50 protein-coding genes (1 of these 50 running past the window's edge) are annotated in these 57,671 nt (G+C 58.3%); 19 read left to right on the top strand and 31 right to left on the bottom strand.

The genetic code is table 11. The annotated features are described in order from the left end of the window. The 3 genes in view from KO536_RS04925 to KO536_RS04915 are tightly spaced (each overlapping or abutting the next) and all read left to right on the top strand, a layout consistent with a single transcriptional unit that may run on beyond the window. Positions 1–1,330, top strand: partial view of an efflux RND transporter permease subunit gene (locus KO536_RS04925; RefSeq protein WP_219261297.1) — the 3' portion only. 1,892 nt of this gene lie to the left of the window's left edge; only the last 1,330 of its 3,222 coding nucleotides appear in the window; its start codon lies beyond the left edge, outside the window; its stop codon occupies positions 1,328–1,330. After that, positions 1,320–2,486 (top strand): efflux RND transporter periplasmic adaptor subunit, encoded by a 1,167-nt coding sequence (locus KO536_RS04920; protein WP_219261296.1) that lies wholly within the window; start codon positions 1,320–1,322, stop codon positions 2,484–2,486. Before KO536_RS04925 ends, KO536_RS04920 begins: the two co-directional genes overlap by 11 nt. Next, positions 2,470–3,885, top strand: coding sequence for an efflux transporter outer membrane subunit (locus KO536_RS04915; protein ID WP_219261295.1), 1,416 nt, complete (start codon positions 2,470–2,472; stop codon positions 3,883–3,885). Before KO536_RS04920 ends, KO536_RS04915 begins: the two co-directional genes overlap by 17 nt. Before the next feature lie 4 nt (positions 3,886–3,889). On the opposite strand, the gene KO536_RS04910 is transcribed toward KO536_RS04915, so the two are convergent. The 4 genes from KO536_RS04910 to KO536_RS04895 form a co-directional block, all read right to left on the bottom strand. Beyond that, on the bottom strand, positions 3,890–5,140 hold the full coding sequence (locus KO536_RS04910) for an ATP-grasp domain-containing protein (RefSeq protein WP_219261294.1): 1,251 nt from the start codon (positions 5,138–5,140) through the stop codon (positions 3,890–3,892). Next, positions 5,137–6,063, bottom strand: a complete 927-nt coding sequence (locus KO536_RS04905; protein ID WP_133078224.1) for a DMT family transporter — start codon at positions 6,061–6,063, stop codon at positions 5,137–5,139. Before KO536_RS04905 ends, KO536_RS04910 begins: the two co-directional genes overlap by 4 nt. A 1,749-nt stretch (positions 6,064–7,812) precedes the next feature. Continuing rightward, positions 7,813–9,072, bottom strand: coding sequence for a Zn-dependent hydrolase (locus tag KO536_RS04900; RefSeq protein WP_133078221.1), 1,260 nt, complete (start codon positions 9,070–9,072; stop codon positions 7,813–7,815). Positions 9,073–9,107: 35 nt separating this feature from the next. After that, the gene (locus KO536_RS04895; protein WP_133078220.1) at positions 9,108–10,595 is read right to left on the bottom strand and encodes an NCS1 family nucleobase:cation symporter-1; all 1,488 of its coding nucleotides are present in this window, start codon (positions 10,593–10,595) and stop codon (positions 9,108–9,110) included. Between the two features lie 619 nt (positions 10,596–11,214). Between KO536_RS04895 and hydA the strand changes: the two genes are divergently transcribed. The 3 genes from hydA to preA are packed head-to-tail and all read left to right on the top strand — an operon-like array spanning position 11,215 to position 15,355. Continuing rightward, on the top strand, positions 11,215–12,654 hold the full coding sequence (hydA, locus tag KO536_RS04890) for a dihydropyrimidinase (protein WP_219261293.1): 1,440 nt from the start codon (positions 11,215–11,217) through the stop codon (positions 12,652–12,654). A 58-nt stretch (positions 12,655–12,712) separates the two neighbouring features. Beyond that, the gene (locus KO536_RS04885) at positions 12,713–14,080 is read left to right on the top strand and encodes an NAD(P)-dependent oxidoreductase (protein WP_219261292.1); all 1,368 of its coding nucleotides are present in this window, start codon (positions 12,713–12,715) and stop codon (positions 14,078–14,080) included. Continuing rightward, positions 14,081–15,355 carry an NAD-dependent dihydropyrimidine dehydrogenase subunit PreA gene (preA, locus tag KO536_RS04880; RefSeq protein WP_219261291.1) on the top strand — a complete coding sequence of 425 codons (1,275 nt, stop codon included), beginning with the start codon at positions 14,081–14,083 and terminating at the stop codon, positions 15,353–15,355. Positions 15,356–15,454: 99 nt separating this feature from the next. On the opposite strand, the gene KO536_RS04875 is transcribed toward preA, so the two are convergent. Continuing rightward, on the bottom strand, positions 15,455–16,075 hold the full coding sequence (locus tag KO536_RS04875; protein WP_133078216.1) for a TetR/AcrR family transcriptional regulator: 621 nt from the start codon (positions 16,073–16,075) through the stop codon (positions 15,455–15,457). Positions 16,076–16,197: 122 nt separating this feature from the next. Further along, a complete protein-coding gene (locus KO536_RS04870; RefSeq protein WP_133078215.1) occupies positions 16,198–16,554 on the bottom strand; it encodes a hypothetical protein in 357 nt (118 codons plus the stop codon). Between the two features lie 252 nt (positions 16,555–16,806). Here KO536_RS04870 and csrA point away from each other — a divergent pair, with 252 nt between their 5' ends. Both csrA and KO536_RS04860 read left to right on the top strand, forming a co-directional pair. Further along, on the top strand, positions 16,807–17,001 hold the full coding sequence (gene csrA / locus KO536_RS04865) for a carbon storage regulator CsrA (RefSeq protein ID WP_019828915.1): 195 nt from the start codon (positions 16,807–16,809) through the stop codon (positions 16,999–17,001). A 299-nt stretch (positions 17,002–17,300) separates the two neighbouring features. After that, complete coding sequence (locus tag KO536_RS04860; RefSeq protein WP_133078214.1) at positions 17,301–17,846, top strand: DUF1269 domain-containing protein; 546 nt, start codon at positions 17,301–17,303, stop codon at positions 17,844–17,846. A gap of 48 nt (positions 17,847–17,894) precedes the next feature. On the opposite strand, the gene KO536_RS04855 is transcribed toward KO536_RS04860, so the two are convergent. Then, complete coding sequence (locus tag KO536_RS04855) at positions 17,895–18,215, bottom strand: YbjQ family protein (protein WP_133078213.1); 321 nt, start codon at positions 18,213–18,215, stop codon at positions 17,895–17,897. A 250-nt stretch (positions 18,216–18,465) separates the two neighbouring features. Here KO536_RS04855 and ppnN point away from each other — a divergent pair, with 250 nt between their 5' ends. Continuing rightward, entirely contained in the window at positions 18,466–19,839 is a 1,374-nt protein-coding gene (gene ppnN / locus KO536_RS04850; protein WP_133078212.1) for a nucleotide 5'-monophosphate nucleosidase PpnN, read from the top strand. 74 nt (positions 19,840–19,913) lie between these two features. Here the strand turns inward: ppnN and KO536_RS04845 are convergent, their stop codons facing one another. The 3 genes from KO536_RS04845 to KO536_RS04835 form a co-directional block, all read right to left on the bottom strand. After that, positions 19,914–20,447: a DUF3087 family protein gene (locus KO536_RS04845; protein ID WP_219261290.1), complete on the bottom strand. Its 534-nt coding sequence runs from the start codon at positions 20,445–20,447 to the stop codon at positions 19,914–19,916. Between the two features lie 89 nt (positions 20,448–20,536). Continuing rightward, positions 20,537–21,220, bottom strand: a complete 684-nt coding sequence (locus KO536_RS04840) for a glycoside hydrolase family 19 protein (RefSeq protein ID WP_133078210.1) — start codon at positions 21,218–21,220, stop codon at positions 20,537–20,539. 173 nt (positions 21,221–21,393) lie between these two features. Further along, complete coding sequence (locus tag KO536_RS04835) at positions 21,394–21,864, bottom strand: Lrp/AsnC family transcriptional regulator (protein WP_219261289.1); 471 nt, start codon at positions 21,862–21,864, stop codon at positions 21,394–21,396. A gap of 124 nt (positions 21,865–21,988) precedes the next feature. On the opposite strand from KO536_RS04835, the gene KO536_RS04830 reads away from it, so the two are divergent. Beyond that, entirely contained in the window at positions 21,989–23,188 is a 1,200-nt protein-coding gene (locus tag KO536_RS04830; RefSeq protein ID WP_219261288.1) for a methionine gamma-lyase, read from the top strand. Between the two features lie 53 nt (positions 23,189–23,241). Here KO536_RS04830 and KO536_RS04825 read toward each other — a convergent pair whose 3' ends face one another. Together KO536_RS04825 and KO536_RS04820 are read right to left on the bottom strand one after the other, a co-directional pair. Further along, the gene (locus tag KO536_RS04825) at positions 23,242–23,382 is read right to left on the bottom strand and encodes a hypothetical protein (protein WP_019828905.1); all 141 of its coding nucleotides are present in this window, start codon (positions 23,380–23,382) and stop codon (positions 23,242–23,244) included. 108 nt (positions 23,383–23,490) lie between these two features. After that, a complete protein-coding gene (locus KO536_RS04820) occupies positions 23,491–24,411 on the bottom strand; it encodes a LysR family transcriptional regulator (RefSeq protein WP_219261287.1) in 921 nt (306 codons plus the stop codon). Between the two features lie 306 nt (positions 24,412–24,717). On the opposite strand from KO536_RS04820, the gene KO536_RS04815 reads away from it, so the two are divergent. From KO536_RS04815 to pcp, 3 genes are read left to right on the top strand one after another with little or no spacing between them, the layout of a single operon-like run. Beyond that, positions 24,718–25,449, top strand: a complete 732-nt coding sequence (locus tag KO536_RS04815; RefSeq protein ID WP_219261286.1) for a DUF969 domain-containing protein — start codon at positions 24,718–24,720, stop codon at positions 25,447–25,449. After that, positions 25,446–26,396: a DUF979 domain-containing protein gene (locus KO536_RS04810; protein ID WP_219261285.1), complete on the top strand. Its 951-nt coding sequence runs from the start codon at positions 25,446–25,448 to the stop codon at positions 26,394–26,396. Before KO536_RS04815 ends, KO536_RS04810 begins: the two co-directional genes overlap by 4 nt. Positions 26,397–26,403: 7 nt before the next feature. Further along, the gene (pcp, locus tag KO536_RS04805; protein ID WP_133078204.1) at positions 26,404–27,042 is read left to right on the top strand and encodes a pyroglutamyl-peptidase I; all 639 of its coding nucleotides are present in this window, start codon (positions 26,404–26,406) and stop codon (positions 27,040–27,042) included. Between the two features lie 6 nt (positions 27,043–27,048). Here pcp and KO536_RS04800 read toward each other — a convergent pair whose 3' ends face one another. Genes KO536_RS04800 through KO536_RS04790 form a run of 3 tightly spaced genes read right to left on the bottom strand, consistent with a single transcriptional unit; the run spans position 27,049 to position 29,743 of the window. Further along, the gene (locus tag KO536_RS04800; RefSeq protein ID WP_219261284.1) at positions 27,049–27,819 is read right to left on the bottom strand and encodes a MetQ/NlpA family ABC transporter substrate-binding protein; all 771 of its coding nucleotides are present in this window, start codon (positions 27,817–27,819) and stop codon (positions 27,049–27,051) included. A gap of 32 nt (positions 27,820–27,851) precedes the next feature. Next, positions 27,852–28,517 (bottom strand): methionine ABC transporter permease, encoded by a 666-nt coding sequence (locus KO536_RS04795; RefSeq protein WP_219261463.1) that lies wholly within the window; start codon positions 28,515–28,517, stop codon positions 27,852–27,854. 2 nt (positions 28,518–28,519) lie between these two features. Beyond that, on the bottom strand, positions 28,520–29,743 hold the full coding sequence (locus KO536_RS04790) for an SfnB family sulfur acquisition oxidoreductase (RefSeq protein WP_133078202.1): 1,224 nt from the start codon (positions 29,741–29,743) through the stop codon (positions 28,520–28,522). Positions 29,744–30,109: 366 nt separating this feature from the next. On the opposite strand from KO536_RS04790, the gene KO536_RS04785 reads away from it, so the two are divergent. Next, entirely contained in the window at positions 30,110–31,696 is a 1,587-nt protein-coding gene (locus tag KO536_RS04785; RefSeq protein WP_219261283.1) for an aldehyde dehydrogenase (NADP(+)), read from the top strand. Positions 31,697–31,924: 228 nt separating this feature from the next. Here the strand turns inward: KO536_RS04785 and KO536_RS04780 are convergent, their stop codons facing one another. The 4 genes from KO536_RS04780 to KO536_RS04765 form a co-directional block, all read right to left on the bottom strand. Next, positions 31,925–32,983, bottom strand: a complete 1,059-nt coding sequence (locus tag KO536_RS04780; RefSeq protein ID WP_133078200.1) for a linear amide C-N hydrolase — start codon at positions 32,981–32,983, stop codon at positions 31,925–31,927. Between the two features lie 23 nt (positions 32,984–33,006). After that, positions 33,007–33,822: a hypothetical protein gene (locus tag KO536_RS04775; protein ID WP_374105691.1), complete on the bottom strand. Its 816-nt coding sequence runs from the start codon at positions 33,820–33,822 to the stop codon at positions 33,007–33,009. A gap of 114 nt (positions 33,823–33,936) precedes the next feature. Further along, entirely contained in the window at positions 33,937–35,283 is a 1,347-nt protein-coding gene (locus KO536_RS04770) for a glutamine synthetase family protein (RefSeq protein WP_133078266.1), read from the bottom strand. A 22-nt stretch (positions 35,284–35,305) separates the two neighbouring features. After that, positions 35,306–35,863 (bottom strand): helix-turn-helix domain-containing protein, encoded by a 558-nt coding sequence (locus tag KO536_RS04765; RefSeq protein WP_133078199.1) that lies wholly within the window; start codon positions 35,861–35,863, stop codon positions 35,306–35,308. A gap of 181 nt (positions 35,864–36,044) precedes the next feature. Between KO536_RS04765 and KO536_RS04760 the strand changes: the two genes are divergently transcribed. After that, positions 36,045–36,632, top strand: coding sequence for a LysE family translocator (locus KO536_RS04760; protein ID WP_133078198.1), 588 nt, complete (start codon positions 36,045–36,047; stop codon positions 36,630–36,632). Here the strand turns inward: KO536_RS04760 and KO536_RS04755 are convergent. The 3 genes from KO536_RS04755 to KO536_RS04745 all read right to left on the bottom strand — a co-directional run bounded on the left by KO536_RS04755 (position 36,629) and on the right by KO536_RS04745 (position 39,402). Continuing rightward, on the bottom strand, positions 36,629–37,480 hold the full coding sequence (locus KO536_RS04755) for an AraC family transcriptional regulator (protein ID WP_219261282.1): 852 nt from the start codon (positions 37,478–37,480) through the stop codon (positions 36,629–36,631). The genes KO536_RS04760 and KO536_RS04755 overlap by 4 nt on opposite strands. Positions 37,481–37,556: 76 nt before the next feature. Then, positions 37,557–38,555: an NADP-dependent oxidoreductase gene (locus KO536_RS04750; protein ID WP_219261281.1), complete on the bottom strand. Its 999-nt coding sequence runs from the start codon at positions 38,553–38,555 to the stop codon at positions 37,557–37,559. A 64-nt stretch (positions 38,556–38,619) separates the two neighbouring features. After that, positions 38,620–39,402, bottom strand: a complete 783-nt coding sequence (locus KO536_RS04745) for an SDR family oxidoreductase (protein ID WP_219261280.1) — start codon at positions 39,400–39,402, stop codon at positions 38,620–38,622. 164 nt (positions 39,403–39,566) lie between these two features. Here KO536_RS04745 and KO536_RS04740 point away from each other — a divergent pair, with 164 nt between their 5' ends. Continuing rightward, complete coding sequence (locus tag KO536_RS04740; protein WP_133078194.1) at positions 39,567–40,145, top strand: TetR/AcrR family transcriptional regulator; 579 nt, start codon at positions 39,567–39,569, stop codon at positions 40,143–40,145. A gap of 537 nt (positions 40,146–40,682) precedes the next feature. Here the strand turns inward: KO536_RS04740 and KO536_RS04735 are convergent. From KO536_RS04735 to bcsQ, 9 genes are read right to left on the bottom strand one after another with little or no spacing between them, the layout of a single operon-like run. After that, entirely contained in the window at positions 40,683–41,822 is a 1,140-nt protein-coding gene (locus KO536_RS04735) for a cell division protein FtsQ (RefSeq protein ID WP_133078193.1), read from the bottom strand. An 11-nt stretch (positions 41,823–41,833) separates the two neighbouring features. Beyond that, complete coding sequence (locus KO536_RS04730; RefSeq protein WP_219261278.1) at positions 41,834–43,249, bottom strand: MBOAT family protein; 1,416 nt, start codon at positions 43,247–43,249, stop codon at positions 41,834–41,836. 18 nt (positions 43,250–43,267) lie between these two features. Beyond that, a complete protein-coding gene (locus tag KO536_RS04725; RefSeq protein ID WP_219261461.1) occupies positions 43,268–43,906 on the bottom strand; it encodes an alginate O-acetyltransferase AlgF in 639 nt (212 codons plus the stop codon). Positions 43,907–43,926: 20 nt separating this feature from the next. After that, positions 43,927–44,595, bottom strand: a complete 669-nt coding sequence (locus KO536_RS04720) for an SGNH/GDSL hydrolase family protein (RefSeq protein ID WP_219261277.1) — start codon at positions 44,593–44,595, stop codon at positions 43,927–43,929. A 17-nt stretch (positions 44,596–44,612) separates the two neighbouring features. After that, entirely contained in the window at positions 44,613–48,545 is a 3,933-nt protein-coding gene (locus KO536_RS04715) for a cellulose biosynthesis protein BcsC (RefSeq protein ID WP_219261276.1), read from the bottom strand. Then, positions 48,521–49,759, bottom strand: coding sequence for a cellulose synthase complex periplasmic endoglucanase BcsZ (bcsZ, locus tag KO536_RS04710; protein WP_133078188.1), 1,239 nt, complete (start codon positions 49,757–49,759; stop codon positions 48,521–48,523). Before bcsZ ends, KO536_RS04715 begins: the two co-directional genes overlap by 25 nt. A gap of 6 nt (positions 49,760–49,765) precedes the next feature. Continuing rightward, positions 49,766–52,033, bottom strand: a complete 2,268-nt coding sequence (gene bcsB / locus KO536_RS04705; RefSeq protein ID WP_133078187.1) for a cellulose biosynthesis cyclic di-GMP-binding regulatory protein BcsB — start codon at positions 52,031–52,033, stop codon at positions 49,766–49,768. After that, a complete protein-coding gene (gene bcsA / locus KO536_RS04700) occupies positions 52,033–54,255 on the bottom strand; it encodes a UDP-forming cellulose synthase catalytic subunit (protein ID WP_374105690.1) in 2,223 nt (740 codons plus the stop codon). Before bcsA ends, bcsB begins: the two co-directional genes overlap by 1 nt. After that, on the bottom strand, positions 54,252–55,457 hold the full coding sequence (bcsQ, locus tag KO536_RS04695) for a cellulose biosynthesis protein BcsQ (protein WP_219261275.1): 1,206 nt from the start codon (positions 55,455–55,457) through the stop codon (positions 54,252–54,254). The genes bcsA and bcsQ overlap by 4 nt, the downstream gene beginning before the upstream one ends. A 351-nt stretch (positions 55,458–55,808) precedes the next feature. Here bcsQ and KO536_RS04690 point away from each other — a divergent pair, with 351 nt between their 5' ends. From KO536_RS04690 to KO536_RS04680, 3 genes are all read left to right on the top strand, one after another. After that, positions 55,809–56,015 carry a hypothetical protein gene (locus KO536_RS04690; protein ID WP_219261274.1) on the top strand — a complete coding sequence of 69 codons (207 nt, stop codon included), beginning with the start codon at positions 55,809–55,811 and terminating at the stop codon, positions 56,013–56,015. 227 nt (positions 56,016–56,242) lie between these two features. After that, entirely contained in the window at positions 56,243–56,671 is a 429-nt protein-coding gene (locus KO536_RS04685; protein ID WP_133078184.1) for a glycine zipper domain-containing protein, read from the top strand. A 607-nt stretch (positions 56,672–57,278) separates the two neighbouring features. Further along, the coding region (locus KO536_RS04680) for a cation:dicarboxylate symporter family transporter (RefSeq protein WP_219261273.1) at positions 57,279–57,671 on the top strand (393 nt) is incomplete at its 3' end.

Below are 57,671 nucleotides of genomic sequence, written 5' to 3'. Positions count from 1 at the left end.
CAATATCGGGATTCCGTTGAGTGGCATCGATATGGCCTACAGCAGCAGCGGCACTATCGGCCCACAGGACGGCGATATTCAAGTCGCCCTGAAGGCAGATCACAGCCCCACCGCCGAGTACGTGAAACGCTTGCGTGAAGCCCTGCCCGAGCGCTTCCCCGGCAGCCAGTTTGCGTTTATGCCTGCCGACATCAGCACCCAGATTCTCAACTTCGGTGCCCCTGCTCCTCTGGACGTGAAAATTTCCGGGCGTGATGACGCGGCCAACCGCGCCTATGCACTGGAACTGCAACGGCGCTTGCAGCATGTGCCGGGGATTGCGGACCTGCGGATTCAGCAATCGGTGGGCTACCCGTCGCTGCAAGTCAATGTGGATCGCCAGAGGGCCAATGGCCTGGGGATTACCGAACGTGATGTGACCAACAGTATGGTGGCCTCCCTGGCGGGCAGCTCTCAGGTAGCTCCGACCTTCTGGCTCAACCCGCAGAACGGCGTGTCTTACGGCGTGGTTGCCGCCACGCCGCAATATCGCCTGGACAGCCTGCCCGCCCTTGAAGCCTTGCCGGTAACGGGCAGCAACGGCCAGTCTCAAATCCTCGGCGGGTTGGCGACCATCAGCCGGGTCGAGAGCCCGGCCGTGGTCACCCACTACAACATCCAGCCGACGCTGGACCTGTACGCCAACATTCAGGGCCGCGATCTGGGCGCGGTGGCAGCCGATGTGCAAAAGGTGATCGATGGCTCGTCCGACCTGCGGCCCAAAGGCGCAATTGTCAGCCTGCACGGGCAGATCGACGCCCTGCATGAAGCCTTCAGTGGCCTGAGCCTGGGCTTGCTGGGTGCGGTGGTACTGATCTACCTGCTGATCGTGGTCAACTTCCAGTCGTGGGTCGATCCGTTCGTGATCATCACCGCCCTGCCCGCCGCCCTGGCCGGGATTGTGTGGATGCTCTTTCTCAGTGGCACCTCGTTATCGGTGCCCGCCTTGACCGGGGCCATCTTGTGCATGGGTGTGGCCACGGCCAACTCGATTCTGGTGGTGAGCTTTTGCCGTGAACGCCTGGCCGAACATGGCGACGCCCTCAAGGCGGCACTCGAAGCGGGCTACACGCGCTTCAGACCGGTGTGCATGACCGCACTGGCGATGATGATCGGCATGCTCCCGCTGGCCTTGTCAGAAGAACAGAACGCCCCCCTTGGACGCGCCGTTATTGGCGGTCTGGTGCTGGCCACCGTTGCCACCCTGCTGTTCGTGCCCGTGGTGTTCAGCCTGGTGCATGGCCGTGAAAAAAATAGCCCTGCTGCTGGAGAAACGCCCCATGTCGTCTGATCAAAAACCCTCGCGCAAGCGCTTGATGTACCTGGGCATCGGTGGCCTGACGCTGGCTGCCCTGCTGGTCGCCAATGGCCTGGCAGCACGTAGCCGCCATGAACACGCGGTGAGCCAATGGACCGAAGCGGCGGCCCTGCCGATTGTCAGCGTGTTTCAGCCCATGCATAACGCCCACGGCGATACCCTGCGCCTGCCCGCGCACCTGGAAGCCTGGAGCAAGGCGCCCATTCATGCGCGGGTCAACGGCTACCTGAAAAGCTGGCAAACCGATATCGGCAGCAAGGTCAAAGAGGGTCAGATACTGGCCGTTATCGACAGCCCCGATCTTGATCAGCAACTGGCGCAAACCCGCGCTCACATGGTGCAGGAGCAAGCCAATGCCAGGCTCGCGGCCACCACTGATACACGCTGGCAAAACCTGCTGGCCAGTCATTCGGTGTCGCGCCAGGAGGCCGACGAAAAACACTCCAACGCCGCCGCGGCCCACGCCAATGCCCAAGCCGCAGAAGCCGACTACGCACGCCTTTCAACGCTGGAAGCCTACAAGACCATACGCGCGCCCTTCGCCGGAACCATCACCGCGCGTCACACCGACATTGGCCAGTTGATCAAGGCCGATACCGACAGCGACACCGAGCTGTTTGACATAGCCGACACCCACCAACTGCGCCTCTATGTGCCGGTGCCACAGAACTACGCCAGCGTGATCCGCCCCGGCATGCAGGTGCAGCTCAGCGTGCCGGAGCATCCGGGGCACATGTTCAGCGCCCGCCTGATCGGCAACTCGACCTCGGTTGACCCGCGCTCGGGCACCCTCATGGCGCAGTTTGTGGCGCAAAACCCCGGCGACGCCCTGATGCCCGGGGACTACGCCGAAGCCACCCTGGCCATCCCGCCGGACACTCACGGCGTCAGCATTCCGGCCAGTGCGCTGATCTTTCGCGCCCAGGGCACCCAGGTCGCCGTGCTCGACAGCGCGCAGTATGTGCATTTGCAGAGCATCCATATCGGCCTCGACCTTGGGGAGCGGCTGGTGATCGATCAGGGCCTTGAAGCAGGCGATACCGTCATAGACAACCCGCCCGATGCTTTGCGCGAAGGCGACAGGGTCAAACTGGCCGAAACAGGAGCCGACCATGCAACCAAGGCTTAAGCGCGCGGCCCTGCTGCTGGCCCTGGCGTTGCAGGGCTGCTCCCTGGCGCCCACCTACAACACCCCGACGCTGGACGTGCCCGCGCACTACCGCGAGCAAAGCAGTGACGGCCCGTGGCACAGCGCCCAACCTGCCGACCAGCTGTCACCGCAGTGGTGGCGGGTGTATCAGGATGAGCACCTGAACAGCCTGCAACAGCAGTTGCTCAAGGCCAACCCTGACCTGGCAGCGGCGCTGGCCCACTTCGATGCAGCGCAGGCTTATGCCAGCCAGTTACACGCCGGACTCTTCCCGCAAATAACAGCCAGCGGGCAACCGCTGCGCCAACGTCAATCGGACAACCGCCCCTTGCGCGGCACGACTCAACCGTCGGTCTATAACAGCAACACTGCAGGATTCGCGTTGAATTTCGACCTCGACCTGTGGGGGAAAATCCGCAATCAGGTGGTTGCTGGCGATGCCCAGGCACAAGCCTCGGCGGATGATCTGGCTGTCGCCCGTTTAAGCCTGCAGCGTCAGCTGACCAGCCTGTATGTTCAACTTGACGGACTGGACGCCCAGCGACGCATCCTGTCCAGCTCACTGGATGATTACAGCCAGGCCCTGCAACTGACCCGTACCCGATATCAGGGGCAAATAGCCTCCGAGCTGGACCTTACCCGCGCCCAGAGCCAGCTGGCCGAAGCCGAGGCCCAACTGGACGACATCCGTGCCCAGCGCAACCTGACCGAACACGCTATTGGTGAACTGATGGGCGAACCCGCCAGCAACTTCCAGCTGGCGGCCAGAGAGCAGATGCTGAACCTGCCTGATCAGCCGCGAACCCTGCCAAGTGCCCTGCTGCAACGCCGCCCTGATATTGCCGCGGCGGAGCGCCGGGTGTTTGCCGCCAATGCGGCGATCGGCGTGGCAAAAGCGGCCTGGTATCCGGACTTCAGTTTGACCGGCCTGCTGGGCGGGCAAACCCAGGGCAGCGGCAATTTGCTGGCTGCCAGTAACCGTTTCTGGGCCTTGGGGCCGCTGATCAGCCTGCCTGTTTTTGACGGTGGCAGGCTCGAGGGCCAGGAGCGCCAGGCCAGGGCCGAATTTGAAGAAGCATCGGCCCACTACCGGGGGCAAGTGCTGCACGCGGTACGCGAAGTCGAAGACAACCTTGCCCAACTGCGCGACTTGCAACAGGAAAGCCTCGACGAGCAAGCCGCAGCAAATGCCGCCGAACACACCCAGGTGATTGCCACCAACAGCTATGAGGCCGGGGCGGTGAGTTATCTGGATGTGGTGACGGCACAAACGGCAGCGCTACAAGCCCAGCGCCAGGTGCAGTCGCTTCGCACCCGGCAGTTGCAGGCCAGCGTGGGATTGTTGACAGCGTTGGGGGGTGGTTGGAACGATCATTAACCCGTTATGAGCTCTGCAAATAAATCCCGGCCTGCTCCATTTCGCGAATACGGGCGTAATCCACCTCGATCTGGTTGAGGTCGGGATGAACCAGATACACAGTACCCGGCTGGCTGAACACATCCTTTGTACTCGCAATGTGCTGTCCATTAACGACGTAGAAAACCACCTCGTAAAACGACGCCAGTCCGGACAACTTTTCCATAAATGCTTCGTTGGTAAACAGGCCTTCTGAACGATTGATCAGGCTGACATTGTAGGTGTGCTTGAACCGTACATAGTCAGTGCCACACATCAGCAGCCGTTCAAATTCAAGGGGACGGGTGATCGACAGCGCGAACGCATTGATCTGCCCCATGCGGGTGGTTTGTGCACTGACTCCAGTTCTGAGGATCCCGTCTGTACGGGCGGCAATTTCAACCAGTTTCGGTCCTTCTGAGGTGTACATGACTTCAGCATGACTGGGCCCATTGAGGATACCGAGGCTCGTCACTACCTTGCGGGTGTAGGCCACAAGCTCTGCATAGGGCGCTACCGTGGCGTCGAGCAGTTGGTCGATGTCATACACAATGCTGCCGGTTTCCAGCACCCGTTTGGTGTACCTCACCACCTCAGTGATTAACTGACGCCCGCCTTGGGACACCATATTGATCACATACTCGGTGCCCGCCAGGTACTCCTGAAACAATACTTGGCTGTTCTCGATATTGAGCTTGTTGCGCGTGCCCAGCAGTTGGGTGAATGCACGTTCGCAAGCGGCGAGGTCATGGCAAATAAAAACCCCGTCCGCCCCTGCGCTCTCAAGGGGCTTGATCACGACCGGGAACGTGCCCCGAGCCTGAACCCAGTCTCTTCCCGCATTCCATGTATCAACCGCACACTGGGCTGGAGCGGGCAAACCAGCATCGGTAATGCACTGGATCATCTGAAACTTGTTTCTGCGCGCCAGGCTCCTGGAAAAGTCATTGGTGTATTCAAGCCCCAACTGCTCATTCAACTGGTCGGCCAGCAGCACCCCGCTTTCAGCCCCCGCGACAATGTAATCGGGGGCAAAATCCTTTATCGCCAACAGTGTGGAGCCATTGTCCGCGTGAGTCATGAACGCGTGGTAAATACCAAACTCAAAACCTGCATAGTAATAATCATCAATGGTAGAGCTGGACGCCATATGGAATAAAAGACAACCCTGCGCATGGAGTTCTCTGGCCAGCAATTTACCCGAAGAAAAACCGTCAACCACAACGACCCTGATCATTTCAGACCTCGATTGTTTGCCTGTCGATTGAACAGCGTCAGCGAAGCCAAGAGCGTCACGATAATCCCAACCGCTGCAATGCTAGGCATCGAAAATGAAACGCGCGCATCCATAAATTGAAGCAGCAGGGTAAAAACCGGTAACGTCAGCAACACAAACGCCACATTGATTGCGCTGAGATGAAAGATGGTTTTTTGAATCAGATAGATGGGCAAAAGGTGACCGACAACGACCAGCACCAACATAGGCAGCACCCACTCTACGGTGAGGCTGTACGACACATCACTTAACGTAACAAATAGACTGCAGACCACAACTATCAACACGTTCCTGACCGCCAGGATTTCGTAAACCTGCCAATGGTGCTTAAATAATTTTTTGGACACAATCGTATAAAGCACCGTGCCCAATGCACACAATACGACACTGATAATACCGATAACTCTTTGCTCGACTGACATGGATGAAATACCACTTTCCCCGAGAAATGAGTTGAAAAGCATGATAGCGACCGACAACAATACAAGGATGGCGATAATTATTTCTACACTACGAGCCCTGCCCATGCCTTTTATAAATGAAGAAACAATCAAGGTTAATGCCGGCCCACACGCCACTGATGCAACCCCAACGACTGCCGGCTCCAGAAAGCGTAATGCATAAAACAGGCCTCCCCAATTCAACAGCACCGAGATGTTTGCCACTACGATTAATGGCCAATGCTGTTGACACTTGATTAATAACGAGTGCCTGCCCCGCCACAGGCTACACCCAAGAAACACCAGCATGGATGAGACAAAGCAATATAAAATCACCACCAGAGTATCGAGAGTTTGCGTCACAAAGGCGACGTACACATCAAACGCAGCACTGATAAAACAGAATAACAACCCGAGCAGCACACCTGTTTTTATTGGATGCATAACCACTACCACCACACCAGCACCAACTCACACCACTTAATATATACCCAAACAACAACCAACATAAAAACAATTAATCAACACCACACGCACACAACAATCAATAACATAAAGAAACCCCCTACAAAGAATTACTCCACTCGTTTAAAGACGCACTTAAGCCACCACCCACAAATAGAATTTCATCAAGAGCATTTCGTTTAAATTTAAACACAAGAAACAAACCGTAAAACTTATTCATCAGCAATCAAAGTATCAATAGAGTGCTGGGCATAAATCGCCTCCAATCACTGAGTCGTCTCTAACAGAAACTGCCCATCACACCCAAACAGTTGCCCTCAACCGGGTGGTTGGGATCAGTCAGCACCAAACCTGTAATCGCTACTGCAGGGCCTTCGCTTTTAGTCAAGGAGAAGGGTTGCTGCGCAACCCGTCGCAGCCTCGCTACGCTCCTCAGCGACTACATAAGATTGCGCAGTAGATGCGCACCAAACAGGTCGGCCGGTCGGCCGCCTCGGCGGGATTTTGATCTACCCGCCCCTCGGGAGACCGAGAGGAGGTGCTGCGTAGTGGGTCGACCGGCATGGATGCCGGGAGAGCCGTGTTGGGCCATGGATGGCCCGTCACGGCGGGCCCACGGAGCGGGACCGGAACGAGGGAACCTGAGCGCAGCGAGGGCCGTACGCCAGGGCAAGGCCTTTTTGGTTCCTTTTGTGGCTGTTTGACAAAAGGGACTCGCCGTAAGGGCGAAACCATCATTTCAGTTAACCGCGAATGCCGGATATGTACCCCGTGTGCCAGTTGTTTTGCGATGCCCCACACCTATGCCGAGTACATATCCATTCGATGTGTCACGACTTTCTCCGGGTTTCGCCCTTGCGGCGAAGCACTTGTTCCAGACGCGAAAATGAATCCAAAAAGGCTTTCCCCTCGAAGATTGCGCACCGAGGCGGCCGACCGGCCTGGTGGGTGCTACTCGCGATCCGTAGCAGCTGACGACGAAACCAAGCCGCTGCGACAAGGGCCGAAGGGCCTTCTCTTTTGGACAAGACGAAGGGGCGCTGCGCACCCGTCGCAGCCTCGCTACGCTCCTCAGCGACTACACAAGATTGCGCAGTAGATGCGCACCAAACAGGTCGGCCGGTCGGCCGCCTCGGCGGGATTTTGATCTACCCGCCCCTCGGGAGGCCGAGAGGAGGTGCTGCGTAGTGGGTCGACCGGCATGGATGCCGGGAGAGCCGTGTTGGGCCATGGATGGCCCGTCACGGCGGGCCCACGGAGCGGGACCGGAACGAGGGAACCTGAGCGCAGCGAGGGCCGTACGCCAGGGCAAGGCCTTTTTGGTTCCTTTTGTGGCTGTTTGACAAAAGGGACTCGCCGTAAGGGCGAAACCATCATTTCAGTTAACCGCGAATGCCGGATATGTACCCCGTATGCCAGTTGTTTTGCGATGCCCCACACCTATGCCGAGTACATATCCATTCGATGTGTCACGACTTTCTACGGGGTTCGCCCTTACGGCGAAGCACTTGTTCCAGACGCGAAAATGCACCCAAAAAGGCTTGCCCCTCGAAGATTGCGCACCGAGGCGGCCGACCGGCCTGGTGGGTGCTACTCGCGATCCGTAGCAGCTGACGACGAAACCAAGCCGCTGCGACAAGGGCCGCAGGGCCTTCTCTTTTGGTCAAGGAAAAGGGTTGCTGCGCAACCCGTCGCAGCCTCGCTACGCTCCTCAGCGACTACAAAAAACTATTTGTTCGAAGCCGCCAACATGGCTTTAAGCAGGACCGCGCACCCCGCTGCCAGATCCCCGGGGTCGGCGTTTTCGATTTCGTTGTGGCTGATGCCACCTTCGCATGGCACAAAAATCATGCCCGCTGGCCCAAGTTCGGCAAGGAATATGGCGTCATGCCCTGCCCCACTGACAATATCCATGTTGGACAAGCCCAGTTCGTTGGCCGCCTCACGCACGGCGTTGACGCAATCAGGGTTGAAGTACAGCGGCGGGAAATCCGCCGTAGGGGTGAGCTCGAAGCTCAGGCCATGTTGCTGGCACGTGGCTTCAATCACCCCGCGAACCTGCTCAATCATCGAGTCCAGTCGCTCAGGCAGCAGATGCCTGAAGTCCAGGGTCATGCGCACTTCTCCGGGGATCACGTTTCGCGATCCCGGGTATGCCTGCAGGCAGCCTACCGTGCCGCAGGCGTGGGGTTGATGGCCAAGAGCGGCGTGATTGACCGCTGCAACCACGGCAGCCGCACCGACCAGTGCGTCTTTACGCAAGTGCATGGGGGTCGGCCCGGCGTGGGCCTCGACGCCGCGCAGGTTGAGGTCGAACCATTTCTGCCCCAGGGCGCCCAGCACTACACCAATGGTTTTGCGCTCGTCCTCAAGAATCGGACCCTGCTCGATATGGGCTTCGAAGTAAGCCCCCACCGGATGACCGCTGACTTTGCGGCTGCCCGCATAACCAATGGCAGTCAAGGCTTCGCCGACGGTCACTCCCTGGGCATCGGTTTTGGCCAGGGTTTCTTCAAGGGTGAATTTCTCTGCAAAGACCCCCGAACCCATCATGCACGGCGCAAAACGCGAGCCTTCTTCGTTGGTCCAGACCACGACCTCCAAGGGGGCCTGGGTCTGGATATTGAGGTCGTTGAGCGTTCGCATCACTTCTACCCCGGCAAGTACGCCGAAGCAGCCGTCGAACTTGCCACCCGTGGGTTGGGTGTCGATATGGCTGCCGGTCATCACGGGCGGCAAGTCGGGATTGAGGCCGGGGCGGCGGGCAAAAATATTGCCCACCCCATCCACGCTGACGGTGCAGCCCGCGTCTTCGCACCAGCGAACGAACAGGTCACGTGCCTGACGGTCCAGGTCAGTAAGGGCCAGGCGACACACGCCGCCTTTTACCGTAGCGCCAAGCTGTGCCATTTCCATCAGCGAAGCCCACAGGCGGTCGCCGTTGATCGATTGCAAGGGTTGCTGCTGAAGGTCGTGCGATGCGTTCATGGTGTTTTCCCCAGGCAGTTTTATAAGAGTCGTTTTTAAACCGTGCCTTTGACGGTCTCTGTTTGCTGGCTGCCCAAGCGATGCAGCCCGTAATAAATGCCGGCGCCGAGCAATGACCCGGTGAACCAGCCAAAGTCGTAGAACCAGCTGAAGGCGCTGCTACCCAACGACAGCAAGGTCAGCACCACCGGCACGCCAAACGCGATAAAGCCGTTCCAGTGCCACGCCGGGTACACCCCGTCCTGGTAAAGCCCTGCAAGATCGAGTTTTTGCCGACGGATAATGAAATAGTCGACCACCATGATCCCGGCAATCGGCCCCAGCAGGCTGGAGTAGCCCAGCAGCCAGTTGGAGTACACGGTTTCCAGGCTCACATCCGACACCAGCAAACCCAGTTTTTTGAGCAGTTCGTGGGCCATCAGCGCAAGCCCCACGAGGCCGGTCAGCATCACCGCCTTGGTGCGGTTGATCAGCTTGGGCGCTATGTTCTGGAAGTCATTGGTAGGCGACACGATGTTGGCGGCGGTATTGGTCGACAGGGTTGCGATGATGATCAGCGCCATCGCCAGCGCCACCCAGCCCGGGCTTTGAATATGACCGATCAGGCTGACCGGATCGGACACCGTGACACCCACCAGTTTTTCCGACGCGGCGGTCATCACCACACCCAGGGCCGCAAACAGGAACATGGTCAGCGGCAGGCCAAAAATCTGCCCCTGTATCTGGTCCTTCTGGCTTTTTGCGTAGCGGCTGAAGTCAGGAATGTTCAGGGACAAGGTGGCCCAGAATCCGACCATCGCGGTCAAACCGGCAAAGAAGTAGCCATACACGCTGGCGCCTTCGGGACGCTTGGGTGGCTGGGCCAGCAGTTCGGTCATCGACACATTGGGCAATGCCCACACCAACAGGCCCAGGCCGACCAGTACCAGCAAGGGAGCAGACAGGGTTTCAAGCCATTTGATCGACTCGGCACCGCGCAATACCACCCACAGGTTCAGTGCCCAGAACACCATAAAGCCGATGACTTCTCCGGTGCCGCCCAGGCTTTTCCAGCCCTCGAACACAGAGCCCAGAAACAGGTGAATCGCCAGACCGCCAAACAGCGTCTGGATACCGAACCAGCCGCAGGCCACCAGGGCACGGATCAGGCAGGGGACGTTTGAGCCGATGATGCCGAAGGAAGACCGCAGTAAAACAGGAAAGGGAATGCCGTACTTGGTGCCCGCAAACGCGTTGAGGGTCAGCGGGATCAGCACCACGATATTGGCCAGCAAAATCGCCAGCAGCGCCTCGCCGACCGAAAGTCCGAAGTAGGCGGTCAGTACCCCGCCCAAGGTGTAAGTGGGTACACAAATGGACATACCGACCCACAAGGCCGTGATATGCCATTTGTTCCAGGTGCGTTCGTGAACTTTGGTGGGGGCAATATCGTGGTTGTACCGGGGGCTATCGAGGACCTCAGGACCAGCGTCCAATTCGTACAAACCGTTACGTTCGGTGACTCGGGATCTGCTCGGTTGCATATTCGATCACTCTCTTGTTGTGGTGCTCTTGGTTGCGCTTTGAGGCCCTGCGTTTAGACGCAGAGCGGCTCCCTTGCCTGGACACTGCTGTATGGATCGGCCCGTCCGGTTGTGGCAGCGACAATCAAGAACTGTGCCGTGTTACTTGCCTCGCCCCCGCACACTGGCTGTTACTACTTGCAACGCCCTGGTTTAAAGCTGTTTTAAATAACGAACAGAATGACTCTCATTCCTATTGGTAGCGTTCACCGCTCACTTACTGTTTTTTGATATAGCAAAACGAAACAACACGGTGCACGCTTATTTATTTTTATTGCGTTACCTCCTCTGCCCTACAGGCTCAAGCGCCTGATTTAGCATAAGAAACTTCGCCTATATTTGAATCCTGTCAAGTGCGTCAAAATGGTGAGGCCGTGCCACATTTTGGTGATATTTAAATAATTTATATATAAATCAATTACTTATACTAATAACAACTTAACAAAAATAAAGTTTGATCATTTTTCAACAACCCTCTAGATTTCATTCCTGACACCAGTGACAGGAACCAACCTGTGCGCTAACTTTAATAACAACATTTAGAACCGGTTATAGCCGGTCAGCCTGCGAGGAACTCGGTATGTCACTGTTAATCCGTGGCGCTACGCTTGTGACCCATGATGAAAGTTATTGTGCTGATGTTTATTGTGCGGACGGTCTGGTCCGAGCGATTGGTACTGATCTTGATGTTCCGCCCGGCTGCGAAGTTCTCGATGGCAGCAGTCAATATTTAATACCCGGCGGAATTGATCCGCACACTCATATGCAACTCCCCTTTATGGGCACCGTGGCCAGCGAAGACTTTTTCAGTGGTACGGCCGCCGGTTTGGCGGGTGGCACAACTTCCATTATCGATTTCGTCATTCCCAATCCTCAGCAGTCCTTGCTGGAGGCTTTTCATCAATGGCGCGGCTGGGCCGAGAAGTCGGCGTCGGACTATGGTTTTCATGTCGCCATCACCTGGTGGAGCGAACAGGTCCGCGAGGAAATGGCCGAGTTGGTCAGCCAGCATGGCATCAACAGCTTCAAACACTTCATGGCTTACAAAAACGCGATCATGGCCGCTGATGACACCCTGGTGGCGAGTTTCGAGCGCTGCCTGGAACTGGGCGCTGTACCCACAGTGCATGCCGAAAACGGCGAACTGGTGTACCACCTGCAACGCAAGCTCATGGCCCAGGGCATGACGGGGCCGGAAGCTCATCCGCTTTCACGCCCTTCCCAGGTTGAGGGCGAGGCTGCAAGCCGGGCAATCCGCATCGCCCAGACCATTGGCACACCGTTGTATCTGGTGCATGTGTCGACCCGTGAAGCACTGGATGAAATCACCTACGCCCGCAGTCAGGGGCAGCCGGTGTATGGCGAAGTGCTGGCCGGTCACCTGCTGCTCGATGACAGCGTGTATCAACATCCGGACTGGCAAACAGCCGCCGGTTACGTGATGAGCCCGCCCTTCCGTCCGCGCGGGCATCAGGAGGCGCTCTGGCATGGTCTGCAGTCGGGCAATCTGCACACCACAGCCACTGACCATTGCTGCTTCTGTGCCGAGCAAAAAGCCGCCGGGCGCGACGATTTCAGCAAGATCCCCAACGGAACCGCAGGCATCGAAGACCGCATGGCAGTGCTCTGGGATGAGGGCGTGAATACGGGACGCCTGTCGATGCAGGAGTTCGTCGCACTGACCTCTACCAACACTGCCAAAATATTCAATCTGTACCCGCGCAAAGGCACGATCCGGGTCGGCGCCGATGCCGATCTGGTGCTATGGGACCCGACAGGGACACGCACCATCAGCGCCAAGACCCACCATCAAAAAGTCGATTTCAATATTTTTGAAGGCAAGACCGTGCGTGGTGTCCCCAGCCACACCATCAGCCAGGGCCGTGTGGTGTGGGCCGATGGCGATCTGCGGGCAGAACGCGGTGCAGGCCGTTATATCGAACGCCCGGCCTATCCAGCCGTGTTCGATTTGCTGAAAAAGCGCGCTGAGCATCAACAGCCCGTGGCCGTTAAACGCTGAGTTGCAAACCACTGCCCGACAGAGGCAGGACGCCCCCCACAACCGTGAGGCAATCACCGTGATCAAGTCCCTGAATCATTTACCGCACCCCCATGAAAATGCGCAGGTGCTGGCGAGTCACTTTACCGATCTGGCGCCCCCCCTGAGTGCCCGCCAAGCCATACTGGAGAGCTCGCGCTGCCTGTATTGCTACGACGCACCCTGTGTCAATGCGTGCCCCAGCGACATCGATATCCCGTCGTTTATTCGCAACATCCAGCAGGAAAACGTCCAGGGTGCTGCGCAGAAGATTCTCTCGGCCAACATCCTCGGCGGCAGTTGTGCCCGGGTTTGCCCTACCGAGGTGCTGTGCCAGCAAGCCTGCGTGCGCAATAACAGCCAGGAATGCGCCCCGGTGCTGATCGGTTTGTTACAGCGTTATGCGGTCGACAACGGGCAGTTCAGCGAGCACCCCTTCACGCGGGCTGCACCCACGGGCAAGCGCATCGCCGTGGTCGGTGCAGGCCCAGCCGGTCTGGCCTGCGCCCATCGCCTGGCGCTGCACGGCCATGAGGTGGTGATTTTCGAAGCTCGGGAAAAATCCGGCGGGCTCAATGAGTACGGGATTGCCAAGTACAAACTGGTGGATGACTTCGCCCAGCGCGAAGTGGAATTCGTCTTGCAGATCGGCGGCATCGAGGTGTGCCACGGTCAGCGCCTGGGCGACAACCTGACCTTGAGCGAACTGCATCAGCAATTTGATTCGGTGTTTCTGGGGTTGGGCCTGGCCGCCAGCCGGTTGCTCGGCCTGCCCAACGAAGATGCACCTGGACTGCTGGCCGCCACTGACTACATCCGCGAGCTGCGCCAAAGCGATGACCTGACCCAACTCCCCCTGGCCGAACGTTGCATTGTGCTGGGCGCGGGCAATACCGCGATCGACATGGCCGTGCAGATGGCCCGCCTGGGTGCCCGCGAGGTCAGTCTGGTGTATCGCCGGGGGCTCGAAGACATGGGCGCCACCGGGCACGAACAGGACATTGCCAAGGCCAATCAAGTGCGACTGATGACCTGGGCCCAACCACAAGAGGTGTTGCTGGATGAGCAGGGCCGCGTACGCGGTATGCGCTTTGCCCGCACCCGCCTCGAGGAAGGGCGCCTGGTGAGTACCGGTGAAAGCTTCGAACTGGCGGCTGACGCGGTGTTCAAGGCTATCGGCCAGACCTTTGATGATGGGGCCCTGGGCGATCCCCTGGCGCAGAAGCTTAAACGGGTGGGCGACCGGATTGAGGTGGACGAGCACCTGCGCACCAGCATTCCCGGAGTCTATGCCGGGGGCGATTGCACCTCCCTGGGGCAGGACCTGACCGTACAGGCCGTGCAACACGGCAAGCTGGCCGCAGAAGCCATGCATGCCCAACTCATGCTTGATCAGGAGGCTGCGTAAATGGCCGATCTCTCGATTGTTTTCGCCGGTATCAAAGCGCCCAACCCTTTTTGGCTGGCGTCTGCGCCACCCACCGACAAGGCCTACAACGTAGTGCGCGCCTATGAGGCCGGCTGGGGTGGGGTGGTCTGGAAAACCCTGGGGGAAGACCCGGCGGCGGTCAACGTATCGTCGCGCTACTCGGCGCATTTCGGGCCTAACCGTGAAGTCATGGGCATCAACAATATCGAGTTGATCACCGACCGCTCCCTCGAAATCAACTTGCGGGAAATCACTCAGGTCAAAAAGGACTGGCCGGACCGTGCCTTGATCGTGTCCCTGATGGTGCCCTGCGAAGAGGCGTCATGGAAATTCATCCTGCCGCTGGTGGAAGCCACGGGGGCCGATGGTATTGAGCTGAATTTCGGCTGCCCCCACGGCATGCCGGAGCGCGGCATGGGCGCGGCGGTGGGCCAGGTGCCCGAGTACGTAGAAATGGTCACGCGCTGGTGCAAGACCTATTGCTCGCTGCCGGTCATCGTCAAGCTGACGCCCAACATTACCGACGTGCGCCTCAGCGCCCGCGCAGCCCATCGCGGTGGTGCCGATGCGGTGTCGTTGATCAACACCATCAACTCGATCACCAGCGTCGACCTGGAGCGTATGGTCGCCTTGCCGATGGTGGGCAACCAAAGCACACACGGGGGTTATTGCGGTTCGGCGGTCAAGCCGATTGCTCTGAATATGGTGGCAGAAATTGCTCGCGACCCGCTGACCAAGGGCTTGCCTATTTGTGGGATCGGCGGCATTGGCAGTTGGCGTGATGCAGCAGAGTTTATTGCTCTGGGCTGTGGGGCGGTTCAAGTCTGTACTGCGGCAATGCTCCACGGTTTTCGGATTGTGGACGAGATGAAAGATGGTTTGTCGCGCTGGATGGACAGTCAAGGCTACACAAGCCTGGACGATTTCTCTGGACGCGCTGTAGGCAATACTACCGACTGGAAGTATCTGGACATAAATTATCAGGTCATTGCCAAAATCGATCAGGACGCCTGTATCGGCTGCGGGCGCTGCCATATTGCGTGCGAAGACACCTCGCACCAGGCCATCGCCAGCTTGAAACAGCCTGACGGGACACACCGCTATGAAGTGATCGAGGATGAGTGCGTGGGCTGCAACCTGTGTCAGATCACCTGCCCGGTCGAGGCATGTATCGAGATGGTCCCGCACAACAACGGCCTGCCGTTTCTGGACTGGAACCATGATCCGCGTAACCCGTACTGCGTGGCTTCATAGTTAGCTCGTAGTCGCTGCCGAGGCACGAAGGCTGCGAGCTCTTGTCTTGCAAAAGGCTCGCAGCCTTCGTGCCTCGGCAGCGACTACGAACCAGGTGTTTCAAGGCTCCAGCCCGATCCCCCTCAGGATCACGCTGGTAACGGTCTGCAGCGCCCGCTCAAACTGAATGTCGGACAATGGCTGGTGATCGTTGATGATCATCACTTGATGGTCGAAGTCGGCGTAATGCTGGGTGGAAGCCCAGATCATGTACAGCAGGCTGGACGGTTCCACAGGCAGGATTCGCTTGTCCTGCACCCATTGACGGATTTTGGCTTCTTTCATCTTCGCCCAGTCATACAGACTGGCATCCAGCGCCAGGCCCAGAGTCGGGGCACCGTGGATCATTTCATTGGCCCAGACCTTCGAGCCATGGGGCCGTGTGCGCGAGTGGTTCATTTTGGCGCGGATATAGCTGCTGAGCACAAGCCGAGGGTCGTCGTAGGTTTCAAAACACAGCGCATCCTGCTTCCACACCTCGAGCAACCCCAGCAATACGGCACTGTAGAGCTCGGTTTTAGTACTGAAGTAGTAGTGCAGGTTTGAGCGTGGCAGCTGGACTTGCGCCGCGATGTCCGCCATTGCCGTTCCGGCAAATCCTTTTTCGGCAAAAATCTTTTCGGCCCCGAGGAGGATTTTTTCGACATTGCTACGCCGAATTTCGATCTTGTGATTGCTCATGCCTGGTGCCCTTGCCGTCGTGCTTCTTTGATGTACGCCGAATGAGCAAATATTTCCTGCACAAAGCGTCGAATAACGCCTACGGCAGCTACGCTTAGGCGAATACGCGACGCTGAACCCGTTTATTGGGCAGCGGGCAACTCGATCACATTGGTTTCAATACCGTCGAGTTTGGGCTTGAGTTTCATTTTTTCCTGGGCTTCAAGTGCTTGAGCCTCAGAAGTAAACGGCCCGATGAGGAAGTGCTGAACACCGCCATTCTCGAAAATGTAAGGAGTAAAACCGTTGTCAAGAAGCCTTCCAGTGGTGTCGGGAATTGTCGCTCTCTGGCCTTCAGTGATCTCGAGCGCCCATTGCGCAACAGGCGCCTGGACCACTGTTGCTTCAGAAGCTGCTTTAGCCCGCTGGATTTTATCGTTAGACTCCTGACCGCAAGCCGTCAAGGCCAATATTGCTGTCATCACGATGACTTTACGCACTGCGTTTCCCCTGTCTGTTTGAATGGGTAGATTTTATCACTGGGACAGCGGCCTTTGCTCTCCTTGAACAAATCCAAAACGCCCCAATTTATGGTACATGCGCAAGAATTTTCCCCTTATAGGGAATCAAACATCTGGCCATGTCGTCTGTAATGAGCGGCGCATTTATACGCACTAAGCAGTATTCTGTAGTCATGACCGAAGCCGCACCGTCTCAGAGACGGGCCTTACAAAGCCATCAAGGAGAAAAAAATGCTGATACTCACCCGTAAAGTTGGTGAAAGCATAAACATCGGTGACGATATTACGATCACTATTTTAGGTGTCAGCGGACAACAGGTCAGAATCGGCATCAACGCGCCGAAAGATGTGGCCGTTCACCGTGAAGAAATTTACCAACGTATCCAGGCTGGATTGAATGCCCCTGAAAAGAACGATCAGCCGTAAGCCTGTGAGGTTTCAGCCCTAGGCTTGAGTGTCAGGGCTGCTCAGCCAGCCCTCCTCAAATCATCCGATACGTGCGCCTGCCAAAGCATCACCCCTCTTCCCTGCAGACCTCTCTCATTGCCAAGAGATATGTCCTGTCGACTTGACCGTTTCAAGGTTAGCGACCACGCTCACTCCTCGCAGAAGGCTCACATCTGAACCACTGCGCGCCAGGGCGTTTGCGTTGTGACGCCTTGAGAAACTCCTCCTCAATTCAGCCCGTCACCGGGCTGGACCTGTACCGTCAAGGAATGAAAGACATGTCCGATTTAATCGTAGTGGGATTTTCAGACACCGAAAAAGCAGATCGCGCCCTCACCAAGATGGTCTCGCTGAGTAAAGAGCACCTGGTAGAGCTGGAAGATGCGGTCATTGTTGTGCGCAATGCCGAAGGCAAAATCCACATCAAGCAAAGCGTGAACCTGACAGCCATTGGGGCGACATCCGGCCTGGTCACCGGCGGCCTGTGGGGGGCATTGGTAGGTCTGCTGTTTCTAAACCCGCTGGCAGGCTTTGCCATCGGTGGCGCGCTGGGCGCTGGCACCGGTGCCCTCTCGGGCTCGCTGAGCGATTACGGGATTGATGACGATTTTATCAAGTCGCTGAGCGAAACGATCCCCAACGATTCCTCGGCCCTGTTCGTCCTGCTGCGCAAGTTCCAGCCTGAAAAAGTCCTGAAGGAACTGGAAGACTCGGACTTCAAGGGCAAGGTATTGCGCACTTCCCTGTCTCCTGAACAAGAGCAGAAGTTGCAGGACGCACTGTCCAAAACCACTTCCGGCGCCACTTTGACCAAAACGATTTAAACCTGCACCGCCCCATTCGACCGCGTTGCGCGGTCGAATGCTTGCCCCTCAGTTCAAGCGCACTGCGGTGCCAGTGGCAAACACCACCAGCATCCCGCCTCGACCTGACGGCATGCTGATTTCAAAATCCAGTCCCACAATGGCATCGGCCCCCATGGCTCTTGCCCTGTCACGGATTTCATCCGTGACCTCTGCCCGCGCTTCCTTCAGGGCTCGCTCCAGCGTCTGAGAGCGCCCGCCAAAAAAGTCGCGCACGCCGGTAAAAAAATCTCGCACCACGTTGATCCCGTGAACCGACTCGGCGCTGACAACGCCCACGTATTCGGTAATTTTTCGGCCATCAATGCTATGAGTGGTGGTAATAATCATCAGCCCGCCCTTTTCCTTTTCTGTTTCAGTGACTTGAAAGGTTACCTTATCGCTGTCCCGATCACTGCTGCTACTGTAGCCAGGGTGAACGGCAGGCTCTTCTAAATACATGACCAAAGGCTACTATGCTTAAAGCAGATGAATCTAAAGACGTAAGAGTTGGGACGCCTCGCTCGGCAAATCTGCACTGCTGACATGAACTCAATGGCTGCGCCAAGCAACTTTTCGACCCCGCTCAAGGAAGCCCGCAATGGTCCAAAGACAAGTCATCAACGCTTCAGTCAGCCCTAAGGGCAGCCTGGAAACACTCTCTCAACGCGAAGTACAACAGCTGAGCGAAGTTGGCTCAGGCACCAGCTACACGCTGTTTCGCCAGTGCGTTCTGGCTATTCTGAACACCGGCGCTCACGTCGATAACGCAAAAACCATCCTTGAAGCCTACCTGGACTTCGAGGTTCGAATTCATCAGCAAGACCGTGGCGTGCGCCTTGAACTGTTAAACGCTCCCGCCGATGCGTTCGTCGATGGCGAAATGATCGCCAGTACACGTGAAATGCTGTTCAGCGCCCTGCGCGATATCGTCTATACCCAGAGCGGCCTCGACAGCCCGCGTATCGACCTGAGCAGTTCGGCCGGCATCACCGATTACGTGTTCCACCTGCTGCGCAACGCCCGCACGCTGCGTCCGGGCGTCGAGCCAAAAATCGTGGTGTGCTGGGGTGGTCACTCGATCAACACCGAAGAGTACAAGTACACCAAGAAGGTGGGCCACGAACTGGGCCTGCGCAGCCTGGATATCTGTACCGGCTGCGGTCCCGGCGTGATGAAGGGCCCGATGAAGGGCGCCACTATTTCCCACGCCAAACAACGCCTGACCGGTGGCCGTTATTTGGGGCTTACCGAGCCGGGCATCATTGCAGCCGAAGCGCCGAACCCTATCGTCAACGAACTGGTGATCCTGCCGGATATCGAAAAGCGTCTTGAAGCCTTTGTCCGTGTTGGCCACGGCGTGATCATTTTCCCGGGCGGAGCCGGGACCGCCGAAGAGTTCCTGTACCTGCTCGGGATTCTGATGCACCCGGAAAACAGCGATGTGCCGTTCCCGGTGATTTTGACCGGCCCCAAAGAAGCCGCACCCTACCTGCAGCAACTCCATGAGTTTGTCGGGGCTACCCTGGGTGAAGAAGCCCAAGAGCACTACCAGATCATCATCGACAACCCGGCCGAAGTTGCGCGGCAAATGACTGCCGGGCTCAAGGCAGTGAAGCAGTTCCGTCGCGAGCGCAATGACGCATTCCACTTCAACTGGCTACTGAAAATCGATGAAGGATTTCAGCGTCCGTTCGACCCGACCCACGCCAACATGGCCAGCCTGCAACTGCGCCGCGACATGCCGCCCCACGAATTGGCAATCAATCTGCGCCAGGCTTTTTCCGGGATTGTGTCGGGTAACGTAAAAGAGAAAGGTATCCACCTGATCGAGCAGTATGGCCCGTACGAAATCCACGGCGACGCGGCCATCATGAAGCCGCTGGATAAACTGCTGCAGGCATTTGTCGAGCAACACCGCATGAAACTGCCAGGCGGTGCGGCCTATGAGCCGTGCTATCGAGTCGTAAGCTAACACCCATCCTCAAGGGCCTGCCAAGCGAACGCGTAGCGTCATCACGCACATCGCCTGGCATGCCCGCAGAGGAATCACTTCAAGGGTGCATGTTTTTTCACGGCCTCAATCCAGGCAGGATCCAGCCGGGTCTGCTCGGGGTCGATACCCAGCGTTTCAAGGCGCGCCTTGTGCAGATCCATCTCGAGAACCATCTGGCTCAACGCACTGGAGTTGGCGTCCAGCTGGTACATCTGGCTCACCCCAAGATGATAAAAACGCAGCAACTTCATCGCCGCACTATCCCCAGCCATCACCCCTGCCGTTACGTGATGCATGACGTTGGTCACTTTCATCAGGCTGCGCTTGAGCTGCCAGCCGTACGCGGCAGGCCGCATCCAGGGCTGTGACCAGAAGAGGTAGCGCACCAGCACAATGGTCGTGATCAGGGCCACAATGACTCCCGCCAGGTTCAAGCGAAAATTATCGCCGCCTGCAACGCCCAGCACCATGACCGCCAGCCCGGACAACAGCAACGACAGCGCGACAAACGTCAGCACGATGTACAGGGTGCTACGCCGGGTTTGCTGACGATAAATCTCGGGGTTCATCGGCTGTAATTCAAACATCACTGATCTATGACTCCAACATGGCTAAGGGCAAAGTGCGCGGGCATTATGGACCGATATCGCTGTCTGGCTGACTGAAATAAAACCGGTCAGGCCGTCTGCAATAAACTCAGTGCCTGGCGGTACAGCGCAACACGATGCACCTGGCCATTGAGACCGCCATTGATAGCCTTCGTGACCCGCTCGAAGTCATCCCCGTCCGCCAGGGCATTTACGTTGCGCGAGTTCCAGTACCAGCCTGCGGACTCAACTGCCCAGTGCCACTCCTGCAATTGTTGCGGGGTGGCCAGTAATCGTTCATCGCCGAACAGTCCAAGGCTGCATTGTTGATAGTTGCTCTTGCCCGTGACCTGGATCAGTCCCCGACCACGATACCGCCAACCATCTCCCGACGCCTCGGAGCCATTTCCCAGGCGGTCACTGTAGACCCGGTTGGCTATTGCTTCTGGCCTGCGATGCAGCTTCTGCGCGTCACTATTGGGCAGCCGCCGTGCACGGCCGCCGTCCATCACGGTGAGGTATTGGCCAGCCGAATTTTTCTGCGCAAAACGTGAACCCCAGGTCGCGGCCAGACCATCAGCGCTGTAATTGAGGTTTTCGACAAGGACGGTGAAACCTGCACTTTCATGCCCGACCTGAGCTAAAAAGGCGGCCATGCGCCTGGGAGTATTGATCTGCCGCTGGCGAGTCATCGCCTGTAGAAAAGGCATATACACATCAACAAATGCAGCGCTTTTTGGAAAAACCTGCAACATGATTTCACGGGTCAACATGGCTACTTACTCTTAATAAATGAAATTAAAAGTGAACCATTTAAAACTTTTACCTCCTGCCAAATAACTACCACAAGACCAGGGCTACACCTTTTTCAGAACACATCTACAGCTCCATAATATGGCGGATGAAAAGTTCGCATACTTCACAGTTTTACACTCAATAACCGTCCTCAACCAATGACGGGGACCACTCGCCGCGGCTTGACCGACTTATAGGAAAAGCTCGAATAAATCTCCTTGACCGCAGGCAAGGCTTGCAGGACCTCACGGGCAAATTCGCCGAAGGACTCCAGGTCTTTGGCCACAACTTCCAACAAAAAGTCATAACGCCCCGAAACGTTATGACAGGCAATGATTTCGGGGATTTCCAGCAAGCGCTGCTCAAAACTCCTGGCCACCTCTTGTGAATGGGACTCCATCATCACGCTGACAAAAGCCGTGACTCCGTAACCCAGTTCCTTGGGCGAAAGAACAGCCTGATAACCCGTAATAATCCCGCTTTCTTCCAGTATTTTTACCCGACGCCAACAGGGCGAAGTCGTCAGCGAAACGCTCTCGGCCAACTCGGCGACGGTGAGTCGGGCATTACCTTGCAGTGCAGCGAGAAGGGCTTTATCCGTTCGATCCAGAGTTGTTGGCATGTTGTGCCCCTAAATATAACTTTGACTGGGTTTTGTTCTAATCCATTCAGTATTTACAGGTAAATTTGGAATTTTTCACGTCTATTTAAAGCATAGCATTGTAGGAAATATCGGAGAGTTCAGCATGAACGATAAAAACAACAACTTCGGCTTTTCTACCCGCGCAATCCATCACGGGTACAACGCACTGGAGAACCACGGTGCACTGATCCCCCCTGTTTACCTGACGTCGACCTTTGCTTTTGCATCGGTGGAATACGGCGCGGCCTGTTTTGCCGGTGAAGAGAACGGGCATTTCTATACCCGTATTTCCAACCCGACCCTGGCCCTGCTTGAGTCGCGCATGGCGGCGCTGGAAAACGGCGAAGCGGGCGTGGCATTCAGCTCCGGCATGGGGGCGATTGCGGCAACGTTCTGGACCTTGCTCAGGCCTGGCGATGAAATCATCGTCAACCGCACGCTGTATGGCTGCACGTTTGCGCTTCTGCATCACGGCATCGGAGAGTTCGGGGTCGTGGTCAAGCACGTGGACATGTCCAACCCGGCCGACCTCGAAGCGGCCATCAGCCCTGCAACGCGCATGATCTACTTCGAAACCCCAGCCAACCCGAACATGCAACTGGTGGACATTGCTGCGGTTTCAACCATCGCCCATGCACACAACGACCTGCTCGTGGTGATCGACAACACCTACTGCACCCCGTACTTGCAGCGCCCCCTGGAAATGGGGGCAGACGTAGTGGTGCACTCGGCCACCAAGTACCTGAGCGGGCATAGCGATATCACTGCAGGGATGGTGGTCACCCGCCAACACCTGGCCGACCGGATTCGCCTGCAGGGACTGAAGGACCTGACGGGCGCGGTCCTGTCGCCCAATGATGCGCACCTGCTGATGCGAGGCATCAAAACCCTGGCGTTGCGCATGGAGCGCCATTGCAGCAGTGCCCGGATCATCGCGCAGATGTTGGAGGATCACCCCGCCGTGGAATGGGTTGCCTACCCCGGCCTGCCCTCTTTCCCACAATACGCCCTGGCATCCCGGCAAATGAAACTGCCGGGGGGCATGATTGCCTTTGAACTCAAAGGAGGTATGGCCGCAGGTCAGCGGTTCATGAATGCCCTGCAACTGTTCAGCCGTGCAGTCAGCCTGGGAGGTGCCGAATCACTGGCGCAGCACCCTGCGAGCATGACCCACTCCACTTACACCCTTGAAGAGCGGGCACGACACGGTATTTCCGAGGGGCTGGTACGACTGGCCGTGGGGCTTGAGGATGTTGCCGATCTGCTGGCGGATATAGAGCAGGCGCTGAAAATCAATGCTTGAGCTCGCACAATGTAATCAGACGCCAGCAAGGTACATTCGAGATGAGCACCCCATTAACCCGGCGGAATCGTCGCCAAAATGCCGATACCGATGGTCAGCACCAGAAAGCCGCCCAAAAACCATGCCATTTTGTTCATGAAATTCCCCGTCAAACGTTCGTAATAAAACAGGCGCAGAACATCAGCCGACCACACGCGAGTGTTGCTGTGTACTCACGTCCTCGTCTGTCTCGAAAGGTTGACGGGAATTTTGCGCCGCAAACTGCATACATAACAGTCGCAGATAACGCAAAAAAATACGGATCAGATGCCGGGTAGAACAAAGTGTTCAGGGACAACGCTGCGCTGATACTCGGCCACCACAGCCTGACTGAGGCTCACTACCGCTTCATTCAATTCCAGCCCCGCCCCTGCCCGCCAGCTGGCGTACACCGCAAAGCCCGGTGCAGTTTCGATCTCCAGGGCAATCATCGCGCCGCTTTGCAGCTCGCGGCTGACCAGCACCGGTGGCAAGGCACCGATGCCGAACCCGTCGGCCACCAGTTTGATAATGGCCGCCACCGAGTTGATGCAACTGATGCGCGGGGCCGCAATGTCGTGCTGATGCAAAAAATTGAGCATGTCCTGATGTGGCCGTGACAGGCGAGAGAAGGTCAGCAGCCGCTCCTGACACAAATCAGCCAGGCTCTCGTAGTTGCGATCCAGGGCAGCATCCTTGGCAACGATCCAGCTCAGGGGATAACTGGCCAACTTCACATTGCGTACGCCATCGGCGCGCAGCAGGTCTGTTTGAAAGATCAGATCCAGCTGCCCCTTGAGCAGTTGCTCATTCAGGTTCAGCGCCGTATCGGCCGTCAATTCGACCTCGACCTGCGGGTAATCGCGGCTCAGCGCGCTGATCAGATCCCCCAGCCAACTGTGGATGACGGTGTCCATCACCCCGATACGCAAGCGCCCGGCGAAGCTGTCTGCCTGTCCCAGGGATTGAAACAGGCGCTGCTGGGTGGCCAGCATTTCCTCGGCATAACCCAGCACTTGATGGCCTTCACGGGTCAGATTGACCCCACGGGAATCGCGCTGAAACAACTGCACGCCAAGCTCGGTTTCGAGGACTGAAATGCGACTCGATATGGCCGCCTGAGTGCTTGAGAGTTTTTCGGCCGTGAGTCGAAAGCTGCCAAGGCGCGCCACCCAGACGAATGTCAGAAGAAATCGCATGTTCATTTAGGACGCCTCACCCAATCAAAACCAGGGCCGTACTGTAAACCCTTGCCGCAGCCGCAAGCCAGTCGGCTTAAGTCGGTGATTGGTAAAACTTTTTTGTTCAGCGGTGACAACTTTTATTGACTGGACGCACAACCCAAAGCCACCAACCATATCGGCCAATGACGCTCATCGGGCGTCAAAAATAAAAAAACACGCTGAGTCCGGCAGCGTACCGATTTTTCGAAAGTGTGCCTGACCGCTTTCGACTTGCTCTCACCAGCCTGCCCTGGTGCAGCGGCAATCAGCTAAAGGGATTCCCCCCTCATGCAAACCGTCGTAAATCTATGGCCCTTGATTGGCGTGTTCGTCATCATCATTGGCTTTGTGCTGCGCTTCAATCCACTGCTGGTGGTCAGCGCGGCAGCCATCGTCACCGGCCTTGCCGCCAACTTCCCGCTGGAAAAAATCATCAGCGAAATGGGTGAAGGCTTCCTGCAAACCCGCGCCCTGCAATTGATTCTGCTGTTGCCTCTGGCCGTGATCGGCCTGCTCGAACGCCACGGGTTGCGCCTGCATGCGCAAAACTGGATCGCCAGCTTCAAGCGTGCCACCGTCGGGCGTCTGCTGATCATGTATCTGTTTGTGCGCGAGACCACGGCAGCAGTAGGCCTGACCAGTCTGGGCGGGCATCCGCAAATGGTCCGTCCGCTGCTGGCACCGATGGCCGAGGGCGCCGCTGAAAACAAGTACGGCAAGCTGCCTGCCCCGGTACGGCAAAAAGTCCTGGCCATGTGCGCGGCCACCGACAACATCGGCTTGTTCTTTGGCGAAGACGTGTTTGTCGCCTTTGGTGCAATCGCACTGATGCACACCTTCCTGCTGGGTTCGGGGCTTGATGTCGAGCCGCTGCACATTGCGTTCTGGGGCATCCCGACCGCCATTTGTGCCTTTATCGTGCACGCACTGCGCCTGTACCGCTTCGACCTGATGCTGTCACGCAGCATGGACGAAGTTGCCCGCGAAGAAGCTGACGCAACCCGGGAGCTGGCACGATGATTATCTCTATCGAGTACTTCTACTGGCTGGCCGGTGTGCTGTTGATGATCACTGCGGGCATGATCGTGTGTGACCGTACCCATCCGAAACGCTGGACCAGCGGCCTGTTCTGGGCGTTGTTCGCCTTGGTGTTCCTGATTGGCGATCGTCTGTCACCGTTTGTGGTCGGCGTTGGCGTTCTGGTCATGGCCGCCATTGCAGGCATCGGTGGCGTAGGCCGTGGCACTCACGCCGAGTTGCATATCAAGGCTGCGCGGGCCAGTGCCGGGCGCCTGGGCCACAAACTGTTCATTCCGGCCCTGTCGATTCCGCTGGTGACGGTGATTGGTTCCATCCTGCTGAAAAACACCCAGATCGGTGGCGTGCCGCTGCTCGACCCAAAAAACACCACGTTCGTGTCACTGGGCATCGGCTGCATGGTGGCACTGGTCCTGGCGTGCATCCTGACCCGCGACACTCCGCTGCAAGGCTTGCGTGAATCACGACGCCTGACCGAAGCCCTGGGCTGGACCATGGTGTTGCCACAAATGCTGGCCATGCTTGGCCTGTTATTTAACGACGCAGGTGTGGGCACCGCTGTTGCCCATGTCACCACCGCGTACATCAACATGGATTATCGCCTGGTTGCGGTGATGGTCTACGTCCTGGGCATGGCGCTGTTTACCGTGATCATGGGCAACGGTTTTGCCGCATTCCCGGTGATGACCGGCGGTGTCGGCGTACCGGTACTGGTGGGCATCTACGATGCAAACCCGGCGGTCATGGCTGCAATCGGCATGTTTTCCGGCTACTGCGGCACCCTGATGACGCCGATGGCGGCCAACTTCAATATCGTGCCCGTTGCCCTGCTGGAACTGCCGGACAAATACGCCGTGATCAAGGCGCAAATGCCCACCGCGCTGATGATGCTGGTGGTCAATATCGTGCTTCTTTACGTGCTGATGTGAGGACTGTATGCGCACTGTACTGCTGACCGGCTTCGAACCGTTCGACCAAGACACCGTAAACCCGTCCTGGGAGGCCGTGCGCCTTCTGGACGGCACATCCCATGGCGATGTGCGCATCGTCGGCCGCCAGTTGCCCTGCGCGTTTGCCCTGGCACCCGCACGACTTCACCAGTTACTGGAAGAGTTTGAGCCAGAGCTGGTGATCGCCGTCGGGCTGGGGCCCGGCCGCGCTGACATCTGCATCGAGCGGGTGGCAATCAACATCAACGACGCCCGCATTCCCGATAATCTGGGCGCGCAGCCAATCGACACACCCGTGGTACCGGACGGCCCGGCCGCCTACTTCAGCACCCTGCCCATCAAGGCAATGGTTCGGGCGTTAAAGGAGGCTGGCATTGCGTCTTCGGTGTCGCACACGGCGGGCACCTTTGTCTGCAATCAGGTGTTCTATTGCCTGCAACATGCACTGGCCGGGTCTGCGGTGCGCGCAGGGTTTATCCATGTGCCTGCACTGCCGGAACAGGCGGAGCAATGCGGCGGACCATCCATGGCACTCTCAATCCAGACCGAGGGGCTGCGCATCGCGGTGATCACGGCGCTGGACACCTTCCACGATGTACGGGAAAGCGGCGGTCAGATCAGCTGACAACCCTCAAAACCCCGGCACGATCTGGCCTTTGTAACGGGTCAGGATGAACTCGCGCACTTGCGGCGAGTTCAGTGCCCGGGCCAGTTTCTGGATGGCCGGGCTTTGAATGTTGTCCGGGCGTGCGACCAGATACTCGACGTACAGATCCTTGCCCTTCTCCACAATCAACGCACTGTTGGTATCGATGCCCGCTTCCAGGGCGTAGTTGGCAAACACAAACGCCAGATCAACCTGATTCACCGACCTCGCCAGCAACGCGCCTTCCAGTTCGCGGATTTTCAGGTGCTTGGGATTCTCGGCAATATCCCGGGTCGTCGACAGAGAGTTGCCCGGATCCTTGAGTTTGATCAGCCCCGCCTCATCCAGCAGCACCAGGGCACGGCCCGCATTGACCGGGTCATTGGGGATGGCCACCGACGCACCGTCCTTCAACTCGGAGATCTGTTTGATCTTCGTCGAGTAAGCGCCGAAAGGCTCGATGTGCACACCAATCACTGGTACCAGATCGGTGTGACGGGTCTTGTTGAACTCATCCAGGAACGGTCGATACTGGTAGTAGTTGGCGTCGATATTTTTCTCGGCCAGTTGCACGTTTGGCTGGATAAAGTCGCTGAATACCTTGATATCCAGATCAACGCCTTGCTTGGCCAGCTCGGGCTTAACGAACTCAAGAATCTCGGCGTGGGGCACCGGACTGGCGCCCACCACCAGCTTTTCACCGGCGTGAGCCGTGAGGGCAGCAAAAACAGCCGCAAGGGCAACAAGCTTTTTCATGGCAGAACTCCGAACAATATAAATGGGCCGTCTCAGCGACGGCTGTAGTGCAGAACCAGACGGTCACCGCTGACTTGCAGGCCCTGAACCAGCAGGACCAGCAGCGCCACAGTGATCACCATCACGTCAGTCTGAAAACGCTGATAGCCGAAACGAATCGCCAGATCCCCCAGCCCGCCACCACCGATCACCCCCGCCATCGCGGTGCAGTCGACCAGAACAATGGCGGTAACGGTGATAGCTGCAATCAGCCCGCCGCGCGCTTCGGGCAACAAGGTGTGCCGCACCACTTGCCAGGTACTGGCGCCCATTGCCTGGGTGGCCTCCACCACCCCGTGGTCGACCTCACGCAGGGCGCTTTCAACCAGCCGTGCAAAGAACGGCGTGCAACCCACCACCAACGGTGGAATGGCCCCCTTCACCCCCAAAGAGGTGCCCATGAGAAAAGCGGTCAGGGGGATCAGCGCAATCAGCAAAATAATGAACGGCAGGGAGCGGAACATGTTCACCAGCATCGACAGCACCCGGTACACACCGGGTTTGGCGTGAAGTTGCTGTTTGCCGGTCAGGAACATCAAGACCCCCAGGGGCAGGCCCAGCAGAGCGGTAAAAACCAGCGCCACGCCAAGCATGCTCAGCGTGGCAATGCAGGCCTGGCCGATTTCCGGCCAGTTGAGGCTGACCAGCAGCTCGACCATGCTCATGACCAGTCGTGACGTGGAGGGTTGATCCCGTTCAGCAGCCAGTTACCCACCACGTGGTACTTCCAGCGCACCGGGTCATGCAGGGTATGTACGCGAGCATTGCGCCAGTGACGGTCGTGGTTATGGCGGGCCAGCGAAGAGCGCGTACCGCCCAGTTCAAACAGGCGGGTACTGGCTTCCAGGGCAATTTCGGTGGTCAGTACCTTGGCCTTGGCCACCGCCACCGAGGCACGCGCCACACCGTCTTCATCGGGCGCCGCCCGTACGCTGTCCATCACTTTGCCTGCGCGTTCGAGCAAGGCTTCAGAGGCATCCAGCTGGATGCTCAGCCGGCCGATCTGGATGATGGTCAGTGGATCATCACTGGCCTTTTCCAGCCCCGAGTCGATCCAGGGCCTGGCGTGTTCGCGGACAAAAACCAGAGTATCGCGCAACGCCGCACGGGCAATCCCGGCGTCAATGGCGGCCGTGGTGATCTGGGCAAAAGGACCGGCCAGGGTCGGGTTTTCATAGGAGCGGTAGGTTTTGAAGACATTGAACCCGGGCACCCGCAGATCCTGCACCAGCACCGTGCCACTGGCGGTGTTGCGCTGGCCGATGCTCGACCAGTCATCCACCACAGTGAGTCCCGGGCTGTTGCGCGGCACAAAGGCCAGATGCGCCCTGTCTTCGTCATCCAGCGCCAGCACACCCAGCCAGTGAGCATACAAAGAGCCGGTGCAGTAACCCTTGCGACCGTTGACAAGCACCTCATCGCCGTCACGGACAAAGCGCGTCTGGATGTCCTGCACCGTCTTGCCGCCGGTCTCCGAGATGGCATTGGCAAAACGATTGCCCTTGAGCGCCAGGTCAAAAAAGAAAGCCTTTTGTTCTGGCGTCCCTTGCAGGCGGATATCTTCAAGCAGGCAGTAATGGTTCTGCGGGATCTGCCCGAGGGAAGCATCCGCAGCGGAAATAATGGTGATCACTTCGGCCAGCGTGGCGTATGACACCTGCGCGCCGCCGTACTCCCCGGGCACGGTGATGCCCCACAAGCCACTGTTGGAGAACACATCCACCACCTCGGCAGGCACCTGGCGCAGCCGATCACGTTCAGCATCACCCTCCAGCAGAAACGCCGCGACTTTATGGGCGACGTCGATGGCTTCAGCATCCGTGCGGATGACATGGGCATTGGCAACAGAAAGGGGGTACGGGGCATCGGCAGGGGCGTACGACATGGACTTCTCACTCGTTACTCATAATGGGTCGCCAGCAGGAGCGACCGTTAAATGGGTGAGAGCAGAAACCATGCCATCTATTTTATATATAAAAATCAATTACTTACGAAAAACAAGAAACATCCGGAGTTGCCAGGGCAACAGTCTGTGTTGCAACTGTTGCCTGGCCAACACCCTTGGCGGGGTCAAGGTATGACCAATGGTTATCGCCCAATCCACATTCGTCATTGGGCAGCCTCTTCGACAAAAACTACAGTGGCCGCCTGAAGGAGCCTTGAGGGTTCCCTTTTGAGAGAGCTGCGGCGCGATTACCTGATTCGCAGCTGGCACAAAAATCTTGTAGCACTGGCCTGAAGGGACATTGATATGACACGCATCACCGGACAGAACTTTATTGGCGGACACCGCAGCGGTGCTGGCACCGTGCACCTGCAAAGCGTGGATGCCAGCACCGGCGAAGCGCTGCCCTACCACTTTATCCAGGCCACCGAACCCGAAGTGGATGCCGCTGTCAGTGCGGCCAGCGCCGCGTTTCCAGCTTTTCGCAGCTTGCCCGCCACCCGAAGGGCCGAGTTCCTGGAGGCCATTGCCGAAGAAATTGACGGGCTGGGCGACGATTTCATCGCCATTGTCTGCCGCGAGACTGCCTTGCCAGCTGCGCGCATCCAGGGCGAACGCGGGCGCACCAGCGGGCAAATGCGCCTGTTTGCCAACGTGCTGCGCCGTGGTGATTTTTACGGCGCGCGCATCGATCAGGCGCTGCCTGACCGCCAGCCTTTGCCCCGTGCAGATCTGCGTCAGTGCCGAATGGGCGTAGGGCCGGTGGCCGTGTTCGGGGCCAGTAACTTCCCGCTGGCCTTCTCCACGGCTGGCGGTGATACCGCTTCGGCACTCGCGGCCGGTTGCCCGGTGGTGTTCAAGGCTCACAGCGGGCACATGGCAACCGCTGAATGGGTGGCGCTTGCCATTGTGCGCGCCGCCGAGCGCACCGGCATGCCTGGCGGTGTGTTCAACATGATCTACGGTGCGGGGGTGGGCGCTGTGCTGGTCAAGCATCCCGCGATTCACGCTGTCGGCTTTACCGGTTCCCTGTCCGGAGGCCGTGCCCTGTGCGACATGGCCGCAGCAAGACCCCAGCCGATCCCGGTTTTTGCCGAGATGTCGAGCATCAACCCGGTGCTGGTCTTGCCTCAGGCGCTGCTTGCCCGCGGCGAGCAGATTGCACGGGAGCTGGGCGGTTCGGTGATGCTGGGCGCAGGCCAGTTCTGCACCAGCCCGGGCCTGGTGCTGGGTATCCGCTCACCCGGGTTCAGTGCCTTTGTCCAGGCACTCAGCCAGTTCTTCAACGCTCAGGCCCCACAGACACTGCTCAATGCCGGGGGCCTGGTCAGTTACAGCAAAGGTATCCAGCGCCTGGCAGGGGTCGATGGTATCCGCCACCTTGCAGGCGCGCCGCAACAAGGCAATCAGGCCAGCCCGCAGTTGTTCCAGGCCAATGCCAGCCTGCTGATCGATGGCGCCGAGGTGTTGCAGGAAGAGGTCTTCGGACCGACCACCCTGGTGGTCGAAGTCGCGGACAAGGCGCAGTTGATGCAGGCATTGCATAGCTTGCATGGCCAACTGACCGCCACGCTGATTGCCGAGCCCGCTGACTTGCAGGCGTTCGCCGAGGTCGTGCCGGTGCTTGAACACAAGGCCGGACGGTTACTGCTCAACGGTTACCCGACCGGCGTCGAGGTGTGCGATGCGATGGTTCACGGCGGGCCTTATCCGGCGACATCCGATGCCCGTGGCACCTCGGTGGGCTCGCTGGCCATCGACCGCTTCCTGCGCCCGGTGTGCTACCAGAACTATCCGGACAGCCTTTTGCCGGACGCGCTTAAAAACGCCAACCCGCTGGGTATCCAGCGCTTGCTTGACGGCAAGCACAGCCGCGACGCACTGGCCAGCTGATCTGCGCGGGCCCCGTAATGGGGCCCTGCGTACAGGTCCGTCAGGCAATGTAATTTCATCTAAAGATCAATTTGTAGCCGCTGACGAGGTACGAGGCTGCGATAAGGACCGCAGGGCCTTCAAAAGCCGGGACACTTCGCGGTCCATCGCAGCCTCGTACCTCGTCAGCGACTACAACACGTAGTTCCGCGATATCAGGCAGTGCGGACCTCAGGCCGCCGCGCATTATTAAACCCCCTCAAACTTGAACGCCGGAGTGACCTGAAAGCGGCTTGAGACCTCCCCGGAGTAAATGGTGCTTTGGTCCGGGCCCAGGTTCAGCTTTTTGACGGTGCCCGTTGCCTTTGAAAAATCGACCTTGTTCAAGTCCACCCAAAACGTGTTCGGGGTGACGGCCGATTCGAAAAAGTACAACCCCTGCTTGTGATCGATCACAGAGCGCCAGCGGGTCGAGGATATGTTCGGCTCGCCGGGCGTGGTAATGCCGTACGGTACTGAAACGTTGCGGATCACGCTGAATACGCTGGCCAGTGACAAGCGCGCGTCCTGATTCTTTGGCACCGCATTGACGTAAAAAGACGCCCGGGCAAAGCGGTCTGCAGAACGATTGGTGCCGGGGAGCATCACTGTCCCGCCAATGGATTGCCAATACGCATTCATTGCCAACTGCGCATCGAATGCCGGGGAGTTGGTCATGACCTGATAGCTGCGGTCGTGGTGAATCACTTGCTTGCCATCGATAAACTCAATGATCGCACTGTCACCCGAGGCATCGGACATTGAGAGGTGCAGCGTTGCCAAACGACTTTCACCCGGCACATTGGCAGTGACAACGGTGAAGGGTTCGGTCTTGAGTACATCGACCGCTTCGGCAACGGTGCTGAAGTTGTCCAGGACATACTGGGCCCAGGCAGAAATGCTCAACCCGGGTTTGTCTTTATTGACCGGCGGATATTCAGACTCCACCAGCCACAGCAGGTTTGCCGACAATCCGGCTTCGTTGACCCCGTCAGTAGTTGAAATGTCGTAGCCCGTGGCAATCACACTGCCGTATCTGGACGTCCACTTCAGCGAGCCCGGCCCTGCCTCCCCGGTGCGCTGCATACCCTGGGGGAAGATCCACAGATTGGTTGCCACGTCTGTCTTCCAGTCCATGGACCGCGCCGTGATCACCGTGTCGTTGTCACCCAGATAAACCAGACGGGTGCAGGCATTGGCGACCGGCAACGCGAGCATGAAGCCTGCCAGTGCCAACGTCAGATGTTGGGTGTGTTTGAGCAACTTCATTCACTTGAATCCTCAATACGGGTTTAGAAGCGCATGGACAAGCCAAGTACCGGGCCGCGCTGGGTCACGTCGTACTTGAACTTGTTGCCGGTAAAGTCGGTGGTTCGATAGTCCTGAGCCAGCACCCGATAACCGACGCGAATGATCGTGGGGTGATCCGCCAGGAACATCCGGTAACCCAGATACCCTTGGGCGTTCCAGGTTTTTTTGGAGGATGTATCCAGCCCGCCGGTGTCGGCTTCGCCGGAGAGCAGCCAGCGGTCCGTCAGGTCGGCCTGCATGCGCAAGCCCACGAACGGGTCTGTCCACTCGGTTTTTTTCTTGGTGCTGAAACCCACAGAGTCGACGCTCAGTTTTGTCGACAGCTTGGTCCAGCGCACACCGACCGTGGGCTCAACGCGCCAGGCGCGAGGTTCGCCAAATATCGTGGAGCCGCCAAACTCATACTCATAGACACGGTAATACGCACCCACCGCAAGGGTGCTTTGGGCGATTGCCAGACCTACCTTGCGCCCGAACACCCTCTCGGACTGGTGGGTTTTCGCGTAGACGCCATCGACATAAAACCCCAGCGTGCGATTGGTCAGTTCCAGATTACCCATGAAAACCGAACTCAAATTTTCCATCACATCCGAGAACGGTACATCCACTTTTGTATTGACCCCGCCAAGCGCCGCTTGCCCGCTCATTGACGGAGCCCACACAAAGGGGCTCGCCAACAACAACCATTCCGAGTCACGGGTACTGGTGGTTGCTGGCGGCTCACTCCCTTGCGCCATCTGCAGGAAAAACACCAGCGGCAACGCCGCAGACGCACATCTGACAGTCTGTTTTCTCATTGCCCTGATTAACCGGTCATGGATTCAACCAGTAGGTATAGCAGGTATCCCCTGAAAATCTGCTGTCAGGTGCAGTCATTGCCGGCGCCAATAAGTCTTTACCCCATAAGGCATTTACAAAAACCAGCGATATTCCCGGGCACTGATTTCTTGCATGAAAGCCAGATGGTCCTGACGCTTGTTCTCGCAGTAAACATCGACAAATTCGCCGCCCAAGCCTTCGCGCAACTGAGGCTGGTGCTGCATGCCCCGCACGGCTTCAAGCATCTCAAGCGGGAAAGCGATACCGCTGTTGCGGTCTTCGTTAAGCGGCAAAATCGGCTCTTTACCCGCCTCAAGCCCATGCTCCAACCCGACCAGAATCGCCGCCAGCACCAGATAGGGGTTGGCATCGGCGCCCGCAAGGCGATATTCGATCCGCAGGTTTTTTGCATCAGACTCCGGAATCCGCAAGCAGGCATCCCGGTCTTCATAACCCCAACTGGCCTGGGTAGCGATATTGGTCGTGCCGCCCAGTCGGCGAAACGCGTTCTGGTTGGGAGCAAAAATCGGCATGCTCGCGGGCAATAACGCCAGGCAACCCGCAACGGCATGCCGCAGCGGCTGCTGCTGATTGAGTGCCAACAGGTTGTTGCCGTCAGCGTCATACAGGCTGACATGCACATGCATGCCGCTGCCAGGATGCTGCAGATAGGGCTTGGCCATAAAGCTGGCGCGATAGCCGTGCTTGAGGGCAACGCCCCGGGTGCTGCGACAAAACAGGGCCGCCCAGTCCGCCGCACGTAAACCGTCGTCGAGATGACCAAAATTGATTTCGAATTGCCCCGGCCCCAGTTCGGCCGTGATCACGGTTGCCTCGATCCCTTGGGCCTGCGCCGCATCGACCATGTCATCAAGCACTGGAGAAAAGCGCGACAAGCGTTCGATGTGCATATTGGGCTGGTCATCGGCATCGTCGCTCAACGGATCACGAGGAAACTGCACCAGCCCCTCACGCAGTTGCTTGTCGAACAGGTAAAACTCCAGCTCGAACGCCACCACCGGGTGAATGCCCTTTCGCGCCAGTCGGGCCAACACCTGGGCGAGGACTTCCCGGGGCTCGAAGACAATCGGTTTTTCGGTGCCATCGGAGGTAATCAGCATCTGGCCCAGCGGCTTGCCTTCCCAGGTCACCGGCTTGAGCGTGCCTGGCACCAGGCGTCGGACGGCATCCGGGTCGCCGTCGTTGAAGCAGTAGTCGCCAATTTTGAACAGCCCGCCCTGTACACCCAGTAACACGCAGTTTTGCGGCAATTTGAGCACGCTGCCCGCCGCCACTTTTTCAAGCATGTCGATGGGGTAGCGCTTGCCGTAGAAATGCCCGGGAATATCCAGGGAAATCAGATCGACATAACGCACCTCGGGGTTGTGCTGGCGAAAGGCACGCACTTCGGCCAGCAAATCGGAGCATGCAGCATCCATCATGGGAGTTCCTTTATTGTTATCAGGTGTAGACCCACAGCACTCGCGTGAGCTGCGATGTCAGGTTGGCGTAGCGACAGCGCGTGTGGCTGTCGAACTGAAAACTGTCCCCGGCGTACAGGGTGGCGGGCTCATCATCGTCGCCCAGCCACAGGGTCAATTGACCTTCGATCACGTAGCCGCCCTGCTCCGAGCTGTCCGTCATATGCCGCTCGCCGCTGTTGGCGCCAGCTTCCAGCAGACTCTCGAGCATGGAGAACGAGGCGCGGATTTTTGGCGAGACCAGAATGTCGGTAATTCCGTTGCCCAGATACAACGTGCGGCGCTCATCGGGGCGGGTCACCCAGGGCAACTGTTTGGGTTTTGGCAGGCTGTAGAAATAGGTGGTCGGCACGCCCAGGGTTTCGCTGATCGCTGTCAGGTCGGCCACTGTCGGCTGCGATATCCCGCGTTCGACCTGGGACAAAAAACCCACCGAGCGGCCGATTTTGTCCGCCAGTTCCTTGAGGGTGTATTTCTTGTGTTTGCGCAGGTCGTGGATAAGGATCGCCAACGCGGCCATCTCTTCTTGCTTGTTCATCCCGGGCCGCCGTGAAATTTTAGTAATTTAATTTCATGAAAAATTACAGGTTAAATTTCACAAGTGCAAGGCAGTTGCTCTGCTCGCATCCGCCAACGTCTTCACAGGGGAGTTTTGTTCAATACGTCAAAGTGCCCGCCCATTAACCTTCTGGCACACCCCTGAACGGAGCACAGTAACGATGAGCGTGTTGATTTCGATGGCGGCGTTTGCCCTGGCAGCATCCATCTCACCCGGACCGGTCAATGTCGTCGCCCTGAGTTCCGGCATGCAGTTTGGCCTGGGCCCCAGCCTGCGCCATGTGCTGGGCGCAACGGTCGGTTTTGTCGTGCTGCTGCTGTTTACCGGTTTCGGCCTGCATGAAGTGCTCAAGCAGTGGCCGATACTGACCGACCTGATTCGCTGGGCAGGCATGGCCTTCCTGCTTTACCTGGCCTGGAAGCTGGCGATGGATAACGGCCGGATCGAGTTCGAGGGTGACACGCAACACCCCTCATTTTTAAAAGGCGCGGCCATGCAGTGGCTCAACCCCAAGGCCTGGCTGGCTGCTGTTGCGGGCATGGGCGCCTTTGTCGCCGGCGGTGAGGCCGTGCTGATCTGGTCGTTCGCGCTGATCTACTTTGTCGTCTGCTACGCGTCCGTGGCTTGCTGGGCCTGCACCGGGGCATTCCTGAGCCGTTATCTGCGCAGCGCCAGGCGCATTCGCCTGTTCAACCGCAGCATGGCGGCCATGCTGGCGGGCTGTGCGGTCTCTTTGCTGTGGTTTTAAGTCTTGTACTGGCCGGGCGTGGCGGCGAGGTACTTTTTGAATACCCGCTGAAAATGCGCCTGATCGGCAAAGCCGGTCTGATGAGCGATATCGGCGATCAACGCACCTTCGCGCAACTGCGTCTGCGCATGTTGAATCCGCCGGTTGATCAGATAGGCGTGGGGCGTCATGTGGTAACGCTGCTCGAATGCGCGAATCAGGTAAGCCTCTGACAGGCTGGCAGCTTCACAGATGTCCTGCAGTCGAATCGTGCGCAGGAAATGCGCATCGATATAGTCGGCGGCCCGCTCCACCCGCACATTGGCGCTCTTGCGCAGCGCCACCGAACCGCCCAGCTCTTGCTGCATCGACGAAAAAAACAGGATCGCCGCCTCATGCTTGGCCAGCACCTCTAGCCGAGGGTCGACCAGTTGTGCAAAGAGGGCGGTCAGGCCGTTGAACAATGCTGGGGATTGGGTGTGAGTGGCCGCGACGGGATGAAACACCCCGCTGGCATCCGCCTCAAAACCGTGCTGAATACCTGCCAGCCAGTGGGCATCGACATACAACATCACGTATGACCACAGCTGATCCTCGACCGGATTACAGGCATGAACATCCCCCGGATTCATCAGCACCACCGTACCTGCGCTGATGGTGTGGGAGGTTTTTTCATGCAGGTAATTGCAGCAACCTGAAGTGATTGCACCGATTGAAAATATCTCGTGAGAGTGCCGCGCATAGCAGACCTTGCGGCCATCGGCGATTGAGCGCGCCTCGATAAAAGGCAACTGCGCATCCCTCCAGAATTTCGGAGTTGCGCAGCCTGGATCGACGGCAAGGGTACTGACCTGATTGCTTGCGGGCATGGTATCGGGACCGGGAAGATCATGGGCCACGATGGATTTCACGGCCTTTGTCTGCCTGCCAGCCTAGCACTTGAAGCTAGGTCACACGAATGACAACCTTGCCTTTGGCCCGGCCTTGCTCGACATAACTCAACGCCTGCGCTGTGTCGTTGAACTCAAACATCCGGTCAACCACTGGTTTGATCACACCAGACTCAATCAGCGCGCTGATTTCACGCAACTGCTCGCCATTGGCCCGCATGAAAACAAATGAATAACTCACACCCTGCTTGCGGGCTTTGCGGCGGATGCCATAGCTCAGAAGGCCCATGACCTGCTGCAACCCCCAGTTCAGCCCCTGAGCCTTGGCAAACTGCGCAGTAGGTGGGCCGGAGATCGAAATCAGCCTGCCTCCCGGTTTCAGCACCTTGAGGGATTTTTCGAGGGTGCCAGCGTCAAGGCTGTTCAGCACCACGTCGTAGTCGTGCAGTAACGTGTCGAAGTGCTGCTGCTTGTAGTCGATCACAACATCGGCCCCGAGGGCCTTCACCCATTCAACGTTGCGGGTGCTGGTGGTCGTGGCCACTAAAGCGCCCAAGTGCCTGGCCAACTGAATGGCAATACTGCCCACCCCGCCGGAACCTGCGTGAATGAGCACCTTCTGCCCTTTTTTCAGTTGCGCGGTTTCTACCAGCACCTGCCAGGCCGTCAGCGCGACCAAAGGGATGGACGCTGCCTGCGCCATGTCGAGGTTGACGGGTTTAAGCGCAAGCGCATCCCGGGACACCGCAATAAGCTCAGCGAAAGTCCCCATGCTGTCCTCGCTGGGACGTCCATAGACCTCGTCTCCCGGCTTGAACTGGCGAACATTGTCGCCCACACGCAGCACCACGCCCGCCAGATCGTTACCCAGAACCAGTGGAAACCGATAGGGCAGGATCAGTTTGAACTCGCCCTTGCGGATTTTGGAGTCCAGCAGATTGACGCTGGCGGCATGCACCTTGACCAGCACTTCGTCGGGTCCAACTTCAGGGTCGGGCAAGTGCCCTATCCGTCCAGTGTCCTTGCCATATCCATCGATAAAAAAAGCTTTCATAGCAGGCGGCTCCGGGTTGAGGCACCGAGCGGCAACTGCCCCCGGTGCGGCAACCCCGCATCAATCAGTTTTTATAGCGATCGGCAGCATGGGCCATCCGCAGATCCCCCAGCAGCGCCTGACGGGCGCCATCCAGCGCATCCCAACGGGCAGCGTCATGCAAAGGCGGAATGGTCACTCGCTCACGGCGGTCGAAACCGACCAGCGCGGCATCGACCAACTCACCCACCTCCATCACCTCAGGCAGGACGTTGATATCGATACCTGCGCGCTCCCAGATTTCGGTGCGGGTTGCGGCAGGCAAAACCGCCTGGACATAAACCCCCTTGGGCGACAACTCGTGACTCAACCCTTGTGACAGCAACTGCACAAACGCCTTGGTTGCAGCGTAGACCGACTGGCCGAACTCAGGCGCCAGGCCTACGACCGAACCTATATTGACGATCGCCCCCTCACCGGCCTGCACCAGCCGTGGCGCAATCGCGCTGGCCAGTCGCGTCAGCGCAACAGTGTTGAGCGCAATAATCGTCGTGAGGCTCTGTGCTGTCTGCTCCAGAAAACCACCCGACTGGGCAATACCCGCATTGTTGATCAGGATGCCTATGCTGGAGTCGTCACGCAGCCGCGCTTCAACCACCTCCAGATCACTGGATTGGGTCAGGTCTGCCTGCAACACATCGACGGCAACACGGTATTGCTGGCGCAAGTGTGTCGCCAGGGCTTCCAGTCGCGCCTTGTCGCGGGCAACCAGCACCAGATCGTGGCCACGGCGAGCAAAGCGCTCGGCATAGGTCGCCCCGATACCGCTGGAAGCGCCCGTGATAAGGACTGAGGAATGAGTAGTCATGGAGGCGCTCTCTCAAGAATAAATCCAGCCGCGGGATGCGGCCTGTCGATCGAAGAGGCTTTATGATGATGATCATAATCCAAATCGTCAACTATTTTGATGATGGTCGACATCCATGTATATTGGGCGCTTGATTGTCAGTGATTTGAACGAGGCATAAAGCGATGAGGGTCACAAAAGCACAGGCGCAGGCGAACCGGGCACACATCGTCGAGACGGCTTCCAGGCTGTTCCGCGAGCGTGGCTATGACGGTGTGGGGGTGGCGGATCTCATGGCCGCGGCCGGCTTTACCCATGGCGGGTTCTACAAGCACTTTGGTTCAAAGGCTGACCTGATGGCTGAAGCTGCCGCGTGCGGACTGGCAAGCTCGCTGGAAAAAAGCGCAGAGCACGATATTGCCGGGTTCTTTGACCAGTACCTCTCCCGCCAGCACCGTGATGCGCCGGGAGAGGGTTGCACCCTGGCGGCCTTGTGCGGGGACGCAGCGCGACAGCCTGAAGAGGTCAAGACAACCTTTGCCCAAGGGCTCGAAAACATGCTGGCCGCCGTTGAGCGCTCAGGTGCCACGTTCGCCGGCGTTGAGCCACAGGACATGCGGGCCAGGATAATAGACACCATGGCCCATGCCATTGGTGCGATCGTGCTGTCCCGGGCCTGCCCTGATAACAGCGCGCTGGCAGATGAAATTCTCGAGGTTTGCCGCAAGCAGATTCTCGGCCCCATGGGCCCCCGCGACTTGTAGTCGCTGAGGAGCGTAGCGAGGCTGCGATCGATCGCGAAGCGGTCGCAAAACCGGAACACGCGGTGTGCCTGAAAAACCGAAGAGGCTGACTTTACGACTGCTGCGTCTCAGTGGCGCACCAAACCTGACGCAGCCTCGCACGGCTCGTCAGCGACTACAGATTCGCCACCAACTCTTGTTGTAGTCGCTGACGAGTTGAACGAGGCTGCGATCGATCGCAAAGCGGTCGCAAAACCGGAACATGCGGTGTGCCTGAAAAATCGAGGAGGCTGACTTTACGACTGCTGCGTCGCAGTGGCGCACCAAACCTGACGCAGCCTCGCACGGCTCGTCAGCGACTACAGATTCGCCACCAACTCTTGTTGTAGTCGCTGACGAGTAGAACGAGGCTGCGATCGATCGCGAAGCGGTCGCAAAACCGGAACACGCGGTGTGCCTGAAAAACCGAAGAGGCTGACTTTAAGACTGCTGCGTCGCAGTGGCGCGCCAAACCTGACGCAGCCTCGCACGGCTCGTCAGCGACTACAGACCGGCGATTTACAACAGCCTGATCACGTCGCTGTAAGGCGTTTGCAAATCACGTTCGGGGATTTCCCAGATCACAAGCGCAGGGGGCGTCTGTTTGAATGCCGGGTTATTGAAGTAGTTGTTGGCACCACCGGAAAACTCGCCTCCATCCTTGGCAAAGTCACCAATCGGCGCACCCAGGGCCTGTTGCATAAACCCGGCGAAATTGGAGTTGCGAGAAAACGAAGTGCCAATCAGTGCCACATTCGGCAGGTTATCGTCGCCAAACAGGTCATCCAGACTGTCTGCATCACCCTGCGATTCCCCGGCTTTCTCACTGAACCGGCTCGCCGCCACAGACTCGGCTGCGGGTTGCAATCCTGCTGGCAACCATTCAAGACCGGCCAGGCGAACCAGATCTCCCGGGCGACGCGCCGGGTCTTGCAGTGCCGTTTCATAATCCTTGTGGGGTGTGGCAGTGATCCCCATCGCCTGTACCCGCACAGCGATGGCCTTGGCCGCCGCCGAGGCGCCCGCCTCACTCCAGTGGGTGTCGGTGCGCAGGTAAGCTTCGCTGCCCAGTGATTGCAGGGCTGGCGCCAGATCCAAAGCACTTACCCCTGCCTTGTTCAGCGCTTCAACCCAGGCCACTGCGCGATTGTGCAACTGCACCGGCCGACGCAAATCGCACAGCTGCCCGCTGGCAATACGGCTCTTGTCCGGCACCACGGCCACCAGCAAGCGGATGCCTCGCAACGACAGTTGCTGCTGGATATCACGCACCGCCGCCGCCTTGATCTGTGCATTGGCCTGAGCATGACGGTTGATGCGCATTTCATCGGTCAAGAACAACCAGCCATCACATCCCGGACGGACCCGTGCGCCGGTGTCGTGCAGCATCAGCCAGCTCGCGCCGCGTTCCAGATCTGCCGCCTTTCGCGGCACCCCAGCCTCTGACAACTGCTTGGCGATCTTGTGGGTGACCTCGCCATGCAGCACCGCGTCGCGGGTCAGGTCGGGGGGCAGCATCTGGACCTTGCCGCTGATCAACAGCCAGAGCGACGAGGCAAAACTGACGGCCAGAAATACGACAAACACAACGCCGCCCAACCTGCTGACACGGGCGGTGAGTTCAGTCGGTACAGCCGGTTGGGGCGTTGAAGAAGACATGGGCGCGGCCATCAGAACTGGAAGTAGAGGAAGGGCACCGCCTCGCGGCTCGCGATCAACGCGAACGAGAGCAGAAAACCCGCCACCGGCCACAGGGCCGCTATAGGAACAAACCACACTTGAGTACCAAAACGCTGCTCAACACGGTCCTTGAACAGCGGCGCGATAATGCATGCCACGCCGAGCAGCGCCGCCAGGCCGTGAGCCGAGCGCAGCGTCACGGCCAACGCGTCGCCCAAGGCAAACCCGTGCAAACCGAACTGGCCAGCATACATAGTCAGGGCCGATGCAAAATCCGGCGCACGGAACAGGGTCCAGGCCATGAACACAAACAGCAGTGTCAGGGTATGGGAGAACAGTGTAGGAATACTCGGCAGGTTCGATCGCGACCACAACCGGTCCACACACAGCGCCACCCCGTGAGCGGCCCCCCACAGCAGGTAATTCCAGCTATCGCCGCCATGCCAAAGCCCGGCAATGGCCATGGTCAGGAACAGATTGCGATAGGTCTTCCAGGCCCCGTTACGGTTACCGCCCAGAGCGATATACAGGTAGTCGCGCAACCAGCTGGACAAGGACATGTGCCAGCGCCGCCAGAAATCCTGAATGCTGCTGGCCAGGTAAGGCTGGTTGAAGTTTTCCGGAAAGTGAAAGCCCAGCATCAGGCCGAGGCCGATGGCCATGGCGCTGTAGCCCGCGAAGTCGAAAAACAGTTGCAACGAGTAGGCCAGGCAACCGATCCAGGCGTCGACAAAGGACGGATTATCCAGATGGAACGCCACATCCACCAATGGCGACAGAGTGTCTGCCACCAGCACTTTCATGCACATGCCGACCATGAAACGGCGTGCGCCCAGAGAAAAATTCTGCCAGTCGAAATAGCGCCGGGTCAGCTCACGACGCACCCAGTCATAGCGAATGATCGGACCTGCTATGGAGTGGCCGAACATCGAAATATAGGTGGCGTAGTTGATGAAGCTGCGCTCCACCGGCACCGTATGGCGGTGCACATCCACCAGATAGGAAATGGCCTGCAGCACGATAAACGACAGCCCTGCCGGCAGCGCCACCCGCTGCCACTCCAGGGGCATCGCGCCCGGCCAGGTAATCCATTCCATCCAGGTTGCAGCCAGGATATTGGCGTACTTGTACCAGCACAGCACTGCGGTGTTGAACACGATCAGCGCAATCAACAGCCGCACCCTGCCCTTTGAGTCTTCGCGGGAGCGATCAATCAGCAGCCCGCCGACCCAGGCAACGATGGTCAACGCCACGTGCAACGCGAGGAACATCGGGTTCAGCCAGCCATAGAACAACCAGCTGCCGATCAACAAAATGACGTTACGCCACTGGGGCTTGCCCAGGGCGTAAATCAGCATGAAGGCTGGCAGAAACAGCGTCAGGAACTCGAGTGAGGCGAAGACCATGGCAGCGGCAGAATCCGATCAGTAGGACAGAGTGTCCGTTGCGCTCAAAAGACGTGGCCCGCTGGCAGAAGGCACCAGCAGCACGCTGTAGCGTTCCCCCGCCTTGAGCATGCCCAAATCCAGCGCAGCACCCACATTGGCGTTGGCGCACACCAGTTGCACCGAAAGGTTCACCGGATTGATCGAGCGCCGTTGCAGGCTGGCGACGGGCACCGCCTTGAACAGATCGGCGCTGCGCCCGGCAGGACGCAGACTGGCATCGCTGCAGGATTTATCGACGTTAACGAACGCCAGCGAAGCCTTGAGGCCGTTGAAATCGTCAGGTGTCTCACGCACGGCGACTTGCTCGATACCCGCACCCTGCGACACGACAACAATCGTCGCGAACTCCCCGGGCTCAACCTTGAGATCCAGCGCCAGCTGTTGCCCGCCACTGACCAGAGAACCCTTGACCGGACTGGTCGAGTCCACCGGGAACAATAGCGACGCCGGCTGCGCCACTTCAAGGCGCAACGGCGGCTGTCCTGCCTGGCCGATGACGTCCAGGGGCGCCGTGGTGGCGTTGACGAAGCGGATGAAGGCTGCGTCCTGGCTGGGGCCGGTGGGATACAGGGCAAAATCGGCAGCCAGGGTGCACATGCTACATAACAGTGTCATCGCACCCGTCAGTGGACGAATCACTTCTTCTCTCCCTTGGCGCTGACCGCTTCAGGCGGCAGTTTGCCCAACGCATTGCCGATGGCATTGGCCCAGGACTTGTAGCCCGCAACAGTAAAATGCTGGCCGTCAGTGGTCACCCACTGCCCGGGCTTGGAGAACTCCAGGGAGTCGATGTAGGTACAAGGCGCGACGTTGGTTGCCAAAAACGCGGATATCAGTTTGGTGCGCGCATCGTTTTTCTTGTACATGCCGCCTTCTTTGCCCCACGCCGGGCCTACCCATGCGCATTTGGCACCGTTGGCGGTGATTTCCTTGGCCAGTGCAGACACGTTCTGCCACGCCCAGGCCTTGGGAAATACCGGCTTGTCGTACGAGGCCATGGTGTCGGCAATCACAAGCACCACTAGGTCCGGCTTGTCGGCGGCAATCAAGTCCTTGATTGGGGTTGTAGTCGCATCACGCCCCTTGATCACAATCTTGCCGCTGCCTTTTTCTTCAGCCCCACAATCGACTTTTTTGGTGATAAGCCAATCGCCAGCGCTGGCCCCGCACGCGCCAATCGAATGCACATTCGCGCCTTGCTGGGTCAAGTTGGCGTGCAGTGGTTCCATCAGGTGATTGGCCAGGCTCATGTGACTCTCCCCAAGAACAAGAAGGGTCATACCGGCTAGAACGGATGAAGGCATTTAAAGTCTCCAGGACATCAATTGGAATAAGGGGAACTGTAAGGGCTGACCGGCAGCGCCATCGGGCCGTTCATGTCCTCAAACATGTAACGCAAGTACATGGCACCCGTGACTTGCTGGTAGTCCTGGGCATTGTCCAGACCAAGATTGGCCCCCAGAAAAAAGTTTGAACCAAACTTGTACTCACCGGCTGCGGAGAGACTGTAACCAACCCCAGCCTTGCTCTCGCTGGAGTAGCGCTGGTCGTTTTCAGCTTGCAGCGTGCTGTCGCCAGGGAAGTAGTCCGCACCCGCCTGATGGGAGTACTGGACACCCACCGAACCCTTGACCTGATAGCTGAGGCGCTCGGTGCGCTGCGACCAGGCCACCGGCACCCCAAGGGCAAAGTAGCTTTGCGGGCTGAAATAGCCGCCGTGACCGTAGGTAAAGAAGTTCTGGTTATTGTCGAAGCTCATGCCAGTGGCGCTCAGGCCGAGGGTCAGCTTGCTGTCTTCATCATTTTGCAGATACCAGTAAACACCGGCGCCCAATTCGGCACGGCTGTTGGACTCTACGTTATGGCCCAACAGCTTGTGCCACGCGCCGTAGCCATAGGCGCCAATCGCCTGGTCGTCGTAGCTCAGTTGGCCTCGACCGCCGTTAGCCGTCACACCGCCCCACGACTGCCCGCTACGTTCATCGGTAGTACCGGCGAACGACGTCACGCTGTCGATTACCGGACGGCGCGAGACGTTGACGCCATAGCGCACATTGGAATTGCTGGCGAGCGGGCGATCCACACTCACACCACCGGCGACGGTGCTGTATTGAAAGCCGATTGGCGTAGTGCCGATGTCAGCCTTGATGCCTTCATCCGGACGAGCGAAGCCAACGCTCACACCCACACCACTTTCACGCTGGGCACCAATACCTTCGGTTGACGCGTTGCCACTGCCGAAGCGTTCAGCGGCATACACACCCACCCGTCCTGCGTTCAGGGATACCGGCGTCACACGCACAGCGAGACGGTTGTCACCTGCCGGGAAATTAATCTCCAGCGGCGTCTCGATATCGGTCATCTTGCCCAGGCCCGGCTCGCTGTCATTGGTGCGCACGGTCACACCCTGAGTCACGTAAGCACTGCGTTCCTGAAGGATGCTGTCCAGTGCACGCTGGGCAGAACTGGCCTGATCTACCGCTACATTGACCGTGCCTTGCGGCGCGAAAGGATTGGCCCCGGCATTGCCAAATCGCCCGGAGGGCACGGCCGCACGGCTCGGGATTGCGGCTGCCACGCGGGCTTGTTGCTGACCTGGATAGACGTCTTGAGGCAATAACGAATTGCTGCCTGCGCTATACGATGCCGAATCCAGCACGGCTTGCGCCGGAGCAGGAATCCCGTCGATCGCCCCGCGGCCAACCTGATTACCCGGCCCCGACAAACCTGCAAAAGGGTTGGGCGCCGCGCCCGTACCGGCAGCCTGCGTCACCAGGCTGCGTTTTTTCTCGGTCTGCTCGATGTCTACGGCCTTGCGCAACAGGTGGGTGGCTTGAGCAGACTTGCCCATGCTGCGGTAGATCCGTGCCGCTTCGGTCAAGGACTGCGGGTCGTAGTTTTGCAGCTTCACGAACTGCTCCAGCGCACGTTCGGCGTAGCCGTTATCACGGGCCAGAACGGCGGCGTCCGCGGCATTGAGCAAGATCTGCGGGTCGTTTGGCTGACGCTGCAGCAAGGGTTTGTACAGCTCGAAGGCCTTGGCATTGTCACCGCTGCTGACATACATGCGCGCCAGTGCCGAAACCGCACCCGCATCCCCGGGGCGTGACGCCAGCGCCGGTGCCAACGTGTCATAAGCGCCTGCCAGATCACCGCCTTCACGCAGCAGGTCTGCCTGACGAATACGATACTGGTAAAGCAGATCATCGAAGCGCTTGCGTGTAGCAAGGCTCATTGGCTGATTTTGCAGGCCCCGCAGAATCGAATTGACCTGAGCATCATTGCCCGTCTTCAACAGCAGATTGGCGTACTGCAACATCAGGTCGGCGGACGGTGTCGGTGTCTGGTTAATGACGTCGCGCATCATGGTCAACGCACGTGTGGCGTCACCGGTGTCGACATAGGCCGACGCCAGCGTCGCCATCCGGTCCGGGCTGCGGCTGGCCATCGGTTGCAAACGATCAAGCAGGGCCAGGGCTTCCTGACGCTGGCCGCGCTTGGCCATGGTAGCGGCGAGTTTGACTTGCACCGTCAGGGTAATCTGGTCGGCCAGCTCGCTCATATCGGCGGTGCGGCGGCCCGCAGGAATGCGACTGATGGCGGCCTGGGCAGCGTCCCACTGCTCCATTTCCACCGAGAGCAAAGCGCTGGTGTAAAGCGCGTCAACGTCGGTCGGATGCGCCTTGAGGTAGCTGTCGATCAGGTCTCGGGCTTTTTGTGGCTCGCCGGTCTTGAGGTAAAGGCGGGAGAGGTCAAAACGGGTCCAAACGTTATCCGGGTCGTCCTTGACGGCTTGCACCAACGCCTGTTGCGCACCACGGGTATCACCCCGCTGTTCGGCCAATGCAGCCGCCTGGGTGGAGCGCAGCGCACGCAGCCGACCACCGCCGCCCATTTCGGCCTGCTGGGCTGCAGTCAGGGTATCGAGCAAGCGCAATGCCTCATCGGCCTGCCCCGATTGCGACAGAACACTCACAAGCCCTTGTACGGCCTGCGCATTATCTCGCTGCACACTCAATACTTGGCGATAACTGGCCTGGGCTTCATCCAGTTGACCGTTCTGGGCCTGGAGATCTGCCAGGGCCAGGCGCGCTTCGACGCCTTTAGGGTTAAGACGCATGGCCTGTGCAATGTTCTGCCGGGCCTTGTCGGGTTGAGCCTTGGCCTGGTTGCGCGCCTGTTGCAGCAAGGCCCAGTAGCGCACGTTGTCCAACGCGGGCTTCCATCGCGCCCCCCCATTGCCAATGGCACGGTTGAGCAACTGCTCAGCCTCAACCAGACGATTCTGTTGTTGGCGCACAACACCAAGACCACCCAGTGCATCAGGGTCATTGGCCTTGTTTTTCAGGCGCGCGGCGAAAGCTTGCTCGGCACCTGCCTGATCGCCTTTTTCAAGGGCTTGCAATCCACGTTCTACCAGTGGATCTGGTTGCCAGCTCGCTACCCGGCCAGCAGTGCTGGCTTTCGATTTACCTTTGTTCAGTAGATCGCGTATTTCCTGATCATCCGGATGAGCCTTCAAAAAAGCTTCGAACAAAGGTGCCTGGGCAGCGCTCGGAGGACCGGACCACACCAGCGCCAGACGCCAGCTCTCGTCAGCGTCACCACCGATGTCGGGCCGCGTCGACAGTTTGGCCAGGGCACGAATACCTTCGGGACGAGTGTCTTCGTGACGAACCAATTGCTTGGCAAGAAACAGCGCCAGAATCGAGTCATTCGGCGTTTCGTGCAGCAAACGCTCCATGCCTTTGCGAGCTTCCGGCCAGCCTGCAGGGTTGAATGCAAGGTTGTTGTAATACTCTCGGCCTAAAGTGCCTGACGGTGTGCGCCCGGCAAAGAGTTTGCGAAACACCTGAGTCGCCTGGTCACGCTGGTCGCTATCGACCAGACGGCGAGCCTCGGCTTGAAGCGCGATGTTCTGCGGCTCGGTAAGGGCCAGGTCCTGTTCCAGCTGCGCAGCCAACCAAGGGCGGGGCGACAAAGCCTGCAGGCGTTCCAGGTATTGCCTGGCTTGCGCAGACTTTTTCTGCTTGATGCTGGCAAGGCCCATACCGTAAAGGGCGTCGACTTGATTGGGGTCCAGACGCAACACTTTTTCCCAAGCTTCAGCAGCTCGTAGTGAATTGTCACGGCCCTGCCAGTACTGGCCCTGCTCGACCAACTGCGATTGCACGTCCCGTGTGTCGGCGTGGACGGCAGTGCTGATCATGGCGGTTAAAAAACCTATGGCTAGCGAGTGGCGGTGCGGACGCATGACGTCTCCCAAGACAATTTGAGTGTTCCGTCATCACGAAACTGAAAACGATTTTCAGCCCAGCCGAGTGCGAACAAGCTGAGCATGAGGTTGTAATACAAAGGTTCGGTACGCTCGCCGCCGACAGTGGCCAGTGCCTTGTCCAACGCTTGTACGGTTCGACGTTGCTGGGCCTGTGCCAGCCAGGGCTGACCTTTGGTCTGGAAGTACGGGATCAGCGCAGCCGAGAACCCGAACGGCCCCTGACCCTCGAGTGCACCGCTGATGACCTGGACTTTTTCCGGTGGAATACCGGTGGACGCAGTACTGTTTGACATACCGTCCAGCATCGCCAGCAAGGGGGCTGCCAGTGGATCGGACTTGGGCGTCATGCCTGCCCACAGGTACACGCGAATCGCGTCATAACTGCCCTGCTCGCCTGTGATCGGATCAACCACGAACAAACCGGCTTTCGGCCCGGTGGCACGGTAACCAACCCAGTCGGCCACATAGCCTTTGGGGCTGGAAGCCTTGATCATTTTCACCGTGTTTTCGGCTATTTCTTTCCAAGGTCCGGCCGGTGACTCCTTGGCCAGTCGACGCAGCAGCGGCAATGGCAGGTAGCTGGGATTCAACCGCCACAGGTGGTCGGGCTGCACGAAACCCTGTGGCCCCGGCAACACCATTTTGCCCAAACCGGGCAAGCTCACTATCAGTTGGGTTTCTATGTTTGCAAGCAGCTGCAACGCAGCTTCGCGATAGTCCGGCCGCTGCCACAAACGCGCTGCCTCCAGCAGCGAATAAGCGATCCACAAATCCGAATCGGACGCCGAGTTCGCGTCCTGCAATTGCCATGTGCCGTCCTTGCCCTGCCCCCACAGCCAGCCCGGCAGGCGCTTGCTCACATCGGCACCTGCCATGTTGGCCAAGGTCCATTGCCACAGCTTTTCAAAGCGCGCCTGATCGTTGCCTATCAGTGCGAAAAGCATCCCGTAGGATTGACCTTCGGAAGAGCTTTGATTGACCTGCGCACTGGACTCCAGCATCCGGCCGTCAGCCTGCACAAAATGCGAGGCATAGGTCTGCCAAAGCGGCCACTGAGCATTTTTGCACGCCTCGTCTTGAGCCACCGCAGGCGTCAGCGTGAACGTTACGAAAGCACAGGCAAGCAAACGAAGCGCCGTATGCAGGCGCCTCGTTGAGGTTTTATTGCGAAAGATCGCGAAGAAACTCATGCCCTGTCAGCCGCCCAGACGCTTGTTGGCACGCGCGCGCAATGCCAGATAGGCCAGACCGCTGAGCAGGATCACACCCAGGCCGGTCAGTATCAGCGCCAGTACCACGTGGCGCGACATCAGCCATTGCAGGTATTTGATCGGGCCCAGGCTACCGACGTAGTACTGCTCGTCCGCAACCAGTGGCTCGATATTTTTACCGCGTACCACCACCAGGCTGCCCTGGATCGACTGGGTGTAATCCTCACCACCGATCAGGGCATTGGTCGCGTCGGCCAGGCCCTGGGGCTGACCACTGGCGATCACCACGACGCTGCGACCGTTTTTGAGCGGTGACTCGAATCCGGTGAGGTAGGTACTGCGCGCACCACCGGAAAATGCCATCGCCAGCCGGGTTCTGCGCAGATTGGCTTCAGGGTCGGGGCTGAACCAGTCACGTACCCGCATTGGCAGGTCGGACAGATGAAAACTCTGCAGTCCTTCGCCATCGGCAGCGGGCAGACGATCAGCCCATTGCGTCAGCAACGGCTGATTGGCACCGGATGCCAGCACCAGCAAGTCCTTGTCCGCAGCGCTCCCAACCTGCGCGGCCTGGATCACCTGTACGCCGGTGGCCGGGTAACCCGTGGAGCTGCCGAAACGACCAAGTACAGTCAGGTAGGCATCCAGGTCCGCGGTGCCTGCGTTATCCGGCAACACCACGGCTGTTTGCGACAAGTCGGCCAGGCGGGTGAACGGGAATCCGGCATCCTTGAACACGCCAAGATTGGGCATGGCGATAAAGTGGTCGTAGCCGCTCACATCGATGGTCGACTCGGGGTCAATGGCCCCACGCATGTTGTCGATGATGATGTCGTTACATTCCCCCTGCTTGATGTAATCGAACATGTATCGCAGCTGCAGCCGTGACTGCAGGGCAGTCGAGTTCAACGCCAGCATCACGGTGGTTTCGCGGCCAAGGCTGTCGTCGGACTTCAGCGCGCTGAGTACGCCGCTCGGAAGCTTGTCCTGGGACGGCAGGTTCTGCGACTGAATCAGCGCATCGTTGAAACTGATGATGAACGATGAGTTGTTGGACTTCTCTTGAGGCGTGTAACGGTACTTGAGGTTCAACGGCGCACCGCCTTCGCGCCAGGTAAACAGGTCCGGGGCAAAGTTGAGCGGTACGGTAATGTCGCCCGGGTTGTAGCCGGACACCGCCAGTTCCTTGGCTGGCAACAACTCACCCAGTTTTACCGGGCGATCACTGGGCAACCAGTTCGGTGCGTCATAGGGTTTGCGTGGCTGCACCACATCCAGGCGGTCGATGACAACGCTATTGCCCGACAAGGCCTGATTGCCCAGCACCAACGCCGTTGCAGCGCGCTTGAGCTCAGCTCCGTCGCGACCGCTGACGACTAGCAACTTGCCATTGGCATCATTGGGGTTGGTCATTACGGTCAGGGTCGGGCCCTTGGCGGGCGGCAGGCTCAGGCTGTCGATCTGAAGGGCATCCGGGCCACTGACCAGCACCACGGCATTGCCGCTGGCCGGAATCCGGTTGTAACCCGATGAGAACCGCGCACCACGATAGCTGGCCTGGGCACCCAACCACGACGACAGGGCTCCGGCGGCTTCCAGCGTGGCATTGTCGGGCGCAGCGGCGAACACGAACGGCAAGTCCAGGGGACGGGCATCGCGACGATCAAAAAACGGCAGCGGGATAATCGACAGGTCGTCAGGCAAGGCCAGCGGCGATACGTCGATGCCCAACTCCGAGGCATTGCTGATCTTGGCCCACAGGCTGGAGTGCTGGGGGTCCTCGCAGCTCATGGTGTAGTGCCCGATAAATTGCAGGCTCAGGCGGTTGAACTCGGTAATCAGATGAGCCGGGATCTCTACAACCTGTTGCTGCAGTTGCCCGGCCTTGTCCTTGGGCAATGGCAGGCTTGCGGCCACTTCATCGTTGACCAGCACGTTGATTTGCGACAGCTCCGCCAGCAGCGCCGGGGAGTAGGAGTACTGCAGGTTCAGCCTGGCGCCGGTGACGATCGAGTCGGCCCGCACATCGAAGCTGACGCTGTCTGTCGCCTCCACTCCACGCAGGTTCATCGGATAATTGCGGCCCAATTGCTTGAGGGTAACGGTGTAGCTTTTCGCTCCGGGCGCCGTGGCCGCAGACAGGGTTTGGGCACTGGCAGCGCCAGCGCTGAAAGCCAGCAAGGCGCACGTCAGGCGGGCCAGCGCGCGGCGCAGATCGCGCAAGGCGGCGAAGGCTGAAGACGTTGAATTCATCACTTGTCCAGGACATTGTCTAGCGTGGAAGGGGTGACGCGGCGACGGCGCAGCAAGCTGCGCACTTCCATGGCCGAGGCTTTGAAAAGTTCGTGGATACCGCGCAGGCCGATACGACCGACCTCACGCAAGGCGACAAGCGGGGTATCGACCTGCCCGCTGCCCCAGGTCGAAGCCCAGGTGTCGGCGCGGGAGAATGTAAGGCGTACCAGGTCACTCTGCTGACGCAAGGTCAGGGCATCAAACTGCACGCCCGCCAACTCGCCGCGACTGAACACGACCACTGCCGGGAACACACTCGAGTGTTGATTGCGAAACAGGGAAATCTGTACCTGCTCACCCTGAGGCAAGCTGACGCCTTCCGGCAAAATCAAACCCATGCCTTTTTGCGAAAAGTCCTGGGTTACACCCTCTATCACACGGCCATCGGCACAGGTCAGGCGCACAGGCAATTTGGCTGCTACCCGCGGCTCAGCACGTACCTGTCGGGTTTCGCTGGCCACTGCCACTGCAGCACTGGTGATGATGACGTTGTAGAGCGTCCACATCAGGTTGATCAGCACCGTGGTTGTGGCGCCCTCCTCCCCCATTGCCAGCCGCGCGATCCCGTAGGCCATGCCCGCGAGGTTGAGGGTCAATAGCACGATGTATGGACGGGCGAGTTTCCAGTCGAAGAATTTCTCGTCGATGATCCCGCCCTTGTCGGTCACGTTGAAACCACCATGCTTGGGATCGACCAGCGCCACCAGCACCGGCCCCATGATGTACCAGGCCAGTACGGTCTCGTAGACCTCGTTCCAGAACGAGTGGCGGAAGCGCCCCTGAATGGTGGAGTTGGTCAGGCTGGCATGGAAGATATGGGGCAATGCATAGGCCATGATCATCAACCCCGCAGCGTGGAAAATCTGCGCGTCGAAAAACAGGAAGGCCAGCGGCGCCGTCAGAAATACCAGGCGCGGCAAACCATAGAAGAAGTGCAGCATCGCGTTGAGGTAGCACAGGCGCTGCCCCAGGTTCAGACCCTTGCCGAACAACGGATTGTCGGTGCGGAAAATCTGCGCCATGCCCCGGGCCCAGCGAATGCGCTGGCTGATGTGGCTCGACAGACTTTCCGTCGCCAGGCCCGCCGCCTGGGGAATGGCCAGATACGCCGTGTTGTAGCCGGCGCGATTGAGTTTGAGCGCGGTGTGGGCATCTTCGGTCACGGTTTCTACTGCGACCCCGCCAATTTCCATCAGCGGCTTGCGCCGGATCACAGCACATGAGCCACAGAAGAATGTGGCGTTCCACAGGTCATTGCCGTCCTGGACCAGGCCATAGAACAACTCGCCTTCGTTCGGTACCGAGCGGAAGGTATCGAGGTTCTTTTCGAACGGGTCCGGGGAAAAGAAAAAGTGCGGCGTTTGCAGCATCGCCAGCTTCGGGTCTTTCAGAAACCAGCCAATGCTCACTTGCAAAAACGAACGGGTCGGCACGTGATCGGCATCGAAAAAGGCCACGAACTCACCGCTGGTGATCTGCAACGCTTCGTTGAGATTCCCGGCCTTCGCATGTCGGTTGTTGTCACGGGTGATGTAGTTGACATTGATCTGCTCGCAGAACTCGCGAAAGTCTTCGCGACGCCCGTCATCGAGCACGTGGACCCGCAGCTTGTCCTGCGGCCAGTCCATGGCCTGGGCGGCAAAGACAGTCAACTTCACAATATCGAGGGCTTCGTTGTAGGACGGGATGAACACGTCAACTACCGGCCACTCGCTGGGCGGGCTTTTGAGCAATACCGGTTGGCGGCGCAGCGGCCATGCCGTCTGCAAGTAACCGAAGATCAGCACCACCAAGGCATAAAGCTCGGCCAGTACCAGACCGTAGCCGAACGCGATGTCGATCCACTCATCGAAGTCCAGGGTCGCCGTCAGACGCCAGTACATGTAGCGCAGCGAAGCAGTCAGCGACAGGCAGATCATGATCAGGATGGTCAGCCGGCCAGGGATCCTGCGCAATATCAGCGCCGCACCAAAGCAACCGAGTGCAAAGATGCACTGGGCATAGAAATCAAACGGGGCGGTGACGATCAATAAGCCCACAAGCGTGCAGAACGCTATCGTGCCAATGGTCAGCGCGCGGCGTGCCACAACGGGCCATCGTTCAATACGATCAGCCACGGACTGCGCCCAACGTTGCAGACGGGTTTGTACAACGGGCGGCTCAGTGCTGGTCTTGATCACAGAGCGGACATCGCTGTAACAGAGCCGTTCTCAAACCCGGCCTTGAGTTGTTTACCCAGCCATGCCATATCCTGGCAGGCTGCAGATGCGTTCGGTGAAGCCAGCGGGTTACGACCATAGGCCAGCGACTCGCCCAGGGTGTTATCCAGTGCAACGACTCCGAGCATCTGCCCGCCCAAACGACGTTTGAGGACCTCAAGCATGTCCCGCGAAAACTCGCGGGTGGCATCGAACTGATTGACCACGTAGTTGCAGGCCGGGGACTCAGGACGGGTGGGGACGGAGCCCATCAGGCGATCCATCTGATCCAGGGCAACAAAGCTGGCAGCGTCGGCGGTGGTGACTACGATCACTTGATCAGCCACATCCAGCGCTTGCTCCAGATACATCGAACGGCCGGTCGGTGTGTCCAGAATCACCACGTCGTTTTCATCCAGATTCAGGCGAGCCAGCTGCCGGGCCAACCAATGGCGATCCTGGCTCATGTCCCGTTCCAGGGCACAACGTTCGTCATCGCTCAATACGCCGTACGGCAGCACTTGAGCACCGTCGAAACCCTGCTGAAGTTTGTCGGCCCAGGTGGTGCCATCCTCGCTCGTAGTGCCCATGCCCCTCACACCGGATTCAATCCCGAGGTGGTAGTGCAACGCATTTTGCGGGTCAAGATCGATGGCGATGGTTTTGCATGCGTCCAGACACAAGCTGCTGGCCAACCCGGCGCCCAGAGTTGACTTGCCTACGCCACCCTTGGCCGAAACCAGCGCCACGATATGTGCCTTGCACTTCGGCACACGAGCCCCAAGCTGTGCCTGGGCGTGCATCTCGGCCTGGCGGGCAAGGGCGACTTCGGCGAGCAGGTTACGCAACGGGGTTGCAACGTCCCCGGAGGTCATCAATGGTGCTTCAGGCTGGGGGCGCGATGACTCAACGACTGGCATTGCAGATTGCATGACGGGTTGCGCTCCCGGCGTAACCACCGAAAACGGTAGCGACCGGAATGGCGCCTGTTCAATTTTCGGCTCGGCCGCCATGTTCTCGATTACTTGAGCCACAACTTCAGGCAAAGGCGCTGGCTCGGCAGGCAGCGGCATCTTTTGCGGTGCTGCGCACGGGTAGTCGAACGGGGTTTCGAACTCGTGATAGCTGTCTGAAGTCGCGCCAAATCTACTGAATAGATTTGATATGTCGTCTTTGTGGCTCATAGGAAGGCTTCCTGCTTTCTGACTGTTAACGACCCATGACCAGCCGCAGCGCGCCAAAATAAGCCATCACAATGGCATCGTCAATAAATTGAACGAAATAGGATTAGTATCTTGGTAAACACGTAATAAATAAACTTATTAGCCATTTAATTGACGCGAATCAGGATTTATATTTGGCGCTGCTGACGCTGTGTAAATCACCAATACTCCGACCCGACTGCCCCGGCCTGGTGCAGGCAGACGGATGGACCGGGATCCGGGTTCTGAGCACTTCACGCGGGCACCGATCCTTCTACACTGGATAAAGTTGTCGGAAAAAGTGAAATGCGGATCAGAAATAAGGAGAACAGTATGTCTGAGCACTTCAAAGGCCTGAGGGGAGATACCCCCTTTGGCGCCGCAAGCCCGCAGAGCCAACGAGAACTGGCTGTTGCCGCGGCTTTAACCTTGATCCAGGCCAAGGTTCTAAATTCAAGCAGTGCCGGGCAGCTTCAATCAGAGCTCAATAGGCTGAGCAAGTATGCTGATCAGATTCAGGCCGCACTTGAGGTCAAGTGAAGGGAGGCTTTCATACGGCTGACATAAATCCCTCACCTTGCGCTATTGCTGTTCACTCAAGAGCAACGCTGCCACAAAGACTGGAACCTGTCGCCGCAATAGCTTGTTACAGCTTTATCAGCCACAGTGGTTGCCAACATAGAACTTGGGGGTTATCGCCCCGTCTATATTCTCAGGCATCCCTAATGTAGCGGGTGCACTGATTACTGCCCATTGAGGTATATAAGATGCGAATGACACTACCTGCGCTAGTTCTGGGCCTTTTGTTTGCACAAGGAGCAATGGCTGCCGGTGACGGAACCGCCGCTGTCGGAGGCGGTGTTGGCGGCGCGTTGGGTAATATCGTGGGCCAACAGCTGGGGGGGTCCACGGGGGCCGCCGTTGGTGCCGGGGTCGGTGGCGCTGCAGGGAGTGCTATCGGCGCGCCACGAGGCAGCAAAACCGAAGCCGCCATTGGTGGCGGTCTCGGATCGGCCGGCGGATCGGTCATCGGCAACAGACTGGGAGGCTCTACTGGCTCCACCATCGGCGCGGGTCTTGGCGGTGCCGCTGGCGGGGCGATAGGCAACAATCTTGCCGACGATGGCAGCAAGCACAACTCCGGTGGCAAGCATCACAAGAAAAACAAAAACAAGAAGAACAAGCACCGCCGATAAACCAGGCTCAATGTCGCAATGCTGTTCAAGTGTGGGAGCGACCTTGCTCGCTCCCACAAAGTCAGGAATCGCTTAAGTCACAACTTTGCAACTCAGTGTCAGGCTTTTTCAAAGTGCTCCTGATGCTTCACCCATTCCTCATGCACCTCCAGATAGCAAAACCCTCTCCTTGATGGCTTCAGGTGGCGAATGCACGCCAGCCCGTCGAAATCCGACCAGAATAAATTGCGCCTTTATGCCGAGGTTGCTTGCTCAAACACCCCCTGGATCCAGCCCTTCATTTCTCCTGCCAAAAAACGCGTCACGTCTTCTGCAAGGGCCGGTGCACGGCACTTATGCCTCCCGAAATGGCGTATTCGAACAGCTTTAAACCATGCGTTTTTTTGATTAATGCCATGCACATTGAGCATAGGGTAGGCATTTACAGCATTAGACGGCGCCCTCCGGCATTGGAATAGTCGCGCCGCCTGAGCGGTCTGCCAGTGAGCGACAAGCACCACTTCCAAGCGATCTATCCCGGCTATTTACACAGATTTTTCGGTAAATGAACGTTCCTGTTCAGGCAATTACCTACATCAAACTGAAGTAAAGGTAGAAAAAAAATAATATGAAGAAGGCAAAACTTAGCCTCGCCTGGCAGATCCTGATTGGTCTGGTCCTCGGGATTGCAATCGGCGCGCTGCTCAACCATTTCAGTGCTGAAAAGGCCTGGTGGATCAGTAACGTTCTGCAACCTGCCGGCGATATCTTTATCCGTCTGATCAAGATGATCGTAATCCCAATCGTGATTTCTTCACTGGTTGTCGGGATTGCAGGCGTGGGAGATGCGAAGAAACTCGGTCGTATCGGTTTTAAAACCATCATTTACTTCGAGGTGGTCACCACCATTGCGATTTTGGTCGGCCTGGTGCTGGCCAACGTGTTCCAGCCAGGTGCCGGGATCGACATGAGCACCCTGGGCACAGTCGATATCTCGAAGTATGCGGCCACGGCGGCTGAG

Source organism: Pseudomonas sp. NKUCC02_KPG (assembly GCF_019345465.1).
Lineage (GTDB): Bacteria > Pseudomonadota > Gammaproteobacteria > Pseudomonadales > Pseudomonadaceae > Aquipseudomonas.
Note: the sequence above shows the minus strand (reverse complement) of the source record. Positions and strands in the feature narration are given on the sequence as shown.

Excerpts from the sequence above, each read along its gene's own strand:
- KO536_RS04920 (WP_219261296.1), top strand. The coding sequence starts at position 1,320 with ATGTCGTCTGATCAAAAACCCTCGCGCAAGCGCTTGATGTACCTGGGC.
- KO536_RS04915 (WP_219261295.1), top strand. The coding sequence starts at position 2,470 with ATGCAACCAAGGCTTAAGCGCGCGGCCCTGCTGCTGGCCCTGGCGTTG.
- KO536_RS04910 (WP_219261294.1), bottom strand. The coding sequence starts at position 5,140 with ATGATCAGGGTCGTTGTGGTTGACGGTTTTTCTTCGGGTAAATTGCTG.
- KO536_RS04905 (WP_133078224.1), bottom strand. The coding sequence starts at position 6,063 with ATGCATCCAATAAAAACAGGTGTGCTGCTCGGGTTGTTATTCTGTTTT.
- KO536_RS04900 (WP_133078221.1), bottom strand. The coding sequence starts at position 9,072 with ATGAACGCATCGCACGACCTTCAGCAGCAACCCTTGCAATCGATCAAC.
- KO536_RS04895 (WP_133078220.1), bottom strand. The coding sequence starts at position 10,595 with ATGCAACCGAGCAGATCCCGAGTCACCGAACGTAACGGTTTGTACGAA.
- hydA (WP_219261293.1), top strand. The coding sequence starts at position 11,215 with ATGTCACTGTTAATCCGTGGCGCTACGCTTGTGACCCATGATGAAAGT.
- preA (WP_219261291.1), top strand. The coding sequence starts at position 14,081 with ATGGCCGATCTCTCGATTGTTTTCGCCGGTATCAAAGCGCCCAACCCT.
- KO536_RS04875 (WP_133078216.1), bottom strand. The coding sequence starts at position 16,075 with ATGAGCAATCACAAGATCGAAATTCGGCGTAGCAATGTCGAAAAAATC.
- csrA (WP_019828915.1), top strand. The coding sequence starts at position 16,807 with ATGCTGATACTCACCCGTAAAGTTGGTGAAAGCATAAACATCGGTGAC.
- KO536_RS04860 (WP_133078214.1), top strand. The coding sequence starts at position 17,301 with ATGTCCGATTTAATCGTAGTGGGATTTTCAGACACCGAAAAAGCAGAT.
- KO536_RS04855 (WP_133078213.1), bottom strand. The coding sequence starts at position 18,215 with ATGATTATTACCACCACTCATAGCATTGATGGCCGAAAAATTACCGAA.
- ppnN (WP_133078212.1), top strand. The coding sequence starts at position 18,466 with ATGGTCCAAAGACAAGTCATCAACGCTTCAGTCAGCCCTAAGGGCAGC.
- KO536_RS04845 (WP_219261290.1), bottom strand. The coding sequence starts at position 20,447 with ATGTTTGAATTACAGCCGATGAACCCCGAGATTTATCGTCAGCAAACC.
- KO536_RS04840 (WP_133078210.1), bottom strand. The coding sequence starts at position 21,220 with ATGTTGACCCGTGAAATCATGTTGCAGGTTTTTCCAAAAAGCGCTGCA.
- KO536_RS04835 (WP_219261289.1), bottom strand. The coding sequence starts at position 21,864 with ATGCCAACAACTCTGGATCGAACGGATAAAGCCCTTCTCGCTGCACTG.
- KO536_RS04830 (WP_219261288.1), top strand. The coding sequence starts at position 21,989 with ATGAACGATAAAAACAACAACTTCGGCTTTTCTACCCGCGCAATCCAT.
- KO536_RS04820 (WP_219261287.1), bottom strand. The coding sequence starts at position 24,411 with ATGAACATGCGATTTCTTCTGACATTCGTCTGGGTGGCGCGCCTTGGC.
- KO536_RS04815 (WP_219261286.1), top strand. The coding sequence starts at position 24,718 with ATGCAAACCGTCGTAAATCTATGGCCCTTGATTGGCGTGTTCGTCATC.
- KO536_RS04810 (WP_219261285.1), top strand. The coding sequence starts at position 25,446 with ATGATTATCTCTATCGAGTACTTCTACTGGCTGGCCGGTGTGCTGTTG.
- pcp (WP_133078204.1), top strand. The coding sequence starts at position 26,404 with ATGCGCACTGTACTGCTGACCGGCTTCGAACCGTTCGACCAAGACACC.
- KO536_RS04800 (WP_219261284.1), bottom strand. The coding sequence starts at position 27,819 with ATGAAAAAGCTTGTTGCCCTTGCGGCTGTTTTTGCTGCCCTCACGGCT.
- KO536_RS04795 (WP_219261463.1), bottom strand. The coding sequence starts at position 28,517 with ATGGTCGAGCTGCTGGTCAGCCTCAACTGGCCGGAAATCGGCCAGGCC.
- KO536_RS04790 (WP_133078202.1), bottom strand. The coding sequence starts at position 29,743 with ATGTCGTACGCCCCTGCCGATGCCCCGTACCCCCTTTCTGTTGCCAAT.
- KO536_RS04785 (WP_219261283.1), top strand. The coding sequence starts at position 30,110 with ATGACACGCATCACCGGACAGAACTTTATTGGCGGACACCGCAGCGGT.
- KO536_RS04780 (WP_133078200.1), bottom strand. The coding sequence starts at position 32,983 with ATGAAGTTGCTCAAACACACCCAACATCTGACGTTGGCACTGGCAGGC.
- KO536_RS04775 (WP_374105691.1), bottom strand. The coding sequence starts at position 33,822 with ATGAGAAAACAGACTGTCAGATGTGCGTCTGCGGCGTTGCCGCTGGTG.
- KO536_RS04770 (WP_133078266.1), bottom strand. The coding sequence starts at position 35,283 with ATGGATGCTGCATGCTCCGATTTGCTGGCCGAAGTGCGTGCCTTTCGC.
- KO536_RS04765 (WP_133078199.1), bottom strand. The coding sequence starts at position 35,863 with ATGAACAAGCAAGAAGAGATGGCCGCGTTGGCGATCCTTATCCACGAC.
- KO536_RS04760 (WP_133078198.1), top strand. The coding sequence starts at position 36,045 with ATGAGCGTGTTGATTTCGATGGCGGCGTTTGCCCTGGCAGCATCCATC.
- KO536_RS04755 (WP_219261282.1), bottom strand. The coding sequence starts at position 37,480 with ATGCCCGCAAGCAATCAGGTCAGTACCCTTGCCGTCGATCCAGGCTGC.
- KO536_RS04750 (WP_219261281.1), bottom strand. The coding sequence starts at position 38,555 with ATGAAAGCTTTTTTTATCGATGGATATGGCAAGGACACTGGACGGATA.
- KO536_RS04745 (WP_219261280.1), bottom strand. The coding sequence starts at position 39,402 with ATGACTACTCATTCCTCAGTCCTTATCACGGGCGCTTCCAGCGGTATC.
- KO536_RS04740 (WP_133078194.1), top strand. The coding sequence starts at position 39,567 with ATGAGGGTCACAAAAGCACAGGCGCAGGCGAACCGGGCACACATCGTC.
- KO536_RS04735 (WP_133078193.1), bottom strand. The coding sequence starts at position 41,822 with ATGTCTTCTTCAACGCCCCAACCGGCTGTACCGACTGAACTCACCGCC.
- KO536_RS04730 (WP_219261278.1), bottom strand. The coding sequence starts at position 43,249 with ATGGTCTTCGCCTCACTCGAGTTCCTGACGCTGTTTCTGCCAGCCTTC.
- KO536_RS04725 (WP_219261461.1), bottom strand. The coding sequence starts at position 43,906 with ATGACACTGTTATGTAGCATGTGCACCCTGGCTGCCGATTTTGCCCTG.
- KO536_RS04720 (WP_219261277.1), bottom strand. The coding sequence starts at position 44,595 with ATGCCTTCATCCGTTCTAGCCGGTATGACCCTTCTTGTTCTTGGGGAG.
- KO536_RS04715 (WP_219261276.1), bottom strand. The coding sequence starts at position 48,545 with ATGCGTCCGCACCGCCACTCGCTAGCCATAGGTTTTTTAACCGCCATG.
- bcsZ (WP_133078188.1), bottom strand. The coding sequence starts at position 49,759 with ATGAGTTTCTTCGCGATCTTTCGCAATAAAACCTCAACGAGGCGCCTG.
- bcsB (WP_133078187.1), bottom strand. The coding sequence starts at position 52,033 with ATGAATTCAACGTCTTCAGCCTTCGCCGCCTTGCGCGATCTGCGCCGC.
- bcsQ (WP_219261275.1), bottom strand. The coding sequence starts at position 55,457 with ATGAGCCACAAAGACGACATATCAAATCTATTCAGTAGATTTGGCGCG.
- KO536_RS04690 (WP_219261274.1), top strand. The coding sequence starts at position 55,809 with ATGTCTGAGCACTTCAAAGGCCTGAGGGGAGATACCCCCTTTGGCGCC.
- KO536_RS04685 (WP_133078184.1), top strand. The coding sequence starts at position 56,243 with ATGCGAATGACACTACCTGCGCTAGTTCTGGGCCTTTTGTTTGCACAA.